Origin of the sequence: Salipiger marinus (assembly GCF_900100085.1) — a bacterium.
Taxonomy (GTDB): Bacteria; Pseudomonadota; Alphaproteobacteria; order Rhodobacterales; family Rhodobacteraceae; genus Salipiger; species Salipiger marinus.
In genome coordinates, this window is the sequence record NZ_FNEJ01000029.1 from 1 (window position 1) to 55757 (window position 55757).

Below are 55757 nucleotides of genomic sequence, written 5' to 3' on the forward strand. Positions count from 1 at the left end.
GGTGGCGTCCCAGTCGCGTTCGGCCATGGACACCAGCATGGCCTCGATGAGCGCGAAAGCCGGTATATAGCTGTCCCAGACCGTGCCGGAATGGATCGGAACCGAGATCAGTTCGGTCGCACCTTTGGCGGCTGGGCTGATCCACTTGTCGGTGATCACGATGGTCTGGGCCTTGCGCTCCCGAGCCTGTGCCGAGAGCCTCGCGAGGTTGGCCTGGTAGCGGCGGAAGTCGATGATCAGTAGGACGTCGCGTGACCGCATCCGGAGCAGGTATTCGGGCCAGAGTTCGGGGTCCGACGGCACGTGCGACACGTCCGCCCGGATCTGGCGCAGGTGCCGCACGAAGAATTCAGCGATCGTGTCGCTCATCCTGCCGCCGATCATGAAGATGCGCCGCTTGGAGTCCGTCATCAGGTCGCACAGCCGATTGAACTGGCTGGTGGTCACCTGCTCGATCATTTCCTTGTTCAGCGCCTCGATGCTTCGCAGATAGGAGGCGAGCGGCGCGCTGTCGTCGATCTGAAGGTCCTTACGCAGGTGGATTGGGGATTGCTGCCCCTCCTTCAGTTCCTGCACCAGCCGTTGCTGGAACTCTTGGAAACCGGCACATCCCAGCTTGGACACGAACCGCGAGATCGACGGAGCCGAGATGTGCGCCCGCTTCGACAGCTCTTGGATCGGCTCCAGCCCCGCAAAGGGATAGTCGGCGAGCAGCACGGACTTAAGCTGGCGTTCGGCCGGCGTGAACTGGTCCGACATGTCTTCCAGCTTCTGGCGGATCTGCATCAGGTTCCCTCGGCGCCTACGACATCATGCAAGACTAGAGGTAGTGAAAACGCGGTGTCAAACGCAAAAAATCGCGCTTGGGTGATGAAATGCTTTCGCCTCGGACATGCAGCACTTCAGCCGCTACTCGGGTGCCGACTCGGCGCGCAACTGCGTGAGGAAATGCAGATGGAGCTCACGCGAACCCGAGCTGACTTCGCTCTTTGTGCCCCCTGCCAGCACGAGGATGTCCCTCTCGGACAGGATCTGCGGCTGAGTGAAGGCGATATCCACAGCTCGGCGCCCCGAAGAGGTCCGTTTCCACGCCGCCAACGCCTTCGTCGCCGGGTTCATAGGCAGCTTGAACAACGTGGGCCGAACGGTGCGCGCCGGGGACAGAAATCGTCTTGGGCCCTAAATCCCGGTGAAACCATCCGACTTTAGAAAGCCCCGCGTTCATTCACGGAGACTTTCTTCTCGGCTCGCTCATCGATCTCGATCTATTCGCCCAACTCGGAGACGCTTTCACTTCTCAAGCGCATCACGAAAGCCGATGGCATGGCAGTCGGGTCTCGTGACAAAGGGCGCGATGAGGCCGTCAATGATGCCGCCGAGTGGGTAATCCCGCTCGGTATCCTGGTACCTGTCATTTCTCGCCCCTCGCTGCCATGTGCGATCCTGGGGCTTACGAATGGCAGGTGGTCGAGCGAGTCCATGGCGATGACACAGCGACTTACCTCGTCGGATCCTGTGATTACGCGCTGGCCGAGATCGGCGCTGCGTCCACTTTGAACGGTAACCCGTCCCACGTCTCGACGGAGATCCTGATTTCCTACAAGCCGACAACAGCAGAAGGGGGAAGACCTCGGCCGGCGTACGGTACCGGGACATGATGTATGCCGATACCGCGGCCGACATCGAGACACGGCGCAAGGCATTTCTACGGAAATGGCGCCTCAAGTGCCGTGCTGTCGCAGACAGCCTGAAGGAAGCGGGAGACCGGCTCTTCACCTTCACCCGCCTTGACCCGTCGCAATGGAAATCCGCCCGGACCACGAATGCCATCGAGCGGCTGAACGAGGAATTCCGACGCCGCATCAGGACCCAGACCGTGCTGCCATGCGCCGAGACCGTGCCGATGCTCCTCTGGGCGCTGTTGGCCTCCGGACAGATCCAGATGCGGAAGGTTGACGGATGGGAAACCCTGTCCCAGGCCCTCGAGCCGATGCCTCTTGACCTCGCCGCCGGAGTAACCGAACGTTCACATGCCCGGAGTACGCCGCAAGGGAATTTCCACAGCATTCGCGACACGACTGCCGGGTCATCGACACCGTCCTGGTCGATCAGGAGGCAGTATATGCGCCGCGGCGAGGCAACGACTGTCTGCACTGCGGCCTGGCTATTGTCGGCGCTGTAGCTCCAGAACCCGTCGGTGCCGAGCGTAAAGCTGTGATAGCTGCCGGCAGTGCCGCTCTGTGCGACAAATTCCGCCTCGCCGCTGTCCACATCGCTGACCGTCAGCGTGCCACTGACCGTGAGCGCCCCATCCCCGACTGCCTGCGCGAAGGTCTGCGATGATGCCATGCGCAGTGCGACTGACCAACTCGGCTCGCCAGGGAGCTCGAGGCACATAGGGAGTTACACCACTTCCCGGGACATCACCTGTCCTTCCTGTGAGGCGGGCGTGGTTGCTAACCTTGAGCGGCGATCCAGTCGTGATCGGGATGGTTCCGGAACCGCCACTTCCGATGAGGCCCAGCCATGACATTGAGGTAATAAAGCTCGTAGCCATGCGGTGCGCCACAGGGATGGTGCCCCCGGGGCACAAGCACCACGTCGTGATCCGAAAAACTCATCGTCTCGTCGAGACTGCCATCCTCGGTAAAGACTCGCTGGTGCCCGTATCCCTGAGCAGGATTGAGGCGGTGATAGTAGCTTTCCTCGAGCAGCGTCATGCGCGGAAAGTCATCCTCGTCGTGGCGGTGCGGCGGATAGGACGACCAGTTTCCGGCAGGGGTGAAGACCTCGGTGACCAGCAGGCTGTCTGCCACATCGTTGTCTTCCATCGCGATGTTGTGGACATGGCGCAGATTCGATCCGCTGCCCCGGCTGACCCGGTCCGGCACGTCCAGCAGGCGGGGCCCATGCCCGCCATGGCCCGGCGCGGTGCAGACCGCAAGCGTGCAGTCGGTGGTCGCGGTCGCCTCCCAGCCACTGCCGCCGGGCACATAGACGGCGGCGGGCGGCGTTTTTTCAAAGACCGACAGCCGCTCGCCCAACTCTCCAAAGTCCGTGCCGCCGCCGCTGATCCGCGCCCGGCCTTCGACAAGCACCAGAATGGCCTCGCGGTCGTCGGTGGCTTCCGCCGCCGTCTGCCCCGCCGCAAGCCGGTAAAGCCCGAAGCCCACATAGGTCCAGCCCGCACTGGCCGGGGTGATGTCATGCACCTTGCCCGACGGTCCCGTCGGTTTCCGAAGCAGCAGGCTCATCCGGTCATCTCCATCTGGTGTGCCGTCCGGGCCCTGTCCCAGACCCCGCACAGGGTTGCATACCGCTCGGCCATCCTTTCGATGGCCTCCGCGTCTCCGATGCTGCCGTCAAACCAGTCCCGCGCCGCCTCGCCGAAGATGCTGCGCCCCACGGCAAAGCCCTTGACCAGCGGATGCCGCGCCGCATCGCGGAAGGACCGGTCCAGCCGGTCAAGCGGCGCGTCCAGCCCCAGCACCACGATGCCGCGCACATGCGGATCGTGGCGAGTGATCTCGGCGCAGACCTCCGTCCAGCCCGCCTCCCCCAGAGAGGGTTCCAGCTTCCACCAGTCGGGATAGATGCCGATCTCGTAGAAGCGGCGGATCAGCCGTGCCGTGCTGTCGGCATCGACCGGCCCCACCTTGGAGGGAATGATCTCCAGCAGCGTCTCCAGACGGTTTCGCCGGGCGGCAGAAAAAAGCCGCTGGATGGCCTGTTCCTGTGCCAGCCGCATGTCCTCAGGGTCATCCGGATGGCAGAAACACAGCAGCTTCACCACCTGCGGCTGCGGCCATTCTGCCAGCCCACCCCCGGCTTCGCCCACCTCATCCTCGAAGGTCAGCGGGCGGGATCCGGGAAATTCCACTGGCCGTCCGATCCAGAGCCCGCGATCGGCTGCGGCATGCAGCGCCCCCGCTCCCAGCCTGCCGTCGCACAGGATGCCATAGCCCGGCTGTCCGGCGGCGACCCGTTCCGCCGCCGCAAGGCACAGCAGCTTGAAGGCGGCAATCCGGTCCGGGGTGGCGCCGGGCATCTCCTCCATCTGCTTGCGGTGATCGAAGGCAAAGACCCGCAGGCTGTCATGTTGGCGGTGACGGGTGGTTGACCAGTGCAGCTGCTCCAGCGCGGCATCCTTCCGCAGCGCGGGGCTGCGGATACCCTCTGTCAGAAAGGTCTGAAGTTCGGTCCAGCTGGGATAGGCGGGGGCGCAGCCATGACGGCTGACCGCGAAGGCGCCGCAGGCATTGGCATAGCTCAGCGAGCGCGGCCATGGCTCGCCATCAAGCCAGCCCTTCAGCAGGCCCGCCATGAACCCGTCTCCGGCCCCCAATACGTTGAACACCTCGACCGCGAAGCCCGGCCCGCTTTCGCCGTCGTCAAGGCTTTCGGGGATTGCCGCCGTAAAGGCGGCAGCCCCCATGGGCCCGCGTTTGCACACCAGCACCGCCCCGGTCAGTTCCCGGACCGCGCGCAGCGCCGCGATGGTGTCGGTGCTGCCCCCCGCGATGTGAAACTCTTCCTCCGTCCCGACGATCAGGTCGAAAAGCGGCAGCGTGGCCTGCAGTTGCGCTGTCACGCCGGCGGATTCGATATAGCGGGAGTCCCCGGCGCCATGTCCCGCCAGCCCCCACAGATTGGGACGGTAATCGATGTCGAGCGCGGTCCTCGCGCCGCTGGCGCGCGCCAGATGCAGCGCCTTGAGCACCGCAGCCTCGGTAAGGGGATGGCTCAGATGCGTGCCGGTCGCGGTCACGCAGCGGGCACGCGCGATGAAGGCGGGGGCGATATCCGCTTCGCACAGCGCCATATCCGCGCAGTTTTCGCGGTAAAAGATCAGGGGAAACCTGTCCCGGTCGCGGATGCCAAGCAGTACCAGCGCCGTCAGCCGCTCCGGATCGGTGACGATCCCGGAAACATCGACGCCTTGGGCAGACAACTCCTCGCGGATGAACCGGCCCATATGCTCGTCCCCGACCCGCGTGATCAGAGCCGACCTTAGCCCAAGCCGCGCGGCCCCCGCCGCGATATTGGTCGGAGAGCCCCCGATGTATTTTTCGAAGCTCCGCATGTCTTCAAGCCGTCCCCCGATCTGGGCGCCATATAGGTCCACCGAAGCCCGCCCGATGGTGATCACGTCCAGTTCCTGCGCCATGCCGTCCTTTTCCCTCCCCTGCCGGAGCGTCGCACGGAAATCCGCAGCCCCCAGCTTCGTCAGGCCAAAATGGAACATAAATTCCACCGCCTTGCAATACAGTATTTTTGTTCCAGATAGCGGCATGTTTCGTTTATGCTCGGGATGAATTATTCATTCTACCCTGATGGTTCCTGCCAACTGCCGAGGAGCGGCCCCCCGTGACCGACATGACCCCCCCTGCTTCCGTAGAGGAACTGGATCTTCGCATCGCCGAACGGCAGAAAGACCTACCCAAACGGCTGCAGGACTGCGCCTCCTTCACGCTGCGTCGTGGCGAGGATATCGCCTTTCTCACCGTCGCACAGGCGGCGGAGGAGGCGCGCGTGCCCGCCTCCGCCTTCATCCGCTTCTGCAAGGCGCTGGGATTTTCCGGCTATAGCGACCTGCAGAAGCTGTTCCGGGTGCAGGCCACCGGCCGACGCCCCACCTATCGCCACCGGGTGGATCATCTGCGGCGCTCCGGAACCGGCACCCCGCACGCGCTGCTGCAAGATTTTGCCGCCGCCGCAGGCGCCTCGGTCGACCGGCTGGCCGAACGGCTGGACCCGCAGCGGCTGGATGCCGCCGTGGCGCTTCTTGCGGATGCGGACTGCGTGCATGTGGTGGGGTTCCGCCGCGCCTTTTCCGTGGCCAGCTACATCGCCTATGTGCTGGGCCAGTTCGAGATGCGCGTGGTCCTGCATGACCGCGTCGGCGCCATCGAGACCATGCGGCGTTTCCGGCCGGGCGACGTGGTTTTGGTGATCTCTTATGAACCTTACAGCACCGAAGCGGTCGCCCTTGCCCGGGCAGCGGCAGAGCAGCGCGTACCCGTCGTGGCGCTGACCGACACCGCGCTCAGCCCGCTGGTAGGACAGGCCGATGTCTCGCTCGAGGTCGTCGAGGAAGAGGTTGGCGCCTTCCGGTCGATCTCTGCCACCTTCTGTCTTGCCTCCGTCCTGTGCGTCGCCATTGGCGCCCGGCACGAGCGGTCAATTCTAGTGAAATGAAAAAACCAGATTGACCATTAATGGAACATCTGATCCATTCCCATCCGAGGAAGGCGCCACCACGACTCGGCGCGACAGGGCCAGGAGGGCCCTCACATCAGGGAGGATGGACGATGTTGAAACCCGCAATGATTGCCGCCATGGCCATGGTTGCCACGCCCGCGCTGGCGCAGGACCACGTCATGCGTATTGCAAGCGGCACCCCTGCCGATCCGATGGCGCTGCCCGCCTCGGCCTCGCTCGCGATCTTCGAGCAGAAGGTCGAGCTTTATACGGATGGCAAGGTCGACGTGCAGATCTTCCCCGACGGCCAGCTTGGCGACCAACTGTCCGGCCTGCAGCAGGTCAAGTCCGGCGAAGTGCAGGGCAGCGAACTGGCCATGGGGGTGATGGGCAACCTTTACCCCAAGATCACCTTCACCGATCTGCCCTATATTATGCCCGACATGGCGGTGGCCCAGAAGCTTTACACCCGTTCCAATCCGCTGATGAAGGAAATCCTGACCGAACTCGAAGACACGACCGGGGTCGGCATCCTGTTCTTCACGCCGCAGGCCTACCGGCAGATCTCCACCTCTGAAAAGCAGATCAAGACCGCCGCCGATCTGCCGGGGGTGAAGATGCGCACCATGCAGGTCCGCCCGCATATCGAGATGTTCAATGCCGCAGGCGCGCAGGCAACGCCGGTGCCATGGCTTGAGGTCTACACCTCGCTGCAGACCGGCGTGGTTGACGGGCAGGAAAATCCGCTGGCCACCATCCGGTCGTCGAACTTCCACGAGGTCCAGAAATACATCACCCTCAGCCAGCATGTGCATCTGGTCGGTGCCGTCACCTACAATGTCGAATGGTTCGAAGGCCTTCCCGAAGACATCCAGACCGCCATCATGAAGGCGGGCGAGGAGGCTTCGGTTGGTGCCATGGCCCTTGCCCCGCTCAAGGACATCATCGATGCGCAGTGGCTCACCGAGCAGGGCGTCGAAATCTACACTCCGACGGCGGAAGAAATCGTAGGCTTCAAGACGGCGCTGCAGCCAGCGGCCTTTGCATGGTTTGAAGAGAACGTCGATGGTGGCGCCGAGGTTCTGGAAAAGGTTCAGGCGGAAATCGACCGCATCCAGAGTGACTTCAACGGTCTCGTCTACTGACGGGACCCAGCGCGGGCCACAGGCCCGCGCGACATCCCCCCTCCGTCCCGACCGACCCGGAAGACACCCCCATGCCCCCAAGTCCCCTGCCGCGATCCCCGGTCGAGCACGTGCTCGACCTGCTTGACCGCCTTGCACGCGGCGTGCTTTCCCTGATGATCCTTGGCATCTTCGGCATTCTGCTTGCGCAGGTGCTGATGCGCTACGTCTTTTCCGCCCCGCTCTACTGGGCGGAGGAACTGGCGAAATATCTGATGGTCTATGTCACCAGCATCGGGGCGGCGGTGGCCTACCGCCATTACGGGCATCCCCGGCTGATGATCGTGCTGGGGCAGCTCGGGCCACGAGCGGCGCTCTGGTATGATCTTGTCCTGCGGATCCCCGTCGCGGTGTTCTTCGTCTATTTCGCCCATACCGGCTGGACCTATGCCTGGGCCAATGAATGGATGACCACCCCGGGCCTGAACGTCTCGTTCTTCTGGCCATTCCTCGCGATCCCGGTCGGGGCGGGGCTGGTGCTGGCCTATCTCGCGTTTGATACGCTCAATATCCTGATCTACCGGCGCAGTTGGCTGATGGAACCGGAACCGGGCGATCCGGCCGAGACGGTGGAGATGCTGACATGACCCCTGCCTTCTCGTTCATGCTGGCCGCCTTCGGTCTGCTGGCCATTCTCGGCGTGCCGCTGTCCTTCACCACCGGCATCGCGGCGCTGCTCTATTTCCTGATCTCGGACCAGTCGCTGCGCACCATCGCGCACCAGTTCTTCACCTCGATCGACAGTTTCGTGCTGCTCGCCGTGCCGCTTTTCGTCATGGCGGGTCATGTGATGGCCGAATGCCGCATCACCGACAACATCGTGAACCTCGCCAACCTGCTTGTGGGCCGGATGCGCGGCGGGCTGGCGCAGGTGAACGTGGTGGCCTCCATGATGTTCGGCGGCTGCTCGGGCTCGGCGCTGGCCGATGTCGCGGGACTGGGATCCGTGCTGATCCCCGCCATGAAAAAGAACGGCTACTCCGAAAGCTTCTCTGCCGCGGTCACGGTGGCCTCATCGGTGCAGGGGCCGATCCTGCCGCCCTCCATCCCCATGGTGATCTTCGCCTCGGTGGCGCAGGTGTCCACCGGGGCGCTGCTGGTAGGCGGTGCCGTGCCCGGCATCCTGCTTGGCCTCGCCCAGATGTTTGTGGTCTGGATCATCGCCCGCAAACGCGGCTACCGCTCTTCTGCCGGGCGCTATGCCACGCGCGAAATTGTGGCAATTTGCCGCTCTGCCATCCCGGCCCTGCTCATGCCAGTCATCCTGATGGGCGGCATACTCAGCGGGATCTTCACTCCGACCGAAGCCGCCTCCGTCGCAGTGGGCTATGCGCTGCTTTTGGGCTTTCTGCTCTATCGGAACCTGTCCCTGTCTGCGCTTGTGAGGATTGGCGCACGTGTCGCCCGGGACAGCGCCGCAATCTTCTTCCTCATCGGGACAGCCGGTATTTTCGGCTGGATCCTTGCCGTCGCCCAGCTTCCACAGGAAGCAGCGGAATGGATCCGCGGCGCTTCGGTGGACCCGCTGATGATCCTGCTGCTGATTAACGTGCTTCTTCTGGTCTGGGGCATGTTCATGGATGCAGCCCCCGCGCTGCTCATCCTAGGTCCGGTGCTGACCCCCATCGCCACCGCGGCAGGTGTCGATCCCGTTCATTTCGGGGTGATCATGGTCTTCAATCTGATGATCGGGCTGATGACGCCCCCCTATGGGTTGTGCCTGTTCGCCTCGACCGCGATCACCTCCAAGGAAACCGGTATCGGCGCCATCTCGCGCGAGGTGCTGCCCTTTCTTGCCATCAGCATCGCGGTGCTGATGCTTATCACCCTTGTGCCTGAACTGGTGCTTTTCCTTCCGCGGATGGCCGGGCTCATCTAGCGCCCCGCGCGGCCTGTCCCCTGCGGCACACCTCCCCACATGGAGACCTGTCATGACCATTTCCCAAGCGCGGCCTACCCCCTCAGAGCCCACCCTGCACCACATGGCCCATGCCCTGCGCTTCCTCACCGTGGATGCCGTGGAAGTGGCGCAGTCCGGCCATCCCGGGATGCCCATGGGCATGGCCGACGTGGCCACCGTCCTGTTCGATCGGGTGATGAAATATGATGCCGGTCATCCGGAATGGCCCGACCGTGACCGGTTCGTGCTGTCCGTCGGCCATGGCTCAATGCTGCTCTACGGCCTGCTCTGGCTTACCGGCACGCCGGATCTGTCGCTGCAGGACTTGAAGGATTTCCGAAAGCTTGGCGCCAAGACCGCAGGCCATCCCGAAGCGGAAATGCTGCGCGGCGTCGAGGCGACCACCGGTCCGCTGGGTCAGGGGATCGCCAATGCCGTCGGCATGGCGCTGGCCGAGCGGATGCTGAACGCGCAGTTCGGCGACGATCTGGTCGATCATCATACTTTTGTCATGGCGGGCGATGGCTGCCTGATGGAAGGCATCAGTCAGGAAGCGGTTACGCTCGCCGCGCATCTGGGCCTTGGCAAGCTTGTCCTGCTCTTTGACGACAACGCAGTGACCATCGACGGCACCACGCAGCATGCAACTTCGGAAGACCAGCCGCGCAGGTTCGAGGCGGCAGGCTGGCATGTGCAGTCAGTGGACGGGCACGACATGGACGCCATCGAGGCCGCGCTGCTGGCGGCCAAAGCCGATGACCGGCCCTCCATGATCGCCTGCCGCACGGTGATCGGCCGGGGCTCGGCCGCAAAACAGGGCAAGCCCGCTGCACATTTCGGTGCGATCGGTGCCGAGGACCGCAAGGCGATGCAGACCATGCTCGACTGGCCCTATGGCGCCTTCGAAATACCCGGCTCGGTGCTGGACGCATGGCGCGCCGCCGGGGCACGCGGCGCGGACGCCCGCCGCGACTGGGAGGCCAGACTAGCCTCTGCCCCCGGCCGGCAGGGGTTCGAGCGCCAGATCTCCGGCACCGCGCCCGCCGAGGCTGCGGCGATCCTTGCGGATCTGCGCGCCGCGGCGGTCGGCACGGATCCCGTCGCTACCCGCATGTCGACCTCGCGCGTGCTCAACGCGCTGTTCGGGGTCATGCCGGAACTGGTCGGAGGATCGGCAGATCTGGCCGGATCGACCCAGACATGGCCTGAACAGGCCACCCCCCTGACCAAGGGCGACTGGAGCGGACGCTACATTCCCTTCGGCGTGCGCGAACATGGCATGGCGGCGGTCATGAACGGCATCGCGCTGCACGGGGGGTTCATTCCCTATGGCGGAACCTTCCTCTGTTTCGTCGATTACGCCCGCCCTGCGGTGCGGCTTGCCGCTATGATGCAGCAGCGTGCCATCTTCGTGATGACCCATGACTGCATCACCGTGGGCGAGGACGGCCCGACCCATCAGCCGGTCGAACATCTGGCTGGGCTGCGCGCCACGCCAAACCTCAATGTCTTCCGGCCCGGGGACATGGTCGAGGCGCTGGAATGCTGGGAACTGGCCCTTGCCAGCGCCCATGCCCCAAGCGTGATGTGCCTGTCGCGCAACCCTCTGCCGGTGCTGCGCACCGACGCAGGGGAAAACCGCGCGGCCCGGGGCGGCTATGTGCTAGCCGAAGCGTCAGGACCGCGCCGCGCGACCCTGCTGGCCACCGGATCTGAACTGCATCTGGCGGCAGAAGCGCGCGCCCTGCTCGAAGCGCAGGGCGTACCGACCGCCGTGGTCTCCATGCCGTGCTGGCGCCTGTTCGATCAACAGGACGGCGACTGGAAAGATCAGGTGCTGGGTCCGCGCGAGGCCGTGCATCTTGCGGTGGAGGCGCTGTCGCCTCTGGGCTGGGAGCGCTATGTCGGGCGCGATGGCCTTATCCTTGGCATCGACAGCTTCGGCGCCTCGGGCCCCGCCGCCGATGTCACTCGGCATTTCGGCATGACAGCGGAGCGGATCGCGGAAATGGTGATGGCCGAACTCGCCCGCTGCTGAACCGGTCTCATGCTCTGATTGCTGGTGGGGCTCGCAACCTCAAAGGTGCGGCGCTGCATGACAGGGCCGCCTGGGGGAGGGCGACCGCCGCATCAGGGCATTGGATCCGGCTCTGGCGGCATAGACCTCTGTGTGTTGGCTCGGCCGCCGAAAGGCGGCGCTGGTCCTGCCCTGCCTCAAGACGGCTATGACAAGCGCAGTTCCTATAGTTCAAGCGACAACGGGAGCGTCGCCGGCCGTGGGTTTGGAGGCCACCCGAGAAGAGTGTTCGACAGCGGCTCCACCCTTCTCCACTGCCAATTGTCTCGCCCGGCTCGAAGGCAAGGGCAAGAGGTCTGGATCGGTCTACGGCTATGCTGAGCTCGTGGCCGACCCGTAGATCGTCAATAATGGCATCTTCCTCGAATAAGATCTCCCGACGGAGGGCTGCGCCCAGGACAGCCGCCCGACATCAAAGCAGGTCACCTTTGCCGAGCACCTCGCCCGCATCAAAAGCCGCGCCGTTCCGGATGAAGGTCTCGTTGGTGTCGTGGTTGTGCATCATCGGGCCGCAGCCCGGTTTTGCATGGCAGTACCCAAGGATGAAACCTTCGGAAATCTTGATCGCCGCATTCTTGGCGGCGTTGTCGTCCACAGGGACACCCTGCGCAGCAAAGGCGCGCGGCGGTGGTAAGCGCTTCCGGCTACACAGCCTAAAGCAACTTGTAGTTCTTGACCGTCTTTTGCGCGACGAGGTCGGCGACCGCGCGATCGAAGGCCTTGAAATGCACAGTCTCGACGTGCTGCCCGAAGGCGGCTTCGTCCGTGTAGAGTTCGTAGAGGAACACGCGGTTGCCGTCTTCCGACAGGCAGATGTCGAACCTATGGCATCCGGGTTCATCCGCCAGAGAAAGGCGGGCGTTTTCCAGCATGAGAGGCAGAAAGGCCTCCATCTGGCCGGCATGGGGCTCGAAGATCACGGTGACGACATACATGGGCGTTCCTTTCAGACGGCGTCGAAAAACGGGGATGGCCCCGTCGTAGGGCGGCGATCCCCGGACCGAAGCCCGGGATATGCCTTTGATAAACTGCCAGTCGGGGCCCAAGAAAACCTGCGCATCCGATGATGCTGGCCGCAACCCGCCATGGCCACGCCATCCGCCCCTTGAGGAATGGGGCCAGGTCATCCGCTCCGGCCTCGCGCTCCACAGGCAGCCCCTCTCAAACAGGAGGCCCGACGGGATCGCCTGCGCCGGTTAAATTCTCCGGGAAAAGGCTGGTCTCGGGGGCCATGGCTCAGCGCAGAAGGTCCAGCAGTTCCTTGGTGACCGCGACCGTGCCCATGTCGCCGCCGAACTCCATCGGGCGCAGGCGGTTCGCCTCAAAGCCATCCTGAACCGCGGCCTCGACCCGCTCTGCCGCCGCTGCCCAGCGGTCGTCGCCGGTGCGTTCCGCGAGATAGTCGAGCATCAGCGCCCCCGAGAGCACAGCCGCCAGCGGGTTTGCCTTGTCCTGCCCCATGATGTCGGGCGCAGAGCCATGGGCGGGCTGGAACAGGCCGACCTGATCGCCGATCTCGGCGCAGGCCGCCATGCCCATCCCGCCGACAAGACCGCCGCCAAGGTCCGACAGAATGTCCCCGAACATGTTCTCCATCACCATGACGTCGAATTCCCACGGCTTGCGGATCAGGTCCAACGCCTGCGCGTCGACGTAGTTGTGCGTGGCCTCGACACCCGGATAGTCCGGCGAAACCTCGTCGAAGATCTTGCGGAAAAAGGCCATGGAATTGAAGACGTTGGCCTTGTCGACACAGGTGAGCTTGCCGGGGCGGCCACGGGCCTTGCGCTTCTCGGCGAGGCGGAAGCCGAAGTGGAACAGCTTTTCGGTCGTCGACCGGGTGATGCGCAATGTGTCACGGACCTCGTCATCGTTGGCAATGTTCGGACGCCCGTGCGTGGCGGCGGAGAAGAACAGGCCCTCGGTCGACTCGCGAAGGATTACCATGTCGATCCCGGCGGCGCGCGGGTCGGCCAGCCGCTGCGGCGCGTTGGGATAGGCCTTCACCGGGCGCACACCGGCGTAAAGCCCATACCGGTCGCGCAGGCGCAGGTGCGGGGCAATCTCGGTACCGTCCTCGTGGCGCACCGAAGGCAGCCCGATGGCACCAAGGAAGATCGCGTCGAACTCGCCGGCGCGGGCTTCTCCGCCGGGCTCAATGTCGCGCCCGGTTTCCTTGAAGTACCCCGCGCCCGCGTTGATCTCCTTGTAGGTCAGGGCGGGCAGCCCCGACTTGGCCACCGCGGCATCGACGATCGCAACCGCCGCGTTTGCAACGTCCACACCGATCCCGTCGCCCCGGATAAGGGCGATGCTCAGCTTCTCTGACATGATAGTTCCTTCCGGCCTAAAGCTGGCCCAGCTTGTATTTTTCAAGGATGGCCAGCAGTTCTTCGGCGGACCTTGTGCGGTGCTGCTTGAACAGGCGCCGCACGGAGTCGCCGTCGCCTGCCCGCAGGTAATTCAGGATTTCGCGGTGCTCCTGAGTGGAGCGGTGGGGCGGGCCGCGCATCCGCATCGTCACGACCCGCGCCCGATGGGCCTGATCGTAAAGAGCGCGGACGAAGTCCTTCAGGCGCCGGTTCCCCTGCAAATCGAGCAGGATCTGGTGAAAGCGGTCGTCGGCCTCGGCCCAGGTGTCGAGGTCCTCGCTTTCCAGCGCGGCTTCCATATCGGCGGTGGCCTGCTCCAGCGGCGCAAGCTCCTGATCGCTGGGCCGGGTTTCCGCGTAGCGGGCGGCGGCATCGGGCTCCAGCGAGGTCAGGATCTGGTAGATCTCGCGCATATCCTCGGCGCGGATCGGCAGGACCCGCACGCCCCGGCGCGGGATCAGTTCGACCAGTCCTTCGGCCTCGAGCCGGATCAGGGCCTCGCGCACCGGAGTCCGGCTCATACCGAGCCGCAGCGCGATTTCAGGCTCTGGCGCCTGAAAGCCGGGCGGCATCCGGTTGGTCCGGATCTCCCCCTTCAGGCGCTCGTAAGCGGCCTCGACACGGGTTGATTTGGCAGCCTCTGCCATGCGGTGTGGTCCCTCTCGTTTCGGCAACATTCGCACCTCACGCGGGCGTCGTCAAATAAATTAATGCATACATTGACGAATGCGGTATAAAATGCCTAGGGTCGGGACGTGTTGAGGAGACGGCACAGAAATTACCCGCCAGCGGGTGAGAGGAGGAAAAGATGAAACGGATGATCCTGACGGCGACGGCCCTGTCGCTAGCTGCCGCGGCGGCCAATGCGGAAACGGTTCTTAAAATCCAGTCGTCGGCGCAAAGTGGCGCCTATGAATACAGCTACCTTGAGGACGAATGGGGCAAACGCCTTGCGGCCATGACGGGCGGCGAAGTGACCGTTGAGTTCTTCCCGATCAACGCTATCGTCGACCGCAACGAGACCCCCGAGGCGGTCATGGCCGGCGTGCTCAGCGGCGACCTGAATTCCGTGGCGTATTTCACCGGTCGCAACCCGGCCTTCGCGATCATGGGCGACCTCATCGCCGGCTACGATTCGCCCGAGCAGGTGCAGACCTTCTGCCGCCACGGCGGTGGTCGCGACGCGCTTCAGGAGCTTTGGGAATCGGTCCTGCCGGGCGCCATGCACGTTGTCGGCTGCGGTGCCGTGTCCAAGGAGGCGCTGGTGTCCAAGGTGGAAATCCGGGGCGTCGACGACCTTCAGGGCGTGAAGATCCGCTCCCCCTCCGGCCTTGCCGCGACAGTGTTCCAGAAGGCGGGCGCCGCGCCGGTCTCGATGTCGATCAGCGATGTCTTCACCTCGCTGGAAAAGGGCGTGATCGACGCCGCCGATGCCTCTGCGTACATCAACAACTCGACCAGCGGTTTCCATCAGGTGGCGACCTACCCGCTGTATCCTGGCATCCACTCTATGGCGATGCGCCAGTTCGTCATCAATCAGGGCGTCTGGGACGGGCTGACCGAAGATCAGCAGCTGGCCGTCGAGACGTGGTTCTACGCCGCCTACGACGACCTGCGCCGCCAGCTCGACCTGAAGGACAAGCAGCAGGTTCAGGAAGACCGGGCCTCCGGCGAGGTCACCGTGGTCGACTGGAGCCAGGAAGAGCGTGACAAGTTCCGCGTGCTCGCCGCCGAGGCCTGGGAAGAGACCGCGGAGAAATCGCCCGAAGCGCGCAAGGCTCTCGATGCGCACTACGCCTTCATGAAGCAGATCGGACTGTTGCAATAAGGCGCGGATCGGGAGGGGGGCCGCCACAGCGCTGCCCCCTCTCGTCCCAAGGGAGGGGCAGATGCAGGCATATGTTGAAATCATGGGGAAGATCTCTGTCTTCCTCGGCAAGGTCTGCGGGGTGTTCTACCTCGCGGCCATCGGGCTGTCGCTGTACGAGGTGGGCATGCGCTATCTGCTTGGCGCGCCGACCTCGTGGACGTCAGAGACCATCATGGTGCTGGTGGCGACCGCATGGATGCTTTGCGTCGGCGCCGTCACCCAGCAGCGCCGCCACATCACCGTCACCACCATGGAGATTCTGGTGGGCGAGGCCCTCTGGAACCGCATGAAGAAGGTGGCGATCGTGCTGTCGATGATCGGCGTGGCCGGGCTTCTCTTCATGATCTGGGGGCCGATGGTGAAGGTGCTCAAGGCGCCTCAGACCACGGGCAGTGCCTTCGATCCCTATGCGCCCACCTATGTGAAGACGATGCTCGTCGGCTCGGTCGCGCTCTACTTTCTTCAACTGCTCGCGAACCTGATGACGCCAGCGGCTAAACGGCCGGCCCCGTCTGGCATGGGAGTCGAATGATGGGCATTGAACTGATCACGCTCTGCATCGTCTCGGCGCTCTTCAGCCTGATGGCGATCGGCGTGCCGCTGGGCGCCTCGACGCTGCTGATTTCCGTGGCCACGGCCTACATTGCCTTCGGTTCGAACGGCTTCATCCTCGTCACCTCCGCCGTGACAAAGGTGATGGACAAGCAGACCCTCGTGGCGGTGCCGTTCTTCGTGTTCATGGCCAACATCATGGAACGATCAGGAGTGGCGAAAGAGCTGTTCAACTCGATGGCCATTCTGGGCGGGCGGATGCGCGGCGGCGTGGCGGTGCAAACCTGTCTCGTGGCCGTGGTGCTGGCCGCCATGTCCGGCATCGTCGGCGGCGAGATCGTGCTTCTGGGCCTCATTGCCCTGCCGCAGATGTTCCGGCTGGGCTACGACCGCAAGCTGTCGATCGGTGTGCTCTGCGCGTCGGGCTCGCTGGCCACGCTCATCCCGCCCAGCGTGGTGCTGATCGTCTACGGCGCCGAAGCGGGCGTGTCCGTGCGTGACCTGTTTACCGCCGGCGTCGGGCCCGGCATCCTGCTGGCCTCGCTTTATATCGCGTACGTGCTGTTCCGCGTGAAGATGAACCCCGCGGTCGGCCCGGCCTATGACGCACCCGAGGCCCAACTGCCCTTCCTCGATCGGATTTCCTACCTGAAGGGCTTGGTCCTGCCCTTCCTGCTGATTTTCGGCGTACTCGGGTCCATCTACGGCGGCATCGCCACCGTCACCGAATCCGCCGCCATCGGCGCGGTCGGCTCGCTCATCGTGGCGGCAGCCCGGCGCGAACTCACCACGAAGGGCGTGCGCGAGGCGCTCTGGGCCACCACGCTCACCACCGGCTCGATCCTTTGGCTGATCATCGGCGCCGTCAGTCTCGTGGGGATCTACAACCTGCTGGGCGGCACCCGCTTTCTCAGCGGCATTCTCACCGGGCTCGACATGGCCCCGATCATGGTCATCATCGTGATGATGCTGATCATCTTCTTCCTCGGGACTTTCCTCGAGTGGATCGCCATCGTCTTCATCACCGTGCCGGTCTTTGCGCCCGTGGTGGTGCAGCTTGGGTATGACCCGGTCTGGTTCGGCATCCTCTTTGCCATGAACATCCAGATCTACATGCTCTCGCCCCCCTTCGGACCGGCCTGTTTCTACCTCAAGAGCGTGGCCCCCAAGGACGTGACGCTGCAGGAGATCTTCCTCGCCGTGCTGCCTTTCATCGGGCTTCAGATCGTCGGCCTGGCCCTTGTCATGGCCTTCCCGCAGATCGCACTCTGGCTGCCGGGACGCTAGAAAGGACACCATCATGGACACGAATGACGAAGAGCACGAGGTTTACGAGTTCGGCTGGTGGCCCGAGATCGTGGGGGCGGTTGCCGTGATCGTTCTGATCTGGGCGCTGATCACTTTCGCACGCGGCGCGATCTAGGTATCCCTTCGGCGGCAGCCGTCTGGCCGAGACTGAGGCATCAATCGTAGATCATGCCCGAGGGTCAGGATTTATAACCAGTAGATGCCGAGGGCGGCGACGGCGAACCAGTCACAAGAAGGCCGTCGTCGCCCTGGTGCGCGAACTCGCAGTGATGATGCACGGGATCTGGGTTAACGGTAGCGTCTTCAAGGAGTCGGAGGCACAGCGGAAAAGACAGCGACAGCGTCGTCAGCGCATTGATCGCCCGGGTGCAGCACTTGCCTCGGGGGGTGATGGCGTCGCTGACCTGGGACCGGGGAACCGAGCTCGCCTATCATCGCAAGTTCACCGTCGCCACGGATGTCAGCGTCTACTTCTGTGATCCGAAAGTCCTTGGCAGCGCGGTAGCAACGAAAACACCAACGGTCTGCTGCGCCAGTACTTCCCGAATGGCACGGACTTATCTGTCTACACTCAACATGACCTTGATCAGGCCGCCCTCCGCCTCAACACAAGGCCGCGGAAAACGCTTAGTTTCCAGACGCCGGCTGATACCTTCCAACGAGCTGTTGCGCTGACCGGTTGAACCCACCGCCGCTTTCTTCAGGATGTCACGCTCCGGGCGAAGACGTGCGACCTCTTTCTTCAGTGCTGCAATCTCGGCCAGGTCGGCTCGCATCTGCCCGTTCCCGGGAAAGGCTGCGGTTGGCGCCGCCGTTAACTCCCGCATCCAGCGCCGCAGCACGCTCTCCGCCAGATCAAGATCACGCGCGGCCTGAGCCACCGCTACGCCCCGGTCCGTCACCAGCCTTACGGCCTCGACATTAAACTCACGGCTGAACTTCCGTCTCGTCATATCCACTCTCCAGTTCCTTGGTCACGATCTTATCTTCGTGTCCACGAAACCGGCAGCAGGCCAGGCTTTAAATTGCATGGCAGAGAGGTGGTCCTCCGAACCAAGACGTCGATGCCGTCAGCCGCCTCTTTCCAGCCGATCCCCCTGGAGCACTAGGCTCGAAGGAAATCGGCTGTCATTATTTGTTTTCGCGTCTCGGATACCTCTCGGCTGCCATAAAGTGGGCTTGCGTACGCAGTCTCCGGGACTGGCTCGGAGAACACATTGATAAGCCCATAACAGACTACGATGTACGCCCGCGTGTCTAGCTCAAGGTGGGCTTCGATCGAGTGGTCGACGTGAAGACCGTATGCACCTCATGCCGAAGGAAACTCTCGACTGATTTGACGGAGGTCTCGGACTACGTCTCGAAATTCGACAAGCCGCGAAATGACGTGAACGATGTAGCTGCGGATTAGTATGCCACCTCATCAAAAGCATCTTGAATCATGCCGTAAGGAATGCCCCAGACTTTATAGTCGTTACTTTCTGCAGAATTTTGTGCAGAAATCACTGCCTTCTCGAAGTCTTCCATATCCATGCCAGGTACGTATAAGGATTTCAATTCCTCGATTGTCCAGAGATCCTCGCAGTCGACAATTGTAACGCTAGGGTCTTGCCAAGCATCGCTATCGATGAAATTTTCGAATTCCGCCTCGAGTTCATCGGCAGCTTCTTCAGCCTCATCGTTCATTACACGTACATATTCTCCTTTGCTCTCGTCGTAGAAAAACAAACTATTACAGTTAATTTTCTTACAAAGCGGCAGAACGTGTTTTGCGAATGCTTCCACGCACGGCACATCCACGACAAACGCCACTCCAGGCGCAGACGCCGTGATCGTGTTCTGGAACTGAAGGATTGGGGAGGCCTGATATGCCTCAAATGCATCTGGAGACGCAAAGAATTCGATGCGAGGCAGGCTTTTTTTCTCATCGACGTTAAGAGTCACCAACGCCTCGAATTCGCTCGATTCAATGAGCTTCTTCGCAGGTACGTTGACTACAGGAGAGTAATGGACCATCTGTTTTCCTTTCTTGGCCGTTGAATTCCGAAGTGACCAAGCAAGCGAAAAGGATGTGACGAGAGTGACAGCACCCACGCAACAGCTTTCAAGCTTTTTCAGCCATATCGGTCGCTGCTGAGCACAGCGAAAATCAAACAGCCGCAGAAAACAAGACGCGGCAAACAGATATGCTTGCATATCGTCAAACAATATATCAGCAACATCTCTTAGTTCCAAGAGTTTTTTCTACGTCACATCGAAAAAACTTAGTCTCCAGGCTCATTGATCGTCAAAGCCAAAAGATGACAGTCGCGGCGAGAGCGATGGCGGAGAGGAAGGTTTGTGCGACCTGTCGTAGCGGGTTGCGACGCGGCGCCAGCCCTTCAATCTGCCGAACATGATCTCGATCCGGTTGCGGCGGCGATAGCGGCGCCTGTCGTAGAGGACGGTCTCGGCGCGCGACTTCCGGCTCGGGATGCAGGGGCGTATCCCTTTGTCCTTCAACCTGTCTAACCGCATGGGTCCACGATGTGAATCCTCGACACTCAGTGTTATGCAGCAACGCCGCATCGGGGACTCACAAACTTACCAACGCTCAGGGGAACGTTGCATTCGGTACGAAACGGGTTACACTCTCAACTAAATTGTTTTCTATCTAGGAGCAACTGGTGACCGCCAGCAGCGACATCGACGGCATCGGCAGCCACGACGACGACATCCGATACCTTTTTTCCTATAATTTGCAGCGTCTTGCGGGGCTCTCGTCACGCATTGCCCTGCTCGGCCTGAAGCCGGATTTCGACCTAAATACCCATGATTGGCGCGCCATGGCGGTGCTGGATTTCTTGGGCGTGGCGCCGCTGCATACATTGGCGAAGCGGGCCGGCGTGCAAAAAAGCCAGATGAGCCGCACCGTCTCGGCGCTGGAAGAGCGCGGCTTCATCGGGCGCGAGACGAACCCCGAGGACAAGCGCAGCGTGAACCTGCGGCTGACCCACGCCGGGCAGAAGCTTGTCCGCGACGTGCTGGCCGCCTCGCGCGAGCGCAACCGCCACATGCTGGCGGAGTTGACGCAGGAGGAACGCTGCGAGCTGATGCGCCTGATGGAAAAGGTGTCCCGCGGCTCGCTCGCCTACCTGCGCGCGCTGAAAGGCGAGACCGCGCCGCCGCGCCGTCCTCCGCCCCCCGCCACAATCTTCGAGACCGAGATTCTCTGATCCCTGTCCTTGGGGACCGATTTTTTACCGGTCAGCCCCCAACTCAGGCTCTCAGCGATGTCCCGTCCGGGACGACGATTGCCCTGTCCAGCCAGGGCGCCTGCCACGGCACGCGCCGGATCTGGCCCAGCCCGGGGCTCCCGCCCAGCGTCAGACAACCCTGTACGATTTCGGGCCACAGGTGGTCCTCGTCATCGAAATGGGTGAACTCGGCGCATTCGGCAGGCCCCGCGCAGGGATGCAGACCGGCCAGCTGCGCCGTTGCCAGTGTCACGAGCGGCCCGCCGAAGGCCGTACCGATCCGCGCATGGACGCCCGCCGCAGCCGCACTGCGGGCCATGGCAAGCGAGGGCAGCAGCCCGCCGGACCGCGCCAGCTTTAGGCTGATCCCGTCGGCCGCCTGCGCGTCCAGAAGGCGCGCCAGATCGGCCGCGCTGAACAGGCCCTCGTCGGCCTCGATCCGCGCTACGGCCGTCCGGCGCAGCGCCGCCAGCGCTGCCCGCTCGCCCGCCGGAACCGGCTGTTCCAGCGACCACAGGTCAAGCGGGCGCAGCGCCGCCTCCAGCGCGATGGCGCCCAGTCCGCCATAGGCCTGGTTCGCATCCACCGTCAGCACCACCTGCGGCCCGACGGTCGCTCGGACGGCGGCAATCCGCGCCAGGTCTGCTTCGGGCTGGCCGGTGGCTTTCAACTTCAGCGCGCCATAGCCCTCTGCCACCAGTTCGGCCGCGATCTCGGCCATGCGTTCGGGCGTCTTGACGGGAATGATGCGCAGGACCGGCAGGCTGCAAGGCGTCCCGCCCAGCATCTGCAACACGCTGATGCCGCGTGCCCGCGCCACCAGATCCAGCACCGCCATCTCCACCGCCGAACGCGCCGCGTTCCGGCTCCGCGTGCAGGGGCCCAACCGAACCAGCGCCGCGTCCGGCTCGTCCAGCCGCGCCCCCAGCAGGGCGGCAGCGATGGCCTGGCTCGTGGCCTCCAGCGTCGCGGGACTGGCGTCGAGGTGCGGCAGGAAGGGGGCATAGCCCTCGCCCATCAGGTCCCCGGCCCGCAGGGCGACGCGCAGCCCCGGCAGATGGGGCACGTCGCGCCCCGCATAATGCCATTCGGGGTCGAGGTTGCGATGACTGGTGGCCTCGACAGACCAAGCCTCAATCTGCTGCGGGCCACTCATGCCAGGCCCGCGTGGCGGCTTTTCTGCCACAGGGCCACCACCATCACCGCCGCTGCCAGCGCCAGGCCGACGAGGTCGCTGTGCCCCTCGGGGATCAGCAGCGCAAGGCCCGCAATCATTGCCGGCACCCGCAGCGCCATGGACAGCCGTCCGGCAAAGTGCAGCCAGCCCTCGAAGGCGGCCGAGATGTACCAGATCGCCAACCCCGCCGTACAGACCGCCTGGATCACATGCGGCAGGTCACCGCGCAGGATCAGCGCGGGATTAAGCACGAAGGCAAAGGGCAGGATGAACAGCACCGACCCCAGGCGCATCGCCCGGATCCCGGTACTGAGCCCGCCGCTGCCCGCGATCCCCGCCGCCACCACCGCAGCCAGCGCGACCGGCGGAGTGATGTAGGACAGCATGCCCCAGTAGAGGATGAACAGGTGGCTCGCCACCACGTCCAACCCCTGCGAGGTCAGCGCCGGGCCCAGAATGATCGCCAGGAAGATGTAGCAGGCACTGGCCGTCATCCCCATGCCCAAGACAAAGGAGGTCAGTGCCCCGAAGATCAGCAGCAGGTAGAGATTGTCGCCTGCCGCATGCACCAGTTCGCGCGAGACGGAGCTGCCGACACCGGTGATCGAGAGCGACCCGACAATCAGCCCGATGCCCGCCAGGATACCGTAAAGATAGGCACCGCTGCGCCCCGTCTCCACCAGGGTCTCGCGCAGCATGGTCCAGCTGTCGCGGGGGCTGCGCAGGATGGCGATCACCAGCATGAAGCCGGCCGAGAAGAAGGGCGCAGAACGCTCCATGTGGAAGAACAGGATCAGCGCCACCAGTGACAGCACGCCCACCATGTGCGGCCAGCCCTCGCGCAGCGTCGGGCCCAGGCGGGGCAGCTCTGCCTCGTCCATGCCCGTCAGGCCATTGCGGGCGGCATAGGCGTCGACCTGCATCAGTAACGCTGCGTAGAACAGCACCGCCGGCAGGATCGCCGCCGAGACGACGGTGGCATAGGGCACGTTCAGGAAGGACGCCATGATGAAACCCGCCGCCCCCATCACCGGGGGCATGATCGAGCCTCCGGTCGAAGCACAGGCCTCGACTGCCGCAGCATAGGTTGGCGGATAGCCGCAGCGTTTCATGGTCGGGATGGTGAAGGCGCCGGTCGAGATCACGTTGGACACCACTGAACCCGACAGCGAGCCGAAGAGGCCCGACGAGATGATCGACACCTTGGCCGGCCCGCCCCGCGCGCGTCCCATCAGGGCGCTGGCGAAGTCCATGAAAAAACGCCCGCCGCCCGTCACGGTCAGCGCCGCGCCGAACAGCAGATAGCCAATGACCAGTTCGCTGACCACCTGCACGGGCACGCCGACGATGGCCCCCGAGCCCATGACATGAGCCGACAGGGTTTCCCGTGCAGTGTACTGGCTGCCCCACAGCAGGCCCGGCATGTAGTCCGCGAAGGTCGGAAAAACCGCGAAGACCAGGCAGATGGTGAACAGCACCATGCCCCCCGTCCGGCGCAACCCCTCAAGCACCAGCAGGAACAGCGCCAGTGCCAGCAGGGTAGGCATCAGCGGGGCCGAATAGTCCCAGCCCCGGTTGATGATGTCACCCGAGATCGAGGCGAAGTAGACCCCCGCCCCCAGGGATATCGCCGCAAAGGCCCAGTCGTAGAGTGGCACGCGGCGCTCGTCAGCCTTGCGCAGCGGGAAGGTCAGGAAGAGGATCGCGAAGAAGAAGCCGATCAGCGCGTAGTAGAGGCCCGTGCTGGGCAGCTGGAAGTCCCCGATCCGCAGCAGGAATACCTGGTTCGCGACCAGCAGCAGCGCTAGGGCCGTCAGCGGAAAGACGACAAATCGGGTTTGATGCAGACGCGAGGTTTCGGGGCGCAGATCCTCGCCCGGGACATCGGGATCGGTCAGTGCGGGGTCGGACATGGCTCACCTGTCGGCAGGGGGTGTCGGGCACGGCCGCGCCAGCGGCCGACCGTGCCCGTAAGAGAACCCGTGTCGGGCTCAGAGATGGTCGGCGCGGAACTGGTCCCAATAGGCGGGCCAGTCCTTGTCGGCGACGCCCTGGCCGTCGGCGGCCTCGGTCGCGGCGGCCCATGCCTCCTGCACCTTGGCTAGGCGAGCCAGACGGTTGGTGTTCCAGGCCTCGTCCGCCTCGGTCCAGACGCCGATCTCTTCGAAATATTTCTTGGCACCGTCGTGGCAGGGCGTGTCATAGGGCGGGTGCCCGGCCTTGTTCACGTCGTATTCCGACATCACCGGTGCGGCCCCCTTGTAGAGGTCATAACCCTCCACGATGGCCTTGGTCATATCGTAGACATCCTCCATCGTGGCCTCGGCATAGACCGACAGGATCGGATAGCGGTAGCCCACCAGCGGTACAGGTGCCTCGGCCGAGGCGCCCGGCCCGCTGGTCATCATGGCCGGAGCAAAGAGCGGTGCGCTGGCGTTGATCCGGTCCCATCCCTCCTTGTCATCAGCCGGCACGGGCAACCAGCCGATGCCGTTGGGGCTGGCTTCGATCTCTCGCAGGACCGAGGCGCCGACCACGGCGCCCGCCGCATCCACCGCACCGTCCAGCACCGCCTGAAGGCCGGCGGAATAGCCCGGCACCTCGACCGTTTCCACATCATCCCAGCCCAGACCCGCGAAGGCCAGCACGCCCTCCACCTTGAAGTTGGTCGAAGGATGCGCCTGGATCAGCGCCATCCGGCGGCCCTTGAGGTCTGCGATTGTCTTGATCCCGGAATTCGCCGTGGTCACGATGCCGAACAGCGCCTCGCGGCCCATAAGCGCACGCAGGTCCTGCGGGCCCCATTCCCGGGTCGAGAAATCATAGAGCGCCTCGGAGGCGAAATAGGCTTCGTTCGCCAGGAAACCCAGCGAGACGCGCCCCTGCTTCAGCTGCATCATCCGCCCGATCGACGTGCCCGAGGGCACGACACGAATACGCGAGCTGTGCTGCTCGATCAGGGCGTTGGCGACCGCCGTCGCCTCGATATAGCCGGACGAGCCGACGTCGGCGGCCGTCCACTGCAGTTTCGACGGAATGGCCGCATGCAGGGTGCCGGGCAGCACCAAGCTGGCCCCCGCCGCCATGACGCTGCGTTGCATGAAGGCGCGTCTTGTTAGGTCGCTGATCATTGGTGGTCTCCTCCTCTGTATCGGGTGGCCGCAGCTGTATCGCGCGGCCCCCCTTGATGGTCCGCCGGGCTGTGCCGGCGGTCTCCCGTCCTGCCCCGATCTCCGGGCGGGGCCCGCGTCTCATGGCTCCGCAGGCAGCGGGTCCTGCGTGGCCTATTCGGCGGCCACGGAGACCCTCTGCGCCTCGGGCAGCGCCTGCCTGCAGGCGGCATAGCCGCGCGCGATCTCGGCCACGACCTCGGCCGCCGGCAGGATCGCACGCACCAGCCCGGCGCATTGCCCAGCCTCGACCTTGCCACGCGCCATGTCGCCATCGAATGCCGCCATCTTCAGCGTGGAGGCGCCGAACGCCGCGCGGCGGGCGTCCTCGTCCGCGCCGCTGCGCTCCAGCGCCTCCATCTCGTCCGTGAAGGGGTTGGCGATAGCGCGGATCATGCCCAAGCCCCGCCCGACGGTGCGCGTATCCGCGACTCCCGCGCCGATCACAGCCTGCTTGTAGGCTTCGCTCACCCCCGCCTCGGGCGTGGCGATGAAACGGGTGCCGAAGTTCGCCGCTCCTGCCCCCAGTGCCAGCGCGGCGGCCAGCCCCTGCCCGTCGGCAAAACCGCCCGAAGCGATGAGCGGCACACGGCCTCCCGTCGCCAGCGCCACGGCCCGGATCAGCACCAGCGTGCTGACCAGCTCGGCCGGGGGATGCCCGCCCGCCTCGCCGCCCACGACGACCAGCGCATCGACACCCTTTTCCGCGGCCTTAAGCGCATGGGTTTCCGAGGCCACGACATGGATGCAGACCGTGCCGACGGCCTTGAACCGGTCGAGGTATTTCTGCGGCCCGCCCTGCGAGGCGATAATCACCGGCACACGCTTGGCTTCGAGCAGGTCCAGCACCTCCTCCGCACCTTTGCGGTAGAGCGGCATGTTCACCCCGAACGGCCTGTCAGTGCCGGCGCGGACGGTGTCGATCGCCTCTTCCAGCGCATCAAGATACATCGGTCCGGCGGCGATCACCCCCAGCCCCCCGGCGCGCGACACGGCCAGCGGCAGCGCGGCGTTGGACGAGGCCCATGACATCCCCGCCTGCAGGATCGGCAGGTCGATCCCCAAAAGGCGCGTCACATCGGTTTCGATCCGCATCATGCCACATCCTCCTGCGCCAGCAGCGAGCGGGCGTGATCCGCCAGCTTAGTCTTCTGGATTTTCGAAGACGCGGTCATGCCGATCTCCTCGAACCCCTCCACGATCCAGACGTGGCGCGGCACCTTGAAGCCCGCCATGACACCCTTGGACCAGTCGATCAGGGCGGCAGGGTCCAACGCCGCGCCCTCATTCAGGATGACGAAGGCGGCGCAGACCTCGACCAGGCGGTCGTCGGGCACGCCAACGACCTGCGCCTGCTTGATGGCGGGGTGGCGGTGCAGGCGGTCCTCGACCTCCTCGGGCGAGACATTTTCGCCCCCCACCCGCACGATGTTCTTGAGCCGTCCGACGAATTCCAGACGCCCGTCCGCGCCGCGCCGCCCAAGGTCGCCGGTGGCGAGCCAGCCGTCGCTCGAAAGCGTCTCGGCGGTCTTATCGGGCATGTCGTAATAGCCCTTCATCACCGACCAGCCACGCACCTGAATCTCGCCCGCCTGACCGGCCGCGCTTTCAGAACCGCTCACCGGGTCAATCACCCGCAGTTCCAGCCCCGGTTGCGGGCGCATCCGCCCGCCGGTGCGAATGTCCTCATGCTCCCACCAGCAGGATTGCGCGATGTTGGGCGATGCCTCGGACAGGCCATAGCCCGACACGATCTCGCGCGCGCCCATCTCGTCCGCCACGCGGCGCAGGACGGATTGCGATCCCGCGACCCAGCCGCCGCGCAGGTGCAGCTGGCGCCTTGCCCGGTCGGGGTGGTTCAACAGCATCAGCGCCATGGTGTCGTTGCCCGAGACATGGGTGCAGCGCTCGGCCTCCAGCATCGCCAGCGCCTCGCCGGGTTCGAACCGGGTCATGGTGACGAGGGTCGCAAGATTCTGAAGGCAGGCCAGAATGGACAGCGTCGTGCCCGCGACGTGGAAAAAGGGCCGCGAGGAATGGAAGCGGTCACCGGTGCGCAGCCCGATCCGCTGGCCCGAGACGAAGCCGTTGCCCAGCATCGAGCGGTGCGACAGCATCACACCCTTGGGATAGGCGGTGGTGCCCGAGGTATACTGGATCAGCAGCGTTGCGTCGGCCCGCGCCTTTGGGCCCGGATCGGCGGGCGCGGCGGCCAGCATGGCATCCCAGCCACGCGCAGCAGCAGGGCAATTGTCCCCCAGCACCACGATCTGTTGCAGGTAGGGCAGCGTGGCATCGGGCAGCGCGTCGGCGCTGTCGATTGTGGGTAGAATCTCCCGCAGGGTCGCGATGAAATCGACGTTCAGCAGCCGGTCGGCGGTGATCAGGACGCGCACGCGGGACTGGCGCAGGGCATAAGCGATCTCATCCGCCTTGAGCCGCGTGTTCACGGGGACGGCGACCGCCCCCAGCGTGCCAAGCGCCAGAAACAGCGTTTCGAACGCCACGCCGTTGCCAAGGCAGATGCCGACGTGATCGCCCTGTGTCACCCCCAGCCCGTGCAGCGCGGCGCGCAGTTGCGCCACCTGATCGGCCAGCTCGGCGAATGTCACGCGCCCGTCGGGCGCCACTAGCGCTTCGACGTCCGGCGCAAGCGCCACGGCGCGGGCCAGCGCGTCCTGCACGGTCACGGGGCACAGGCTGTCGATGGAGAAACTCATGCCTTCTGCTCTTTCGCAGCCGATCCGATCTGGGCGCCAAAGCGTTCCACGCCCCCGCGCCAGTCACTTTCCGACAGCAGCCGGTCGATGGCCGCCAGTTCGATCCGGATGCCCGAGTTCAGGTCCGTCCGCGCGCCTTGGTCGATGCAATGCTTGGTCAGCCGCAGCGCCAGCGTCGGCGCACGGAGAATGCGCTCGGCTATCTCGTCGACCGTCGCGCTCAGCGTCTCGGCGCCGGTCAGTGCGGTCACCAGACCGATGCGCAGTGCCTCTTCCGCGCCCATGACGCGGCCAGTGTAGAGCAACTCTTTCGCGCGCGGCACGCCGATCACTCGTTGCAGCCGTTGGGTCGCTCCCACGGTGCCCCATTGCGGTTCTGGAAAGCGGAAGGTGGCGGCCTCCGACGCGACGATGAAATCGCAGCTCATCGCGATCTCACCGCCCGATCCGACCAGCGCGCCCTGCACCTGCGCGATGACCGGCAGCGCACAGTTCCCAATGGTTTCATAGGCCTGGAAAGCAAGGCGACGGCGCCCCTTTACCCATGCCTCGTCCCGGCCCTTGCGCTCCTTCAGGTCGGCACCGGCGCAGAAGGCGGGCCCTTCGGCACGCAGCACCACCAGCCCAGCATCGGGCATGGCAGCGATCTGGGTAAAGGCCTCGATCAAGTCCTCGCACATCGCCAAGTTCAGCGCGTTGCGCGCATCGGGGCGGTTCAGCACAACGTCGATGCGGGCGCCGTGATCCTCCAGTCGGACCAGTCCGTTCATGGTCATTGCACGATCCCCCTTTCGTAAAGTGCGGCGATGGTCGCTTCGTCCAGGGCCAACTCCTCGGCCAGGATCCGGCGGGTGTCGGCGCCGAGTTTCGGCGGCGCCTCAAAACGGTGATCGTCATAGCCCGAGTAGCGCAGCGGCGTGCGCAGCCCCGGCGTGGCGCCGCGGTCCGGGTCCTCGTAGGTGGCGACCATGCCGCGCGCCTGCGTATGCGGATCGTTCAGGATCTCGGGCACGGTGTTCACCTCACCCGCCGGCACGCCGACCTTGCGCAGCGCGGGCGCCAATTCGGCGCGGTCCCGCATCGCGATGGCATCGGCCAGCACCTGCGTCACCTCGGCCCGCCGGTCCACGCGGTCGATGTTGCGCGCAAGGCTAGGGTCGTCGGCCATGCCATCCAGCCCCAGCGCGCCGCACAAGAGTGGCCAATGCTGGTCCGAGGCCGAAATGAACAGCCACTCGCCACCCTTGCAGGCAAAGGCCGAGGACGGCACACGGCCCAGGTGTTCCGTGCCCGTCCGTGTGGGCGTTTCGCCAAGCGCAAAGTAGCGCGCTGCCGGCAGGCTCAGCAGACTGACCTGCGCGTCCATCATCGCCATGTCCACATGACACCCTTGCCCGGAGCGTACCCGGCCCAGCAGACCCGTCAGCGCCCCGATCAGGATCCACAGACCCGAGGTCAGGTCGGCAAACGGCAGCCCCACCTTGGCCGGCGGCCCGTCCGGGTGGCCCGTCAGGTCGATGACGCCCGACAACGCCTGAAATATCGTGTCGTAGCCCTTGCGTTTGGCATAGGGCCCGGTCTGCCCGAAGCCGGTGTTCGAGACGTAGACGAGGCCGGGATTGGCCTCCCTCAACACCTCGTATCCTAGGCCCATGCTGGCCATGCCGCCGGGCAAGAAATTTTCCACCAGCACATCCGCGGAGGCCGCAAGATCGAACGCCAGCTGGCGCCCCTCCTCGGACTTCAGATCCACCGCGATCGAACGTTTCGAACGGTTGAAGGCCGCGTAGTAAGCGCTGTGCCCGCCGTCGAAAACCGGCTCGAACACGCGGCTCTCGTCCCCGTCGCCGGGGCGCTCAATCTTGGTGACCTCGGCGCCGTATTCGGCCATGACCTGCGTGGCCATGGGGCCAGCCAGCACGCGGCTGAAGTCGACAACCTTTATGCCATCGAGTGGCCTCATGCCTCCCTCTCCCGGAACGAGCGCATCAGTGCGTTCACGTCCCGGCCCGCCAGCATCGCGGCGTCCAGCGGCAGATCCTCGACCCGGTACATCAGGCTTTTCGCGGCCCGCATGGCGCGCGGTTCGGCCTTGGCCCAGGCTTCGGCGATCTCCAGGGCGGCGGGTAGCGGATCGCCAGTGACCACGCGGTTCACCAGCCCCAGCGCCAGCGCCTCCTCTGCGCCGATCAGCTGACCCAGCGAGATCATCTCGAACGCCTGCTTGCGTCCGAGCGCGCGGACAAGGCCGGTCATCACCAGCGCAGGCACGATGGAATGTTTCACCTCGGGGTAGCCGAATTTCAGGCTGTCCGAGACAACGACCATGTCGCAACCGATCGCAAGCCCCGCGCCGCCGCCGATGGCGGCGCCATGCACGGCGGCAACCACCGGCTTGGCCATCTTCTGCATGGCCACCTGCAAGCGGCAGGTTAAATCGGCGCGCGCCTCAACCGCGCCGGCCTGGGCGGGGGTCAGGTGCTTGAATTCCTGCAGGTCGGCCCCAGCGCAGAACCCGCGCCCTGCACCGGTCATCACGACCGCGCGCACACCCTCTGCTGCATCGGCGGCCAGCAGCGCATCCAGCAGCTGCTGGGTCAGTGCGGTGTTCAGCGCGTTCAGCTTGTCTGGCCGGTTCATCGTTACGATGCGGATCGCATCGCGATCCTCGATCAGCACCAGTTTCTCGTCGGACACATCAAACATCCTCCTTCTCCCTCGTCTCGGCGGCGTCGCGCCACAATCCCGTCCGCGCCACGCGCGACATCAGCCGCCGCCCCAGCGCCTCCTCGCAGGCCTGCGAGGCGCGCATCAGCGCCAGCATGTCGATGCCGTGGTCCAGACCCTCGGCCTCGAACAGCGCAATCAGATCCTCGGTCGCGACGTTGCCTGTGTCACCGGCACCGTAGCTGATTTTCGTCGGATGCCCGCCGACCCCCCCCATCGCGCTGTCGAAATGGGTTGCCCCGGCCTCGAGCGCGGCGATGCAATTAGCGATCGCACTGCCCCGCGTGTCGTGGAAATGCGCCACCGGCACGATCTGCGGCACCTCGTCCAGCAGGCGCCGAAAAAGCCTGCGGACCTGCTGCGGCGTGCCCGCGCCGATGGTATCGCCCACCGTCAGCAGACTGCAGCCCAGATCAGCAAAGCGCGCGGCATCGGCCACCACTCGACCCGGATCGACCGCCCCCTCGAACGGGCACCCCAGCGCCATGGAGATGACGCCGACCACGCGGAATCGGCCCTGCGCCATCTGTGCCATCTGGGCAACCCGCGCCCATTGCGCATCACGGTTGGCGCGCAGGTTGCGCTGGGTATGCGCCTCCGTCGCTGAAACGAGGAGCGAGATCTCCTCGGCCCCGTGGCCGGCGGCCAGATCCTCCAGCGCGCGGGTCACGGCGCGGGGGTTTGGGCAGGTCGCCTTGTAGGCTACGCCCGGACGGCGCGGCAGCCGCGCCAGCAGATCCGAGGCATCGGCAAAACCCGGCACCCGCCCGGGATGGGAATAGCTGGTCGCCTCGATCCGGTGGAAGCCCGCAGCGGCGAAATCCGCCAGCAGCGACAACTTGACCGCAGTGGCGGGCGGGGCGGGCTCATGCTGCAGCCCGTCGCGGGCGAAGCATTCGCAGATCACGATATTCGGCATAGCTCCCCTCCAATATCGTTGTTGTTATCATCGATATTGAACTAAAAATCAACCAAATTTTTCAGACACGAAGTCAAGGATATAATTGTTATATATCAGTTATTTAACGATGATATTCGCTGACAGTCAGACCTCTTCCCTCGATGCGGCTTCGATGATTTTGTTGATTGTAGCAACAATATTTGTGCTTACGTAAACCACAGAGCGATCACGAATGGGAGGAGGGTCGATGATCCCTCGCCGTAGCCTTCTGCTGAGGTCGTGTCGCGAATTCTGTGGAAATTTCCTTCCGGCGAGGACAAGAGGCATCGGCTTGAGGGCCTGGGACAGGGTCTCCCATCCATCAAGCTTCCGCATCTGGCTCTGCCCGGAGCCAACAGTGCTCAGGGGAGCATTGGCACGGTCTCGGCGCATGGCAGCACGGTCTGGATCTTGATGCGGCGTCGGAATTCCTCGTTCAGCCGCTAGATGGCATTCATAGTCCGGGAGGATTTCCATTGCGACGGGTCATGTGCCGATAGCGCCACGAGCTCCCGTCAAGTCCAGCTGTAACAAGCAGTCCCCGTCTTGCGGTGTTTATAGAATGGTCGAAGTCGGAGAAATCGTGACGCTCGTGCGCGACTGCGACTGGGAGACCGCATGCGCGTTGCGGCTCATGGAGGCGGGCGCGTTACCCCCGGAGTGGCCTGAGAACTATTCGCCAAGCGAACGCAGGCTGGCCGCTGCAGGCCGGTAGGGTCGAAGTCTCTGCTGCCCAACGAAGATCCGACCTTGCCGGGCAAACCCGTCACCGATCAGCAATTGGCAGCCTACATGACCGACCGCCTTCAATACAGCCAGCGTATCACGGCCGCCCGCGCCGGGTTCGGCGTCTGGCCGAGCGAGATCCCGTCGATCCGCAGGAGGACGTATCCTTCACCGCTCTCGGGGGCATCGTGCAGGCGGACCTGAAATCCGAAATCAGGGGCTATGAGCGTCGCTTCGTTGAGTCGCACCACGATGACCTCGGGCAGCATGGCGAGGTTTGCGACTGGGCGACGAGGCCATCGGATTCTGGAAAACGCTCGAAAAGGTTTTGCCTGGCACACGCCACCAGAGGTGCTGGTTCCACAAGACGGCCAACATGCTGAACAAGTTCCCGAAATCCATGCCGCCGGCGATGAAGGCCGACCTGCGTGAGATCTGGCAGGCCGAAACCCGCGCCGCTGCGGAACCAGCCATGAGGACCTTCGCCGAGAAATACGGGGGCAAGTTCGAAAAGGCAGTGGCCTGCCTGACGAAGGATCGCGAGGCCCTGCTTGCGTTCTACGACTTCCTGGCCGAGCATTGGGGTGGGCACCCCGAACGAGAGCGTGTTCGCCACCGTCCGGCACCGGACCGTCCAGACCAAGGCCGCGCTTTCCCAAAGTACGGCGAACCTTGGTTGGGGATGCGCAGGTTTCACTGCAGACCACGCTCGCAAGAACACGCTAGCCGCAGCTTATACGATATATAATCTAAATTTATGGAAATAATCACGAGTATTATTCACATAATGTGTACAAAAGTCCTGCGGGTACGTGCAGGGGCTGCCCGAAGCGAAGACGAGTTGCTCTTTTTTCATGCATTACTCGCTGCCGTCCGCTGGGCCGCCCGCCGTTGTGCGGGGGCTTTTTTCTTGCAAGGAGAAGATGTTGATTACCTGAGCCGGAGTTCACTCCATGCGTCACGGCACTCGGCGACGTTCAGAGCCTTCCGAAAGAAGCTGCAGGACACAGGAAAACCGGTGAAGGTCGCCTTGACGGCGACGGCCAAGAAGCTGCTCAGCGTGCTCAACAGCATGGTCGCGGACGGAACCTGCTTTCGGGAAGTTCAGCCAAGCTGAATACAGTTGCCGGCAAACCCGGAGCGGTTCAAGGGCCGAATACATGACCCCCCCCAACCTGTCGACATCAAGACAAGAAAACCCTTGCAAACGGCGAGCGTCCATACATGCAACTGGTCAAGCCACGTGGCCTGAGCGGACGCTTACACTTGCATCAGGTGGTGACGTGAAAAACTGCGACTGCCGCCAAATAGATCAAATAGGTTTCCATCGGCATCATCGCGTTCCTTCATTTTATGCTATGATTCATAGTCTTCTCGCCAATTTAGTGAATCTCTCATTGCTGTTATGCGCCTCTGGACGAGCTGCGCTGGGGAATGGGTGATGGCGTTTGATAGGGCGGCGTATCTCGGCGGCGTCCACGCAGGCCAGCGTGTAGCGTTCAGCTGGTCAGGGCGGTTCCCTCGCTAAGTGCCTCGGGTGTCACCACGGTAACGTTGTTCTCCTTGCAAAGCCGTAAGATGCTGGCTGGCGGTATCACGTCGCAGACGAGCGTATCAACATCGCCAATCCAACCGGATTTGATCGTGCCCACATCGCTGAATTTGCTTCCGTCAATTGCAAGGATCACTTTACGCGATGTCGCGGACATCTCGGTGATCGGGGCGACCACCTCCTGGTCACGCTCCAAGATTGTTCCGTCCACCGTGATTCCAGAGGCACTGATGATCGCAAAGTCCAGCATGAAACGGCGAATGACCTTGAGAGTATCCTCACCGGTCAGGGAGCCGCTTTCGCTGCGGATCATGCCACCCGCGACCATCACGCGCAGCGTGTCGTTCTCGTAAAGCGCGAGGCCAGCTTGAAGGTTGTTGGTCACGATGAACAGGCGGTTGCGCGCAGCCAGTTCCTTGGCCACCAGTGCAAGGGTCGAACCGCCGGCGAGATAGAGCGACGCGTCATCGTTCACGAGACGGGCGACCAGCCGGGCCACGATCTGCTTTTCTTCTACGTGGGTAGCAGACCGCAGCGCATAGCTGGGCTTGGGTGCCTGTCCGGCCCAGGAGGCGCCGCCATGGTATTTCTGGATGAGGCCCTGCGCCTCGAGCTCGGATAGATCCCGCCGGACGGTCTGCCCCGAGATGTCGCAGGCCCGCGCCAGCTCGTCGATGGCGGCGAAGCCGTTCGCACGCACCAACTCGAGGATGATCTCATGTCTTTCCGCGCGGCGCTTCATGTCGAGTTTGGAACCTTTTCTGGGAATTTTGTCCTAATATACTCATTCACTTCCGCCTGAATGTCAAAAAATTGTAGAAGATTGCACACAAATGTTGACATGATTACAAAAAATGCCAAAAAACAACACGGCAGCGGAGCTGGGCGATCGACGGTTCCGTCCTGCTGCCGAAGCCATCTAGGGAGGACACCATGAAATACGTTCACGCCGGCCTTTTCGCGGTCACCACCACGCTCGTTCAGGTTGCGTCGCCCGCCGCCGCAGCCGATCTGACCTTGCGCCTCGGGCATCACGTGCCCGCCGAGCACAGCACCAATCGGGAATTCGCGCAGGTCTTTGTCGACCTCGTCTCAGAGAAGTCGGACGGCGCCATCAAGGTTCAGAATTACCCTGCTGGCCAGCTGGGCGGACAGCGCGAGCTGCTCGAAGGGCTCGAGCTGGGCACCATCGACATGAGCTATGCCGATATCGGGGTCGTCGCCAATTATGACTTGGCGCTTGGCACGCTAGATCTGCCGTATGTTTTCGATAATATGGATCACGCGTACCGCGCGATGGAGGACGGGTTGCTCGACGCCGTGCAGGCGCGTGTCGCGGACGCCGGAAGTTTCCAGGTGCTCGGCATGATCCCGGTGGCCTTCCGCGACACGCTGCTCGCGGAAAAGGATGTCAAAACGCTCGGCGATCTCAAGGGGATCAAGGTGCGTACCCCGGAAGCGCCGGTTCTGATCGATACCTTCCGGGCCCTCGGTGCAAACCCGACGCCGATCCCTTCGGGCGAAGCCTACACCGCCATCCAAACCCATGTGGTCGACGGAATGGAGGGCCATAAGGAGTTCATTTACACGATCCGAGTTCCCGAGGTCGCGAAGCACTGGATCGAAACCAAGCACAACCTGACGTTCAACGTGCTCAACATCAGCGACATCACCTGGAACCGCCTGAGTGAAGAGCAGCAGGCTACGATCACCGAGGCTGCCGCTGAGGCCGCGGCCCACTTCCGCACCGCAAATGCCGAAATCGACAACCAGTTCCGCGAGAAGTTAAAAGCCGAGGGTGTTACCTTCTCGTCGCCCGATCTCGCGCCGTTCCGCGAGGCGGTCTCTCCAATGATCGAGGCCTTCGTCGCCGATAACGGCGCGGACGAACTCTGGAGCATCATCGAAGAGACGCGCTGATCTCGGCTGTCGCCAGGCTGCGTCCGGGCGACGAGCGCCCGGACTGCACAGCTTTCGCCCGGTGAACGCCGGGCCCACGCGGCAGTCGCCGCACCATGCTGGAGGGTTGAGGCATGCATGGGCTCTTCCGTGCTTTCGAATATTTCATCGCGCTGCTGTTCGTCGCGCTGGTCACGATGATCCTCGCGCAGATCGTCTTTCGCTACTTCGTGGGCATGTCGATCGCCTGGGCGGAGGAGGGCGCGCGTTATCTGTTCGTCTGGCTGGTCTATCTCTCCGGCATCCTCGCGGTGCGTCAGGGGCTTAACATCACATTCGAGCTGTTCCTCGAGACCCTGCCGCGCCTGGCCTGGTCCGTAGTCTTCGTGGCGACGAACGTGATCGTCTGCCTGTTTCTGGGGCTTGCAGTTTGGCTGGGCGTCGAGGCGACCGCCGACATGAAACAGGTGTCGTCCATGCTGCGCATCCCGATGCGCTTCGTCTATCTCGCCATCCCGATCGGATGTTTCGGGATGCTGATCGCACAGGTGGCCTACTGCATCGCCCGCCTGCGTAACCCCGACCACCTTCGCCCCGAGGCGCACTGACATGGCCCTGATCACCTTCATTGCATTTCTCGTCTTCCTGTTCGCGGGTGTTCCGATCGCCTTCGCAATGGGCAGTGCGGCCGTGCTCGGCATCTATTTCGGTTCCGAGATCCCGCTGGCTATCGTGCTGCAGCGCCTCTTTGTTAGCGTCGATAGCTTCAGCCTCATGGCGATTCCGCTGTTCATGCTTGCGGGCGAACTGATGACCGCGGGCGGGATCTCGGTCAGGCTGGTCCGTTTCGCTCAGGCTGCTGTCGGCCACCTGCGGGGTGGGCTGGGGCAGGTCTCGATCCTGACCAGCGTGATCTTCGCGGGGGTTTCGGGTTCGGCAGCTGCAGACACTGCCGCGGTGGGCTCGATCACCCTTCCTGCGATGGCGCGCGAGAATTACCCCCGCGGGCTTGCCGCGACATTGCAGGCGATGGCCGGCTCGCTGGGGCCGATCATTCCGCCCAGCCTGACGATGATCATCTTCGCCTCGCTGACGGGTGTCTCCGTCTCCAAGCTTTTCATCGCGGGCATCGTTCCGGGGCTCCTGATCGCGCTCGGCCTCATGGCACTGACCTGGCATTATGGCCGCGTGCATAACCTCCGGGTCGAACGCCGTGCCACCCGGGCCGAGTTCTTCGCCGCCGGCAAGGATGCTGTCTGGGCGCTCATTATGCCCTTCTTCATTGTCGGGGGCATCATCGGCGGCATCGTTACCGCGACAGAAGCCGGCGCGATCGCCGTGGCCTACGCGGTCTTCATTGGTGGGGTGATCTATCGCGAGCTCAAGTTCGACCAGCTCGTCGAGGTGCTGGTCCGGGCCGCAGCGCTAACCGCGATGGCGATGCTGGTGATCGCAGGTGCCTCGGTCCTGAGCTGGATCGTCGCCTACGAACAGATCCCCGGGCTGGTCGTGGATTTCCTGACGGGTATTACTGACAACCGCTACCTGCTGCTGTGCCTGCTGGTGGTATTCCTAATGCTGCTCGGCATGTTCGTCGAGACGATCTCGGCCACGATCCTGGTGGCTCCAATCCTCATGCCAGTGGCCGCGCAGTACGGCATTGACCCGATCCACTTTTCGCTCGTGATGGTGATGACGCTTGTCTACGCCGGTGTGACGCCGCCGGTGGGCGGGATCTTGTTCATCACCATGGCGATTGCGCGCACATCGCTGTCATCGCTGTTCCGCTATCTGCCGTCCTACCTGGGTGTGATGATGGCGGTGCTGCTGCTGGTGATCTTCGTGCCCGACGTCGGCCTCTTCCTCACAACCTTCTTCTAATTTCGAGGCGTGCCATGACCAGACTGATGAATGCCGCCGTCTTCGACGGAACCGAAACCCTCGACTTGCGCCAGATCCCGGTGCAGGAGCCGGGCCCCGACGAGGTGCTGCTGCGCATCGACACAGCAACCATTTGCGGCACCGACCTTCACATCCTTGAGAAGAAATTCGAGGCAAAACCGCCGGTCGTGCTCGGCCACGAGTTCTCGGGCCATGTCGAAGCGGTGGGAGACCGCGTGACCACCTGCCGCCCGGGAGATGCCGTCTCGGTCGAGCCGCATATCTACTGCGGCTGCTGCAAGCCCTGCCGCATCGGCAAGCCGCACCTGTGCATCGACCGGCTCGCCTGGGGCATCAACCTAAACGGCGGCTTCGCGCAATATGCGACAGTGCGCCACGATGTGGTCTACCAGCTTCCCGAGGGGCTGCCTCTCGAGCAGGCGGCACTGGCCGAGCTTCTGGGCTGCGTGATGAATGGCATCGAGCGGCTGAACGTCGGCATCGGCGATACAGTGGTGATCCTCGGTGGCGGTGCCGCCGGGATCCTGCTGGCCAAGCTGGCCGAGAAGTGCGGCGCGGCGCAGATTATCTTTTCGGAACCCAACGCTGCCCGCCGTGAGGCGATCCAGGGCTTCGGCTACGAGCTGGCCTTTGATCCGGCTACGACCGATCTTCTGGACGAGGTGCATTCGCGGACCGGCGGTCTCGGCGCCGATGTGGTGATCGACGCGGCGGGCGTTCCCGCCACCGCGGCGCAGGCGCCCCTGCTCGCCTGCTACGCCGGGCGGGTGCTCTTCTTCGGCGTGATGGCGCCGGGCCGCATGATCGAGATCGAGCCTAACCTCGTCTTTGCTCGCGAGCTGGCAATCCTTGGGTCGATCCGCAATCCCTTCACCCACCACCGCATCCTGCAGCTGATGCCGAAGCTCGGGCTTGAGGGGATCATCACCCATCATTTCGGCGTCGAGAACACTCAGGAGGCTTTCGATGCCGCTCGCCGCGGCGTCGGCCTCAAGGTCGCGATCCGGCCAAACGGACCCGCCGATGCGACCGCTTGACTGCCTGAGTTTCGGCAGCGCCGGTTTTGATCTGCTGGTCGAGGTCGCAGGCTTGCCCGCAAGCGACACGCGCATCCCTGCCTCGGGCTATGCGGCGGGCGGTGGCGGTCCGGCGGCAACTGCTTCGACCGCGCTGGCCCGTCTCGGCGCCCGGGCAGGCCTTGTCACGGCGGTGGGCGACGATCGGATCGGTGATCTGATCCTGGCCGAGCTTGCCGACGACGGCATCGATCTGTCCGGCGCGCAGCGGTTGCCGGGCGTCCCCTCAACTGTCGCGTCGGTCATGATCGAGCCGTCGGGTGCGCGGGCGATGGCGGTCTACGGCGGGTGCATCAACGCCATCCGCCTGCATGAAATCGAGCTCGACCGGATCGACTCCGCTCGCGCGGTACTGACCGACGGAAACAACCCGGCGCTGGTGCGCCATGTCGCCCCGGCGGCTCGGGCCCGCGGGGTGCCGGTGCTATTGGACGGCGGAAATATCGACGGCAGGGTGCTGCCCGAGCTTCTGCGGGACGTCGACATCTACATTCCTGATATCGCCTCGGCGCGACGCCAGCTTCCGGGGGTAACGGACCCACTCGAACTCGCACAAGCCTTCGCCGCAATGGGGCCCGAAACGGTCTGCATCACGCTGGGTGAGGCTGGCAGCCTCGCGCTGCGCGGAGACGAGATTGTCTCGGTCGGCCCCCTGCGGGACATCGCCGTTCGCGACACTACCGGCGCCGGCGACAACTTTCACGGCGCCTTCCAGTTCGGCCTGCTCGAGAGCTGGCCACTGCACCGCATCCTCGCATTTTCGAACGCTTTCGCTGCGTTGACCACCCGTTCCGTCGGGGGACGCAGCGCCATTCCAACGCGGGACGAGGCCGAGCGCCACGCCCGCAGCCTGAGCGCAACAGAAAGGACCACCTGACACATGCCCCTGGTTCCCATGAATGAACTTCTCGCGGACGCTGTGGCGCGGGACTACACGGTCGTGCAGTTCAACACCGACTGTATTGAGATCACCCAGTCCTTCCTGCGCACTGCCGAAGAATATGCCGCGCCGATCATCGTGGGCGTCGGGCAGGGCGCCGTGAAGGATGGCAAAATCGCCCCCATCGCGGCGATGCTGCGGGATTACTGCGCGCGTTCCAAGCTGCCGGTGTGCCTGCATCTTGACCACTCGGAGGACCCTGATCAAATCATGCAGGCGCTGCGCGCGGGCTTTACCTCGATCATGATTGACGGCTCGGCTCGGCCGCTCGCCGAGAACATTGAGGTCACGAACCACGTGCTAGGCCTCTGCCGTCCTCTGGGTGTGTCGGTTGAAGCCGAGCTCGGCCGCATCCCCGGGGTCGAGGACGATATGGTCGTGACCGAGGAGCAGGCCAACAAGGTCGATCTTGCGGTGGTCGAGGAATTCGTCTCCAATGTCTCGGTCGATGCACTTGCAGTGGCAGTGGGCAGCGCGCACGGCATCTACAAAGCCGAACCGAAGCTGGATTTCGAGCTGCTCGCGCAGCTTGTCGGCGTCACAGACACGCCGCTGGTGTTGCACGGTGGCTCGGGCATCCCAGACACCGCTCTGCGAAAAGCCTTCGGCATGGGCATGAAGAAACTCAACGTGGGCACCGAACTGCGGCTCGGCTTCCTGCGTGGCGTGCATGCCGGGGTCGAGGCCGGAGACTCGATCTATGCCTGCTTCGAGCGCGGCCGTAAGATCGTCGACGGTCTTGTGCTGAGCAAGCTCGAGGTCAGCGGTTCGGCGGGCAAGGCGTGAGACGTGAGATGGAGAAGCCGAGCACCAGCGCGCGGGGCTGGAGAGACTTTCTGCGCGACCGCCTCTACATCGGCGGCACATGGGTTCCGGCGGAGGGCGGCGCGGTCATCGAGGTGACTGACCCGGCCACCGGCGGCTCAGTCGGCCAAGTTCCCGACGCCGGCGCAGTCGAGACCGAACTCGCGGTTGCCGCCGCCCGCGCCGCCTTTCCGGCCTTTGCGGCTCTGACTGCTGCCGAGCGTGCAGGGATGCTGCACCGGCTCGCAGACCTTATCGACGCGCACGGCCCCGCGCTGGCCGAGCTTCTGACCCGCGAGCAGGGCAAGCCGCTTGCCGAGGCGCGCGGCGAGGTGGGCATGTCGGCTGCTTACATCCGCTGGTTCGCTGAAGAGGCGCGGCGTGTCTACGGCGACACCATCCCCTCGCCCTGGCAGGGTCGACGTCTCATGGTGACGCCGGAGCCCGTAGGGGTGGTGGGAGCGATCACGCCGTGGAACTTTCCCTCTTCCATGCTCGCGCGCAAGATCGGGCCGGCACTGGCGGCAGGCTGCACCATCGTGGCCAAGCCCGCCAGCCAGGCACCGCTTTCCGCGCTGGCCTGGGGCGTGCTGTGCGAGGAGGCGGGAATTCCATCCGGCGTCGTGAACATCGTGACGGGCGATGCCCGCGCCATCGGCGGCGTGCTGACATCGCATCCGGACGTGGCCAAGATCACGTTCACCGGTTCGACCGAGGTGGGCAAGACCCTGCTGCGGCAGGCGGCGGACAGCGTCAAACGCTGCTCGATGGAACTGGGAGGCAACGCGCCTTTCATCGTGTTCGACGACGCGGACCTTGACCAAGCCGTTGCAGGAGCAGTGGCGTCCAAGTTTCGCAACGCCGGCCAGACCTGCGTCTGTTCCAACCGCATCTACGTGCAATCTGGGATTCATGACCGCTTCGTCGAAGCCTTTTCCCGTGCTGTCGAGGCGCTTCGCGCGGGGTCCGGCCTCGAAGAGGGCGTGACCCTCGGGCCGCTTATCGACGAAAAGGCGGTGGTCGGGGCAGAGGCCTTTGTGGCCGATGCGCGGGCCAAGGGGGGCCGTGTTGTCACCGGTGGGGCGCGGAGCAAGGGGCTCTTCTTCCAGCCGACCGTCATCGCCGACGCCTCCGCCGCGATGGATTTCGCGCACGAGGAGATCTTCGGCCCGGTTGCACCGGTGTTCCGCTTCGAGACCGAGGAGGAGGCCCTACGCGTCGCCAATGACACCCGCTATGGGTTGGCCTGCTATTTTTACACCACGGATCTTGGGCGCGCGTTTCGGGTGTCCAGCGCACTGAGATACGGACTTGTGGGTGTGAACGAAGGGGTCATCACAACCGAGGTCGCCCCTTTCGGCGGAATGAAGCAGAGTGGCCTCGGCAGGGAAGGTTCGAAATACGGGATCGAGGATTACCTGGATCAGAAATACGTCTGCTTCGGCGGACTGGAGGAGAGAAAGGCCGCAGATGCGATCATATGATATCGCATTGATCCCTGGAGACGGGATCGGAAAAGAGGTCGTCGAAGCGGCGATGCCGGTGCTCCGCAAGGCAGCTGGGCAGAACGGGTTCACGCTCAAAGAAACGGTCTATCCTTGGTCCTGCAACGGCTACCTGGAGACCGGACGTATGATGCCCGAGGACGGGGTGGAGCAATTGCGGAGGCACGACAGCATCCTGCTCGGGGCGGTGGGCTGGCCCGATAGGGTGCCCGACAGCGTCTCGCTGCACGGGTTGCTCCTCCCCATCCGCAAGGCTTTTGACCTCTACGTCAACATGCGACCGCACCGCCTGCTGCCAGGAGTTACCGGTCCGCTTCGGGCAACGGATTTCGACATCCTTTGCATCCGCGAGAATACCGAGGGCGAATATTCCGGCGCCGGTGGCCGAGTCCACGTCGGCACCCCCGCCGAGGTCGCAGTGGAAACCTCAATCTTCACCCGCCGCGGCGTCGAACGTGTTCTGCGCTACGGCTTTGAGCAGGCGCGTAGACGACGCGGCAAGCTGGCCTCGGTCACGAAGTCGAACGCGCAGAAGCATTCGATGGTGTTCTGGGACGAAGTCACCGAGGCGCTCTCGGCTGAATATCCTGACGTCGAGGTGACACGCTACCATGTCGACGCCATCGCTGCGCGGATGATCACCCATCCCGGGTCGCTCGATGTGGTCGTGGCCTCGAATTTGTTCGGCGACATCCTCACCGACATCGGTGCCGCCATCCAGGGCGGTCTGGGTTTTGCGGCCTCGGCGAACGTGAACCCGTCCGGGGGCGTGCCCTCGATGTTCGAACCCGTGCATGGATCCGCTCCAGACATAGCCGGGAGAGGCCTGTCGAACCCGATCGCGACCATCTGGTCTGGCGCGCTCATGTTCGAGCACCTGGGAGAGGCGGCTGCCGCGAAGGCGATCATGGCCGCCGTCGAGACTGTGGCCGGAGCACCGGAGCGCCTCACCCCAGACTGCGGCGGTTCCGCGAACACGCAAGAGGTTGCCGAGGCCATCGCTTCCGAGTTGCAGGGCTGTCAAGGTACTCGAGCAGGGCCGTCAGTTCACGCGTGACCAGGCGCCCGGGGATAGCGGTGGTGCTGTGCTTCCGGTCGGGCTACGCCCTTCCTTCACCACAGGACCACTACGACGTCTCACCCTGATTGTCGCGCGGCATGAATGGGGGTACCCATACATAAGCCGGGAATCTCAGCCAACCTAATCCACCTTTGACTGATGCAGTTTGATTGGGGAAAGCTGACGAGTGAGGAGGCGGAGGCGAGCGTCATCGCCGAATACGAATCCTGTCACTGCGTTGCTCGGAGATGGTTCGAGGTCACTTCCTGCGGGAGAAGAGGAAGGCCAGTCCGATTCCGAACAGCAGACCAAGCCCGACGCCTGTACCCACGGGCAGGCGCGCAACAAGCGCGCGGAGACGGGAGCCGGTCGTCACCGCACCTGCGGGCGACGGCGCAGGACCTTCAAGCCAAAGCGGCACAGCGCAGGCCTCTCGACCGTCTTCGGTCGGGATATGGCCCTGCTGGTCGGGCCGGCAATACTGGGCAATTGTCATGTCGAGATCACCGTTAAAGCTTTGCAGCTGAAGCCAGCGATGGCCATCCGGCGCGAGGGCGAGCTCGGCATAGTCCTGCCCCAGCCAGCTGGCTTCCTGCCGCCCCAGAGTATAGCCCCCCGCCAGCGACAGAAGTGCTAGCACCAGCATGATCGCTGCCAGTTTCTGTGCCATATGCGCGCGCAAGGAACGTGCGAGCTGCGGAAGATTAGTTTGCAGCGCACGGGCGACCTCGGCGGTGACAGCGGCCGCGACCACCTGCTGCCGGGCCTCGATGTCGCGCCGACCCTGGCTCTCCACCTGACGCAGCGCCCTGACCGTTGCCTGCTCGATCCGGTCGGGCAACGCCCCCGTCTTGTCCAGAAAAGCGTTCATTCGCGCCTCACTGAGGGTGTCATGTGCGATCTGGATGCTGACCGGATCGTCGAGCGACCAGCCCGCCCGATGCACCCGGTCCAGAATGCGCTCTTCCAGATCCTTGCCCAACGGCCCGTGTGCGATCATATAATGCCACAGGCGAGAAGCGTTCGGCGTGCGGTTCATGCGCTGAGTCCCAGCATGCCGCGCACGTCAGCCGTCAGCGCGTTTTCGAAATCCTCCATAAAGATTTGCACGCGCTGCTGATCAATGAAGGACAGGGCTGGATCGTATACCGCTTTTGCGAAGGGCCGCCGGAGTTCCTTGAGCATCGACATGGTACGGTCGTTGAGTGCGGGAAGAAACATCTCGGCGCCGCCGCAGGACATCAAACGAGCCCGTGTCTTGCCGCCGCGCACCACGCCGGCGGCATCGGTATAGCCGAACCAGTGCGGAAAGTCTCGATCCTGCCTGTCGCCGTGACGGTTCAGCACAGCAACATGCCGGGCATTTCCGGCCAGATCGCCCAGCTTCTCGGTCAGATCAAGATGCAGAGCCACGGATTCAATCGTGCTGACGTCTGGTGTCACAACATGGAAAAAGATCACGCAGGCATGGGCCGACCGCAGGGCGCGGAAAAAATTGCGCAGGCTGTTTTCGTCACCAAAAAGCCGCTGCATGTCTGCAAGCGCCCCTCCGGCCACATCATGCAGAATATGCCGGTGTCCTGCTGCCAGAGAATTGAAAAGCAGCGCGCGACTTTCGTCGCGGATGTTGTAGGCGACGACCCCCTCAAGCGGAGTCTGCGGATCATGGGGGCGTCCGTCCGCGTCACGCGCGGCATGCATGTCGCTGAGCGTGCCGATTGCGCCATCGGCGTCATACGCGGCCACTTCCACATCGTGACGACGCAGAAAATCGAGCAATGTGCAGGCCAAGGTGCTCTTGCCCCCGCCGCCTTTCATGCTGGATGTGAGGCACATATAATGGCTGAACTCGGTCATTTTCAGGAATCCTTTCAGAGATCGCGGTCCGGATTGCGGTTCAGAGCGCCTCGTGCATGAAGGAGCCCCAAGGGGATCGGAGCAGGAGGAGGCGAGAGGACGGATGGAGGGCAGGAAGGCGACCGTCGAGCTGCAGGAGCCGCCCGGACCAAGCGCAGCGCGGCATGAATCTCCGCATCTGAGGGGGCGATCTGCCCGAGCCCGTGCAGACGCGCTTCGGCAAGCCCGATCAGCCGCATGTAGTTTCGAAGGGTTCCGGGCGAGATGTGCAGTCCCTCCTCCGCCAGCAGCCTGGCAAGCATCCCCCAGCTAAATCCACTCAGCTTCAGCTGACTCAGTACCCGCCGCAGTTCGACAATCCGAAAAACCAGCGGGACAGGCCGGTCCGGAGAAAGGGCTTCGGCCTGGGCGATGAGCCGCTCGCTCAGCGGCGGCATCGGGGACTGGGAAGGGGGCTGGGACATCGTCGGCTCGCTCTTGTGTATGCTCAGAATGTATCTGTGCATGCAGGCGGAAAATTCAGCCCAAAAATCGAGATAAGCATCTGAATTTATTATGATTTCTTGTTTTCACGAGTCGGCCTTATGCTGGGCGCCAGTTTGGGGCGCAACACCAATGCAGGGAGACCGCCCGGCCCTGCACGGATCGTCGCCGACGCTGCACCCGTCCTGCAGGGTGCCTCCTCTGTTGTACCAGCCCTGATGCCTCCGTGATGCAGAACCGGTGCAACAGAAAGACGTGCAGGTGCAGGGGCGAAGCAACATCTACAGAGCAAGACACCTCGAACCGCCGGGGTAAAACCTTTTGATGGAGGCTTCATGGCCCGCCCCCGCAAATCCGCTGCCGACATGCGCCTCCGCTGGGATGCGCTTTACGTCACCGCCGCCGAGCGCGCCGCCATCGCCGGGGCGGCCAGAGCCGCGGGCCAGTCGGTCAGCCGTTACCTCATCGGCGCACATGCGGACATGCCAAGGCCGAGGGGGCAGGACAATCTGCAACGGACGCGGGCTCTCATCGCGGCCGAGCAGCAGCTGTCGGACCTGTCAGACCGCATCGCCGCAGCAGCCGCACCGCTTGATGCCGTGCTGCTGCAGGCAGAACTGCGCGCCATCGAGCGCGCTTTTAGGCAGGTGGCCTTGCCAGGGTCACCCGTGCTTGATGCGACGGAGGCACCTTTTTCATGCTGATCAGCTTCTCCAGACATGGCAGTGACCCGAAAGGTCCCGCGGCGCAGGATGCGGTGAGCTATATGAGCGCGCCGGAGATCCGCAAACCGGCAGCCACAGGGCCGCGCCTCTTCCGCCGCGACCCGCCTCCGGAGATCCTGCGCGGCGATCCCGCAATGGCGCGCGCCGCGATCCGGCTCGCGCCCGGCGCCCTGAAATACCGCTCAGCTGTGCTGTCCTTCGCGGCGGAGGACATCGACACCCTCCAATTCAATGCAGGTGACCCGGCTTTGCGTGGTGCCGTCAACCTCGCGCTGGCGCTCTGCCTGGAGATCGGCTTCGCCGGGGTTCCGGTCCGCTTCCGCCCACCGCCGTTCATCACGACGCACACACATCTGAAGCGACTTGAGCTGAACATGCTCCTGCCGCGCTGGGTGGCACGACCTGACGGCGCACTTCGCGCTTTCAACCCTGATCCCCCGGGCCCGGCAAGCCGGGCAGCTTGGGAGGCGGTCGAGGATCTTCTGACTCTGCGCTTCGGCTGGTCCGACCCCCGCGCCCCGGAGCGGCAGAGACTGCTGGGCGCGCCAAACTGGTGGCTGAAACAGCAACGGAGCGACATGTGCCAGCCCCGAAGCCCACGCCAGAAGCTGATTGACGGCCTGCTTGACGCACATGCCGCAGGCCAGCTGCGAAACCGCAGCGACAGCCTGCACTGGCTGGCCGATGCCTGTCGGCCTTTGGGTCTTGTTCTGCATGGGATTGGCAATGACCATGTCACGGTCGGTCCGCCCGGGGCCCCGCCACAGGCCCGCATGCGACTGCGGGGACTGCTGCTGTCGAACACATTCGCAGCGCCCGAGGCCCTTGCCCCAAACCCGGATGATCTACAGCGACGCCAGGCTGACCTTTCCACTTCCCCCTCGCGCCTTGATCAAGCTTGGCGGCAGCGGGCGCGATTCAATCAAGGCCGTTATGGACAAGATCGCTGGCGCGAGAGTGAGTTTTCCGCCGGAGACTGGCTGCACCGTCCCCTCCACTCGCTGCCGCTCCTGATCCCCGCACAACGCCTGACCCCCAGCCTCTTCGACACGGAGCTGCCAGATGCTGATTCCTTCCGCCGCACTGACCCCAATGGAGCGCGCCTTGCTGTTGCAGCTGCAGTCGCTCGAAACCCATCAGATCGCGAGGGCCGAACGACAGGACCGCAGAATCGACGCGCTGGAAGCCGAGATCCGTGCCCGCGACAGGGCCATCTCCGATTTGAGCAGAGCGCTCGCGCGCTTGCTGGGTCCGCTGGCCCCGGACGCATCCTCGCCGTCCTGACCGATCGGTTCCGGAGCCTGCTGCCCGATCTGTCCGCCCGGCTTGTCCTGACCCGGCTCGTCCGGGTTGGCCTATCGCCCCTCGCCGCCCGCCTTGACCTACTGTCCCATGACTTGGAGATCCTGAATGCCATCCTTGCCCGCCGAAACACCCCCCTGTCAGACCGACAAAGTCTCGGAGGCTCTGGAGACGCTGATCCAGCTGATCTTGCCACTGCATCAGCTGCTGGAGGCACAGGCCGCGCTCGAGGAAGGGGCGGCCCAGCAGCTGGCGGACATTGTCGACAGTCTCGTCAACCTCACCGCAAGCTTCGAGACAGTGCTCGCGGGGCTGAGCAGCCTCATGGCGTCAGAAACGCTGTCTCCCGCCCTGCAGGCCGCGCTGGACCGGATCGAAAGCCGCCAGACACGCCAGCAGCGCGCCTTGACCGAAATCTCGGGCCAGCTGCGGATGCTGACGGACTGGCTTGGCGCCCCGCCTGCGCCGAAAGCCGGGCCGGACTGATGGCCCGCCTGCGCCGGATCGGTGCTGCCGCCGCGCCGGGGGAACCTCTGGTGATCCGGGTGCTGCGTCCAGAGAACCTGGTCGTCCCCCCGCTCCCGACAGCCGAACTTTGCCAGGCCACAATCCGCGTTTCCTCTGGCGAGGTTTGGCTCCTGCAGGGCCCATCTCCCGCCATATCGGCCATGGTCGAAGCCTGCCACGCTGCAGCCTCAAACCAGATGCAGCCCCGGCCCACAGCCCAATCAGACCCCGCCTTGTGACGTGCCTGCCCCCACGCGAGACGCAGGGGGCATTCCGAACTACGGCCCAGAGCGTCCTGCAAGGGGCTCAGACGTTCTGGTTTCGCAGCCAGCCAGACCGCCCTCAGCGGTACCAGAAAATCTGGCACAGTGCTCGAAGGGAGAATGCCGGAGGAGAGGCTACCCGCTCTCGCCCAGCGATCCTGAGGGATGCACGGCCACTGGCATCCGTGCCCAGGTGCCACACGACGGTTTCTTCGGCCAGTTATCGAGGAGCTGAATGACGCCAGTATCAAGGCCGACCCTAAATATGGCGCGCACTACGACCACCTTTTCATCTTCGAGCGCGACACCGCACGGGCCGAGGCCATGGTCGCCGATTTCATCGAACGCGCGAAAATGCATGTGGCATGACGGCTCCGGAACGCCATGATGCTACCAGCACAACCGAGCCTGACTGCGTGATCCGCGCAGCAAACCTATCTGATCCCGACGCGCTTACGCGTAACGGACCTGTCTGACATATTGTTCTGGCGGCGTGGCGCGGCTTGCCAAGGCTGTGCCCGAAGATTGGGCAGTCAGTGCGGGCCCGGTCCGAAACTTGGGCAGAGCCTTTTGGCGCGGGCAGGGGGAGAAACCCCGCCTGCCCGTTTTCCGGGTGTCAGGCTTTCTTGGGGTCGAGCGGGCGCCCCGCCTGATCCACCCCCATGAAGGCCATGTCCTTGAAGCGATCGCCGATCCTTTCATGCACCCGCCCGCCGCTGGCGGCACCAAGGGCGACGACGATCTCGTCAGGGGCGGGCGCATCGGGGATGGTGAATTCCATGGTCAGGAAATGCGACCGCGCGCCTTTGGAGTCCTGCATCTTGTGCGTCATGGGAATGGTGATCGCGGTGCCCGCCCCGGCGCGCTTGTTGGTAAAGGGCAGGAAGCTGTCGGCCCCGGCCCCCGTGCGGTAAAGATTGCCGAAATGCAGCGTGTGGATCAGGCCTGCGGCATGTTCGATCTCTCCGCCGGTGCCCACGACGGCGGCCTTGCCAAAGGCTTCGATGCCCTCCGGACCGCCCATCAGCGCCACCAGCCGGGGCACCAGAAGTTCTCCCAGAATGGCGGCATGCGCATGAATCCCGGGCTGCAGATCCTCCACATAGGCGCTGCCCCACGGGCTGCGGATCACGGCGGCGCAGGCGGCCATACGCAGCGGTCTGGCAGCGGGCTTGCCCCCCTCGACCAGCGTGTCCTCGACAAAGTCGACGACCTTGCGGATCACGACGCCGGTCATGCCTGCAGTCCCTGTTCGGCCAGCACCCGGTTGGCGATGCGGTGGCATTCCACCCCCACCGGCACACCGCAATAGATGGTGATATGGGTGATCATCGCCTTCAGTTCCTCGATGCTGACGCCATTGGTCAGGGCGCCGCGGAAATGCAGCTCCCATTCATGCATCCGGTTCAGCGCCGCGATCATCACGATGTTCAGCATCGACCGGGTCTTGGGCGGCAGCGTGTCATCGCCCCAGCCCGCGCCCCAGCAGTATTCTGTGATGAAGCTCTGGAACTCCTTGGAGAAGTCAGGTGCGCTGGTCAGCGCGCGGTCCACATACTCCGCGCCCAGCGTGGCCTTCCGCCGGTCCAGTCCCTTGGCATAAAGCGCCTCATCCATTCTGCATCTCCTCTGCGGTCTCTGGTCTGGTGAAAAAGCTCAGCAGCCGGTCGGCAATCAGATCCGGCGCTTCGAGCAGGATCGAGTGTTTCAGCCCCGGCAGGATCTGCAGCTCGGACTCCGGGATCAGCCGGTGCATGGTTTCGGACATGCGCGGATTGGACCCCACATCGCATTCCCCGGTGAGGACCAGCGTGCGATGGCGGATGCGGTCCAGCGTCTGCACCAGCTCGGTCTGGCCAAAGACCCGATAGGCTTCGAGGTAGGAGGGCACATGCACCGCCTCCAGCTCCGCGATCCTCTGCCGGATCAGCGCTTCGTTTTCCTTGGCGAAAGCGGCGGTGAACCAGCGGTCGCGCGCGGCGCCGGTGATCGCTGTCATGCCGCCGTCGCGGATCATCTGCAGCCGGGCCACCACCTTGGCGCGCTCTTCTTCGGTGCGGCCCGCCACCGCCGACAGGATGGCGATCCGGTCGAACCGGTCGGGCCAGCCCACCGCCAGCCGCTGCGTGATCAGCCCGCCCAGCGAGAACCCCGCCAGATGGGCCTTTTCCACCCCGGCCTCATCCATGACCCGCAGCATATCTTCGGCGAAGGTGTCGATGGTGATCGGCGCGTCGATCCGGGCCGAGCCGCCATGGCCGCGCAGATCCGGGCGCAGGATGTCGAAACGTGGGCTGAGCCGCTCCGCCACCCGGCTCCAGCTTTCGGCGCTGGCGCCGACACCGTGGATCAGCACCAAGGGGGTGCCGCTGCCTTCGCGATAATAGGTGATCTGGTTGTCGCTGGTCTGCACCCGGCTCTCCTCTGTGTCGTGATGGGGCGCCCGGCCGTTTGGCCGGGGCAGGGGGGTCAGTGCGCCAGTGCGGCTTCCCTGACCGCGTCCTGCTTCTGGAAATGCGGCAGCACCTGATCGCAGAACAGCTCCAGCGAGCGGACGGCGTTGCGATGCGGCAGGAAGAACGAGCTGCCATAGATGAAATGGTCGATGCCGATGGCGCGGTAGCGCTCCAGCTTTTCGATGATCTGCTCGGGATGGCCGAACATCATGTTCTCCAGCAGCTGTTCGGGCTGGTATTCATTGCGGTTGGCGACCACGTCAAAATCGACCGGCTCGGGATAGCCGTTGCGCACCTCGCCCACGTTCTTGAAGAGGTTCTCGAACGACCGGCCGAAATCGATCATCGACCGCACCGCCTGATCGCTGCCCGCCTTGTCAGCAAAGACGCAGGAGGTCCGCAGAGTGGCATGTTTCAGCCCTTCGGCCCCCGGCACGCCCGCTGTGGCGGCAAGAAACTTGCGGTGCAGATCCTCCACTTCGGAAACCGGCTTGCGCAGCGCCGTGGACATGATGTTGCAGCCATTCTCGGCGGCGAAGCGGAAGGTGCTTTCGTCGCGCGCCGCGATCCAGAGCGGGACGTTCTTCTGCAGCGGCTGCGGCACGCTGGTGGTGGCAGGAAAGGAGAAATGTTTCCCCTCATGGGCAAATTCGCCTGCCCAGAGCCCCTTCACCACCGGCACAAGCTCGCGTAGGAAGGATCCGCCCTCCTGCTGGGGCACGCCCCCCGCCATGCGGTCGAATTCATACTGATAGGCGCCGCGACCCAGCCCCATTTCCAGCCTTCCGCCAGAATAGATGTCGCAAAGTGCTGCCTCTCCGGCCAGCCGGATCGGGTTCCAGTAGGGGGCAGAGACGATGGCCGTGCCCAGCCGGATGTTGCGGGTATGCCCGGCCCAATGGGTCAGCGTCTGGAACGGGTTCGGCGACACGGTCAGTTCGATCGTATGATGTTCGGCGGTCCATGCGACGTCAAAACCGCCCTGATCGGCGATCTTGACCAGATCCAGAGCCTCGGCCATGACCTGCCGCATGTCGGTGGAGGGGCTGGGGCGCCCCGGATTCACTGCGATGGAAAAGCGCATCTTTCTCTCCTGCTCCGGCTGTTAGCTCTGCACCCGCATCACGAAGGGATCGTGCGTCTTGCCCGAGTAATCGATGACGACGGTCTTGATGCGGGTGAATTCGTTGATCGCGGCAAAACCGTTATGCTTGCCGTAGCCGGAGTCCTTGTAGCCACCCGACGGCGCCATGACCGAGGGGCTGCGATAGGTGTTGATCCAGACCATCCCGGCATTGATCCGGCGCATGAAGCGCATCGCGCGCTCCATGTCATTGGTCCACAGGCCGGAGGCCAGCCCGTAGCGCGTGTCATTGGCCTTGGCGATCATGTCCTCGTCGTCGCTGTAGCGGATCAGGCCCAGCACCGGGCCGAAGATCTCGTTCCGCGCGATGTCCATCTCGTTGGTGACGTCGCCGAAGATCGTGGGCTGCACATACCAGCCTGCGCCCATCTGTTCGGCCCGCCCGCCCCCGGCCAGCAGCTTGGCCCCGGCAGTCTTCGCGCCCTCGACAAAGCGGCCCACCTTTTCGACCTGCGACCACAGCGCCAGCGGCCCAAGCTGGGTGTCGGCCTCGGTGGGGGCGCCGATCCGGATCTCGGCGGCGCGGGCAACCAGCCGTTCGGCCACCTCGTCATAGATGCTGTCATGGACCAGACAGCGCGATCCCGCGACGCAGGTCTGCCCGCCCGCCGCGAAGATGCCAGAGACGACACCGGTCACGGCGCGGTCCAGATCGGCATCGGCGCAGATGATGTTGGGGGATTTCCCGCCCAGTTCGAGGATCGCGGGCGTCAGGTTCTGCGCGGCGCTGGCGGCGATCACCCGCCCGGTTTCGGGCCCGCCGGTAAAGTCGATCTTGTCCACCTCGGGATGGCGCACCAGCGCGTCGCCCACGGTCTGACCGCCGCCCGTCACAACATTGAACACGCCCGGCGGAAAGCCCGCCTCCGCCACCAGTTCGGCAAAGGCGAGGATGGAGGCGGCGGAATGCTCCGACGGTTTCACCACCATGGCATTCCCGGCGGCGATGGCCGGGGAAAAGGCGCGGTTCAGCAGCAGCAGCGGCGAATTCCACGGCACGATGGCGGCGATGACCCCCACCGGTTCGCGCAGGGTGAAATTCAGCATGTCCGGCTTGTTGACCGGGATCGTCGTGCCCTCGATCTTGTCAGCCATGCCCGCGAAATAGCGCATGCTGGCGGCCACCGCATGGGTCAGCGCGGTCATCTCCTTCAGCAGCTTGCCATTGTCGCGCACTTCCAGCCGCGACAGCCGGTCGACATTCTGCGAGATGAGATCGGCCAGACGGTACATCAGGCTGCCGCGGTCGGTCTGGGACATGTCGCGCCATGCGGCACTGGTCATCGCACCCCGGGCTGCCCGCACGGCGCGGTCCACCTCGTCGGCGGTGGCATCGGGCATGGAGGACCATTCCGCCCCTGTCGCCGGATCATAGCTAGGAAAGCTCTGGCCCTGCGAGGGGACGAATTCGTTATTGATGAACAGCGGCAGGCAGCGGCCTTCCAGCGCGTCGGTGGTAAACAGGGTCATTGCACGATGTCCTCGGGTTGAAACGGAGCGGACCGCGGCACGGTCAGCGGCAGCACGGCCCCGTGGGGACCGGCGGTGTCGACATAAAGGCCGAAGCGGCGCGCCCCGATCTCTTCGGCGTAGCGGCGCAGCATCGCCCGCGCGCCGGGATCCGCCACGGCGAGCGTGGGCAGCGCCTCTGGCGCGACCATCACCGCGCCTTCGGGCAGGTCGGATCCCGCCGCCAGTTCGCCGTGAAAGAAGAAGTTGCGGGTCAGGCCATCGGCGCTGTCAAAAATCGCATAGGGGCTGTCCCATGCCACCCGCGCCGGGCCTGCCCCAGCCAGATCGGTCTCCAGCGCGGCGATGGCGGCACCGGTGCTGTCCTGCGGCGCGGAAAGCGGCAGGCGGTAGCCGCCGTCACGCCCCGCCAGCAGCAGCACCTTTCCGGCGCGGTGCAGTATGGCGCCTGCGCGCAGCGCGGGATCGGCGGCGGGCCGGGTGTAGCGGCCATCAGCGAAGATCAGGCCGGGGCGCGGGCTGCGCCGCAGCGCCGTGATGCGCCCGACGAGGATCAGGTGATCGCCCGCCGCCACCACCTCGTGCCGCGTGCAGTCGAATACGGCGGCGCAGCCTTCCAGTAGGGGCGACCCGGTGAGCCCGGCCTGCCACGGCACCTCGGCAAAGCGGTCGCGATCACCGCGGCTGGCAAACCGCCCCGCAAGGTCGGTCTGGTCGGCAGCAAGGATGTTGACGGCGAACCCCTCGCCATCCCGGAACAGCGCCAGATTGCGGGAGGTGGTGCCGATGCAGACCAGCAGCAGCGGCGGATCCAGCGAGACGGAGGTGAAGGAATTTGCGGTAAAGCCTGCCGGTGCGCCCGCCTTGGTGCAGGTGGTGACGACGGTCACGCCGGTGGCGAAGCGGCCAAAGGCTGCGCGCAGGTCGGCGCGGTCGAAGGGGGCGGCAGAGGGGGCGGGATCGGGCATGGTCGGGAAGCCTTCGGTCGTTCAGCGGGTGCTGAAGATGACTTTAGGCTGCAGGTTTCGGACCAGTCCTCCCGCGAAACTGGCGAGATTATTGGAAAAAATTCCTACTATCTGTAGGAAGTCCTGAACCGGTGAAGGCGCAGAGCCAGTTCCAGCTGGAAACATTCCTCCGGATCGTTCAGATCCACGCCCGCGCGTTCGGTAAGCCGCCCGATGCGGTAGCGCAGGGTCGAGACATGGATGCCCAGCAGATCCGCCGTCTCCTGCGGGCGGCGCCCGGTGGCCAGATAGGCCTCCAGCGTCTGCAGCATCGCCTCGCCCTTGTCGGTGCCGTCCTCGGTCAGCCAAGCGATGGTGTCGGTCAGGAACCGGTCGGCCACCCGGCTGCTGAGCCCGGCCATGAGCGAGGGGAGCGAGCCGACATTGCGCCGGTCCACCCAGCCGCGGGCGCCCATCTTTTCAGCGACCTGCAGGTTCCACGCGCAGGCCTCGCGCGCGGGGGCCACCTGATCCAGCTGGTCGATGCGGTCGGACAGCAGGGCTATGGCATCGGGCAGGATGGGCCGGATGCGCTGGATGAACAGCTCGCGCTGCTTGGCGCTGCGCATGTCCTCGCCATCGCGGATCAGCAGACAGATCTCGCCCTCGTCCCGGCAGGAAATGGCCTTGCCCAGCGTGCGCTGTGCGGTGCGCAGCACGAAGCTGTGCGCATCCTCGCCCGCCACCGCGCCGCCGGGGCTGCGCAGCCCGACAAGGAACATCGGCTGGTCGAGTTCGAATCCCAGCAGGCGCGCCTCGTCGCGCAGGCTGCCAAGATCGCGCAGGTCGCCCTGACAGAGCCGCAGGATCAGCCGCCGCGAGGCCTGTTCGCGGGTGCGGAACATCATGTAATTGCGCAGGATCAGCGTCGACAGCGCCAGCTGGCCCGCATCGGCGGCGATCTGTTCGTTGGGCGCCAGCTGTGCCGCGCCCAGCAGGAACAGCGCGCCGACCCGGCTGCCGTCGATGAAGAGCGGCCGCATCAGCGCGGCGTGGGTCTCGTCGCCCACCAGCAGGCGCACGTTCTGGTCGCCCAGATCGGTATCGGCCTTCATCGCGGTGCGCACCACCGATTCCGGCAGCCGGTGCGCCAGCGCCCGCAGCAGCGGCGCCGCGTCCGCCGGATCGCACAGCATCTGCCCGGTGGTCAGATCTATGGCGAACCAGCCGGTGGGAAACAGCCGCGACAGCGAGCCATAAAGATCCGTGGCGTGATCGGGATCAAGTGTGGTGGTCAGGGCCGAGGTCAGGTTGGTGGTGATGGCGCGCAGCCGCTCCGCCTCGGCCCGCTCCTCGCGCAGGGCCTGCATCCGGCGCACCGCCACATCTGCCAGATCCGCAAGGCATTGCAGGAAGCTGAGTTCGACCTCGTCAACCTCCACCACCTCGTTGGCCAGCACCGACAGTACGATGGCGCGGCCCTCCTCGTCGGGGAATTTCAGCGGCACCAGCACCACGGTATGATAGCCGCGCGCGCGGGCGTCATCGCGGAAAGCGGCATATTTGTCCTGCGACGCGGCATCCGAAATCACCAGAGGCCGCCCGCGCGAGACCACCTCGCGCACGGGGCTGCTGGACAGATCCCATTGCATGGTGGACCGCCGCCCGCTTGCGGTCAGGAACTGGTCGAAGCGCACGGTCGAGA

At 64.4% G+C, this 55757-nt stretch carries 51 protein-coding genes and 7 pseudogenes (1 of these 58 running past the window's edge); 25 read left to right on the plus strand and 33 right to left on the minus strand.

The window, feature by feature from the left end:
• A partial coding sequence (locus tag BLR51_RS23190; protein WP_110506220.1) for a MurR/RpiR family transcriptional regulator occupies window positions 1-786 on the minus strand: 786 nt, incomplete at its 3' end.
• A gap of 859 nt (window positions 787-1645) precedes the next feature.
• On the opposite strand from BLR51_RS23190, the pseudogene BLR51_RS23195 reads away from it, so the two are divergent.
• A pseudogene (locus BLR51_RS23195) lies at window positions 1646-2011 on the plus strand (transposase); the annotation flags it as partial.
• Between the two features lie 182 nt (window positions 2012-2193).
• Here BLR51_RS23195 and BLR51_RS28600 read toward each other — a convergent pair.
• The 3 genes and pseudogenes from BLR51_RS28600 to BLR51_RS23210 form a co-directional block, all read right to left on the minus strand.
• Window positions 2194-2397 (minus strand): annotated as a pseudogene (locus BLR51_RS28600) (VCBS domain-containing protein); the annotation flags it as partial.
• A 59-nt stretch (window positions 2398-2456) separates the two neighbouring features.
• Window positions 2457-3254 (minus strand): 5-deoxy-glucuronate isomerase, encoded by a 798-nt coding sequence (iolB, locus tag BLR51_RS23205; protein WP_089851469.1) that lies wholly within the window; start codon window positions 3252-3254, stop codon window positions 2457-2459.
• Complete coding sequence (locus BLR51_RS23210; protein ID WP_089851578.1) at window positions 3251-5167, minus strand: bifunctional 5-dehydro-2-deoxygluconokinase/5-dehydro-2-deoxyphosphogluconate aldolase; 1917 nt, start codon at window positions 5165-5167, stop codon at window positions 3251-3253. The genes iolB and BLR51_RS23210 overlap by 4 nt, the downstream gene beginning before the upstream one ends.
• Window positions 5168-5376: 209 nt before the next feature.
• On the opposite strand from BLR51_RS23210, the gene BLR51_RS23215 reads away from it, so the two are divergent.
• From BLR51_RS23215 to tkt, 5 genes are all read left to right on the plus strand, one after another.
• On the plus strand, window positions 5377-6198 hold the full coding sequence (locus BLR51_RS23215) for a MurR/RpiR family transcriptional regulator (protein WP_242656826.1): 822 nt from the start codon (window positions 5377-5379) through the stop codon (window positions 6196-6198).
• Window positions 6199-6311: 113 nt separating this feature from the next.
• The gene (locus BLR51_RS23220; protein ID WP_165616913.1) at window positions 6312-7346 is read left to right on the plus strand and encodes a TRAP transporter substrate-binding protein; all 1035 of its coding nucleotides are present in this window, start codon (window positions 6312-6314) and stop codon (window positions 7344-7346) included.
• Window positions 7347-7417: 71 nt separating this feature from the next.
• Window positions 7418-7972 (plus strand): TRAP transporter small permease, encoded by a 555-nt coding sequence (locus BLR51_RS23225; protein WP_089851475.1) that lies wholly within the window; start codon window positions 7418-7420, stop codon window positions 7970-7972.
• The gene (locus BLR51_RS23230; RefSeq protein WP_089851477.1) at window positions 7969-9264 is read left to right on the plus strand and encodes a TRAP transporter large permease; all 1296 of its coding nucleotides are present in this window, start codon (window positions 7969-7971) and stop codon (window positions 9262-9264) included. Before BLR51_RS23225 ends, BLR51_RS23230 begins: the two co-directional genes overlap by 4 nt.
• A 52-nt stretch (window positions 9265-9316) precedes the next feature.
• A complete protein-coding gene (gene tkt / locus BLR51_RS23235; protein ID WP_089851479.1) occupies window positions 9317-11323 on the plus strand; it encodes a transketolase in 2007 nt (668 codons plus the stop codon).
• 451 nt (window positions 11324-11774) lie between these two features.
• Here the strand turns inward: tkt and BLR51_RS27240 are convergent, their stop codons facing one another.
• The 4 genes from BLR51_RS27240 to BLR51_RS23255 form a co-directional block, all read right to left on the minus strand.
• Window positions 11775-11957, minus strand: a complete 183-nt coding sequence (locus BLR51_RS27240; protein ID WP_207543680.1) for a cupin domain-containing protein — start codon at window positions 11955-11957, stop codon at window positions 11775-11777.
• Between the two features lie 58 nt (window positions 11958-12015).
• Entirely contained in the window at window positions 12016-12297 is a 282-nt protein-coding gene (locus tag BLR51_RS23245) for a putative quinol monooxygenase (protein ID WP_089851483.1), read from the minus strand.
• A gap of 301 nt (window positions 12298-12598) precedes the next feature.
• Window positions 12599-13693 carry an isocitrate/isopropylmalate dehydrogenase family protein gene (locus tag BLR51_RS23250; protein WP_089851485.1) on the minus strand — a complete coding sequence of 365 codons (1095 nt, stop codon included), beginning with the start codon at window positions 13691-13693 and terminating at the stop codon, window positions 12599-12601.
• Window positions 13694-13709: 16 nt separating this feature from the next.
• Entirely contained in the window at window positions 13710-14381 is a 672-nt protein-coding gene (locus tag BLR51_RS23255; protein ID WP_089851487.1) for a GntR family transcriptional regulator, read from the minus strand.
• A 161-nt stretch (window positions 14382-14542) separates the two neighbouring features.
• On the opposite strand from BLR51_RS23255, the gene dctP reads away from it, so the two are divergent.
• The 5 genes and pseudogenes from dctP to BLR51_RS28305 form a co-directional block, all read left to right on the plus strand.
• The gene (gene dctP, locus BLR51_RS23260; protein WP_089851490.1) at window positions 14543-15562 is read left to right on the plus strand and encodes a TRAP transporter substrate-binding protein DctP; all 1020 of its coding nucleotides are present in this window, start codon (window positions 14543-14545) and stop codon (window positions 15560-15562) included.
• Window positions 15563-15623: 61 nt separating this feature from the next.
• Entirely contained in the window at window positions 15624-16136 is a 513-nt protein-coding gene (locus BLR51_RS23265) for a TRAP transporter small permease subunit (RefSeq protein WP_089851492.1), read from the plus strand.
• Entirely contained in the window at window positions 16136-17443 is a 1308-nt protein-coding gene (locus BLR51_RS23270; protein ID WP_089851580.1) for a TRAP transporter large permease, read from the plus strand. The genes BLR51_RS23265 and BLR51_RS23270 overlap by 1 nt, the downstream gene beginning before the upstream one ends.
• A 13-nt stretch (window positions 17444-17456) precedes the next feature.
• Complete coding sequence (locus tag BLR51_RS28515; RefSeq protein ID WP_269062029.1) at window positions 17457-17579, plus strand: hypothetical protein; 123 nt, start codon at window positions 17457-17459, stop codon at window positions 17577-17579.
• 212 nt (window positions 17580-17791) lie between these two features.
• Window positions 17792-18147: pseudogene (locus tag BLR51_RS28305) on the plus strand (IS30 family transposase); the annotation flags it as partial.
• 12 nt (window positions 18148-18159) lie between these two features.
• Here the strand turns inward: BLR51_RS28305 and BLR51_RS28050 are convergent.
• The 3 genes and pseudogenes from BLR51_RS28050 to BLR51_RS23290 form a co-directional block, all read right to left on the minus strand.
• Window positions 18160-18417 (minus strand): annotated as a pseudogene (locus BLR51_RS28050) (transposase); the annotation flags it as partial.
• Window positions 18418-18871: 454 nt separating this feature from the next.
• A complete protein-coding gene (locus BLR51_RS23285; protein ID WP_131821871.1) occupies window positions 18872-19699 on the minus strand; it encodes a hypothetical protein in 828 nt (275 codons plus the stop codon).
• Window positions 19700-19751: 52 nt separating this feature from the next.
• Window positions 19752-19972 (minus strand): annotated as a pseudogene (locus BLR51_RS23290) (transposase); the annotation flags it as partial.
• A gap of 158 nt (window positions 19973-20130) precedes the next feature.
• Between BLR51_RS23290 and BLR51_RS23295 the strand changes: the two are divergent.
• Window positions 20131-20679 (plus strand): MarR family winged helix-turn-helix transcriptional regulator, encoded by a 549-nt coding sequence (locus BLR51_RS23295; RefSeq protein WP_089851498.1) that lies wholly within the window; start codon window positions 20131-20133, stop codon window positions 20677-20679.
• A 43-nt stretch (window positions 20680-20722) separates the two neighbouring features.
• Here BLR51_RS23295 and BLR51_RS23300 read toward each other — a convergent pair whose 3' ends face one another.
• The 11 genes and pseudogenes from BLR51_RS23300 to BLR51_RS23350 form a co-directional block, all read right to left on the minus strand.
• Window positions 20723-21856 carry a mandelate racemase/muconate lactonizing enzyme family protein gene (locus BLR51_RS23300; RefSeq protein WP_089851500.1) on the minus strand — a complete coding sequence of 378 codons (1134 nt, stop codon included), beginning with the start codon at window positions 21854-21856 and terminating at the stop codon, window positions 20723-20725.
• Entirely contained in the window at window positions 21853-23790 is a 1938-nt protein-coding gene (locus BLR51_RS23305) for a TRAP transporter permease (protein WP_089851502.1), read from the minus strand. Before BLR51_RS23305 ends, BLR51_RS23300 begins: the two co-directional genes overlap by 4 nt.
• Window positions 23791-23868: 78 nt before the next feature.
• Window positions 23869-25008 (minus strand): TAXI family TRAP transporter solute-binding subunit, encoded by a 1140-nt coding sequence (locus BLR51_RS23310; protein ID WP_242656822.1) that lies wholly within the window; start codon window positions 25006-25008, stop codon window positions 23869-23871.
• A gap of 153 nt (window positions 25009-25161) precedes the next feature.
• Complete coding sequence (locus tag BLR51_RS23315; protein WP_089851506.1) at window positions 25162-26145, minus strand: NAD(P)H-dependent flavin oxidoreductase; 984 nt, start codon at window positions 26143-26145, stop codon at window positions 25162-25164.
• Complete coding sequence (locus BLR51_RS23320) at window positions 26142-27767, minus strand: AMP-binding protein (RefSeq protein ID WP_089851508.1); 1626 nt, start codon at window positions 27765-27767, stop codon at window positions 26142-26144. Before BLR51_RS23320 ends, BLR51_RS23315 begins: the two co-directional genes overlap by 4 nt.
• Window positions 27764-28543, minus strand: a complete 780-nt coding sequence (locus BLR51_RS23325; RefSeq protein WP_089851510.1) for an enoyl-CoA hydratase/isomerase family protein — start codon at window positions 28541-28543, stop codon at window positions 27764-27766. Before BLR51_RS23325 ends, BLR51_RS23320 begins: the two co-directional genes overlap by 4 nt.
• Window positions 28540-29730 (minus strand): CaiB/BaiF CoA transferase family protein, encoded by a 1191-nt coding sequence (locus tag BLR51_RS23330; protein ID WP_089851512.1) that lies wholly within the window; start codon window positions 29728-29730, stop codon window positions 28540-28542. Before BLR51_RS23330 ends, BLR51_RS23325 begins: the two co-directional genes overlap by 4 nt.
• Entirely contained in the window at window positions 29727-30473 is a 747-nt protein-coding gene (locus BLR51_RS23335; protein WP_089851514.1) for an enoyl-CoA hydratase/isomerase family protein, read from the minus strand. Before BLR51_RS23335 ends, BLR51_RS23330 begins: the two co-directional genes overlap by 4 nt.
• Window positions 30466-31413 carry a hydroxymethylglutaryl-CoA lyase gene (locus BLR51_RS23340; RefSeq protein ID WP_089851516.1) on the minus strand — a complete coding sequence of 316 codons (948 nt, stop codon included), beginning with the start codon at window positions 31411-31413 and terminating at the stop codon, window positions 30466-30468. Before BLR51_RS23340 ends, BLR51_RS23335 begins: the two co-directional genes overlap by 8 nt.
• A 288-nt stretch (window positions 31414-31701) precedes the next feature.
• A pseudogene (locus BLR51_RS23345) lies at window positions 31702-31922 on the minus strand (IS256 family transposase); the annotation flags it as partial.
• 318 nt (window positions 31923-32240) lie between these two features.
• The gene (locus tag BLR51_RS23350; RefSeq protein WP_089851518.1) at window positions 32241-32429 is read right to left on the minus strand and encodes a hypothetical protein; all 189 of its coding nucleotides are present in this window, start codon (window positions 32427-32429) and stop codon (window positions 32241-32243) included.
• Window positions 32430-32437: 8 nt separating this feature from the next.
• Here BLR51_RS23350 and BLR51_RS23355 point away from each other — a divergent pair.
• Window positions 32438-32834: pseudogene (locus BLR51_RS23355) on the plus strand (transposase); the annotation flags it as partial.
• An 83-nt stretch (window positions 32835-32917) separates the two neighbouring features.
• A complete protein-coding gene (locus tag BLR51_RS27850) occupies window positions 32918-33277 on the plus strand; it encodes a hypothetical protein (RefSeq protein ID WP_165616914.1) in 360 nt (119 codons plus the stop codon).
• Between the two features lie 382 nt (window positions 33278-33659).
• On the opposite strand, the gene BLR51_RS23360 is transcribed toward BLR51_RS27850, so the two are convergent.
• Window positions 33660-34454 (minus strand): DeoR/GlpR family DNA-binding transcription regulator, encoded by a 795-nt coding sequence (locus BLR51_RS23360; protein WP_089851520.1) that lies wholly within the window; start codon window positions 34452-34454, stop codon window positions 33660-33662.
• 191 nt (window positions 34455-34645) lie between these two features.
• Between BLR51_RS23360 and BLR51_RS23365 the strand changes: the two genes are divergently transcribed.
• The 8 genes from BLR51_RS23365 to BLR51_RS23400 all read left to right on the plus strand — a co-directional run bounded on the left by BLR51_RS23365 (window position 34646) and on the right by BLR51_RS23400 (window position 42895).
• Entirely contained in the window at window positions 34646-35632 is a 987-nt protein-coding gene (locus BLR51_RS23365) for a TRAP transporter substrate-binding protein (protein WP_089851522.1), read from the plus strand.
• A 113-nt stretch (window positions 35633-35745) separates the two neighbouring features.
• On the plus strand, window positions 35746-36219 hold the full coding sequence (locus BLR51_RS23370) for a TRAP transporter small permease (protein WP_089851524.1): 474 nt from the start codon (window positions 35746-35748) through the stop codon (window positions 36217-36219).
• A 1-nt stretch (window position 36220) separates the two neighbouring features.
• A complete protein-coding gene (locus BLR51_RS23375; protein ID WP_089851527.1) occupies window positions 36221-37492 on the plus strand; it encodes a TRAP transporter large permease in 1272 nt (423 codons plus the stop codon).
• 14 nt (window positions 37493-37506) lie between these two features.
• Window positions 37507-38550, plus strand: a complete 1044-nt coding sequence (locus tag BLR51_RS23380) for a zinc-dependent alcohol dehydrogenase family protein (RefSeq protein ID WP_242656823.1) — start codon at window positions 37507-37509, stop codon at window positions 38548-38550.
• Window positions 38537-39466, plus strand: a complete 930-nt coding sequence (locus BLR51_RS23385; protein ID WP_165616915.1) for a carbohydrate kinase family protein — start codon at window positions 38537-38539, stop codon at window positions 39464-39466. Before BLR51_RS23380 ends, BLR51_RS23385 begins: the two co-directional genes overlap by 14 nt.
• A gap of 3 nt (window positions 39467-39469) precedes the next feature.
• Window positions 39470-40315, plus strand: a complete 846-nt coding sequence (locus tag BLR51_RS23390; RefSeq protein WP_089851533.1) for a class II fructose-bisphosphate aldolase — start codon at window positions 39470-39472, stop codon at window positions 40313-40315.
• A gap of 8 nt (window positions 40316-40323) precedes the next feature.
• Window positions 40324-41817: an NAD-dependent succinate-semialdehyde dehydrogenase gene (locus tag BLR51_RS23395; RefSeq protein ID WP_089851535.1), complete on the plus strand. Its 1494-nt coding sequence runs from the start codon at window positions 40324-40326 to the stop codon at window positions 41815-41817.
• Window positions 41804-42895 carry a tartrate dehydrogenase gene (locus BLR51_RS23400; protein ID WP_089851536.1) on the plus strand — a complete coding sequence of 364 codons (1092 nt, stop codon included), beginning with the start codon at window positions 41804-41806 and terminating at the stop codon, window positions 42893-42895. The genes BLR51_RS23395 and BLR51_RS23400 overlap by 14 nt, the downstream gene beginning before the upstream one ends.
• A gap of 262 nt (window positions 42896-43157) precedes the next feature.
• On the opposite strand, the gene BLR51_RS23405 is transcribed toward BLR51_RS23400, so the two are convergent.
• Window positions 43158-43937 (minus strand): hypothetical protein, encoded by a 780-nt coding sequence (locus BLR51_RS23405; RefSeq protein WP_131821872.1) that lies wholly within the window; start codon window positions 43935-43937, stop codon window positions 43158-43160.
• Window positions 43934-44755: a nucleotide-binding protein gene (locus BLR51_RS23410; RefSeq protein WP_089851540.1), complete on the minus strand. Its 822-nt coding sequence runs from the start codon at window positions 44753-44755 to the stop codon at window positions 43934-43936. Before BLR51_RS23410 ends, BLR51_RS23405 begins: the two co-directional genes overlap by 4 nt.
• Window positions 44756-45573: 818 nt before the next feature.
• Between BLR51_RS23410 and BLR51_RS23415 the strand changes: the two genes are divergently transcribed.
• Window positions 45574-45942 carry a hypothetical protein gene (locus BLR51_RS23415; protein WP_089851543.1) on the plus strand — a complete coding sequence of 123 codons (369 nt, stop codon included), beginning with the start codon at window positions 45574-45576 and terminating at the stop codon, window positions 45940-45942.
• 203 nt (window positions 45943-46145) lie between these two features.
• On the opposite strand, the gene BLR51_RS23420 is transcribed toward BLR51_RS23415, so the two are convergent.
• Window positions 46146-46697, minus strand: coding sequence for a hypothetical protein (locus BLR51_RS23420; protein WP_089851544.1), 552 nt, complete (start codon window positions 46695-46697; stop codon window positions 46146-46148).
• 328 nt (window positions 46698-47025) lie between these two features.
• Here BLR51_RS23420 and BLR51_RS23425 point away from each other — a divergent pair, with 328 nt between their 5' ends.
• Entirely contained in the window at window positions 47026-47247 is a 222-nt protein-coding gene (locus BLR51_RS23425; RefSeq protein WP_089851547.1) for a hypothetical protein, read from the plus strand.
• 126 nt (window positions 47248-47373) lie between these two features.
• On the plus strand, window positions 47374-47751 hold the full coding sequence (locus BLR51_RS23430; RefSeq protein ID WP_131821873.1) for a hypothetical protein: 378 nt from the start codon (window positions 47374-47376) through the stop codon (window positions 47749-47751).
• 900 nt (window positions 47752-48651) lie between these two features.
• Here BLR51_RS23430 and BLR51_RS23440 read toward each other — a convergent pair.
• From BLR51_RS23440 to BLR51_RS23470, 7 genes are all read right to left on the minus strand, one after another.
• On the minus strand, window positions 48652-49272 hold the full coding sequence (locus BLR51_RS23440) for an amino acid synthesis family protein (RefSeq protein ID WP_089851552.1): 621 nt from the start codon (window positions 49270-49272) through the stop codon (window positions 48652-48654).
• A complete protein-coding gene (locus BLR51_RS23445) occupies window positions 49269-49652 on the minus strand; it encodes a carboxymuconolactone decarboxylase family protein (protein ID WP_089851554.1) in 384 nt (127 codons plus the stop codon). Before BLR51_RS23445 ends, BLR51_RS23440 begins: the two co-directional genes overlap by 4 nt.
• Complete coding sequence (locus BLR51_RS23450; RefSeq protein ID WP_089851556.1) at window positions 49645-50448, minus strand: alpha/beta fold hydrolase; 804 nt, start codon at window positions 50446-50448, stop codon at window positions 49645-49647. Before BLR51_RS23450 ends, BLR51_RS23445 begins: the two co-directional genes overlap by 8 nt.
• 56 nt (window positions 50449-50504) lie before the next feature.
• On the minus strand, window positions 50505-51575 hold the full coding sequence (locus tag BLR51_RS23455) for an LLM class flavin-dependent oxidoreductase (protein WP_089851558.1): 1071 nt from the start codon (window positions 51573-51575) through the stop codon (window positions 50505-50507).
• A 21-nt stretch (window positions 51576-51596) separates the two neighbouring features.
• Complete coding sequence (locus BLR51_RS23460) at window positions 51597-53105, minus strand: aldehyde dehydrogenase (RefSeq protein ID WP_089851560.1); 1509 nt, start codon at window positions 53103-53105, stop codon at window positions 51597-51599.
• On the minus strand, window positions 53102-54073 hold the full coding sequence (locus BLR51_RS23465; protein ID WP_089851562.1) for a flavin reductase family protein: 972 nt from the start codon (window positions 54071-54073) through the stop codon (window positions 53102-53104). Before BLR51_RS23465 ends, BLR51_RS23460 begins: the two co-directional genes overlap by 4 nt.
• 107 nt (window positions 54074-54180) lie before the next feature.
• On the minus strand, window positions 54181-55757 hold the 3' portion of the coding sequence (locus BLR51_RS23470; RefSeq protein ID WP_089851564.1) for a helix-turn-helix domain-containing protein. Its footprint extends 199 nt past the window's final position; 1577 of the gene's 1776 nt are visible here — the last part of the coding sequence; its start codon lies off the right edge, out of view — the gene reads right to left on this strand; its stop codon occupies window positions 54181-54183.

What these genes read in the sequence shown, in the direction of transcription:
- BLR51_RS23230 (WP_089851477.1), top strand. Translation starts at nt 7,969, where the DNA reads ATGACCCCTGCCTTCTCGTTCATGCTGGCCGCCTTCGGTCTGCTGGCC.
- BLR51_RS23315 (WP_089851506.1), bottom strand. Translation starts at nt 26,145, where the DNA reads ATGATGCGGATCGAAACCGATGTGACGCGCCTTTTGGGGATCGACCTG.
- BLR51_RS23390 (WP_089851533.1), top strand. Translation starts at nt 39,470, where the DNA reads ATGCCCCTGGTTCCCATGAATGAACTTCTCGCGGACGCTGTGGCGCGG.
- BLR51_RS23215 (WP_242656826.1), top strand. Translation starts at nt 5,377, where the DNA reads ATGACCCCCCCTGCTTCCGTAGAGGAACTGGATCTTCGCATCGCCGAA.
- BLR51_RS23265 (WP_089851492.1), top strand. Translation starts at nt 15,624, where the DNA reads ATGCAGGCATATGTTGAAATCATGGGGAAGATCTCTGTCTTCCTCGGC.
- BLR51_RS23385 (WP_165616915.1), top strand. Translation starts at nt 38,537, where the DNA reads ATGCGACCGCTTGACTGCCTGAGTTTCGGCAGCGCCGGTTTTGATCTG.
- BLR51_RS23420 (WP_089851544.1), bottom strand. Translation starts at nt 46,697, where the DNA reads ATGGTCATTGCCAATCCCATGCAGAACAAGACCCAAAGGCCGACAGGC.
- BLR51_RS27850 (WP_165616914.1), top strand. Translation starts at nt 32,918, where the DNA reads ATGGAAATAATCACGAGTATTATTCACATAATGTGTACAAAAGTCCTG.
- BLR51_RS23340 (WP_089851516.1), bottom strand. Translation starts at nt 31,413, where the DNA reads ATGCCGAATATCGTGATCTGCGAATGCTTCGCCCGCGACGGGCTGCAG.
- BLR51_RS23250 (WP_089851485.1), bottom strand. Translation starts at nt 13,693, where the DNA reads ATGTCAGAGAAGCTGAGCATCGCCCTTATCCGGGGCGACGGGATCGGT.
- BLR51_RS28515 (WP_269062029.1), top strand. Translation starts at nt 17,457, where the DNA reads ATGGACACGAATGACGAAGAGCACGAGGTTTACGAGTTCGGCTGGTGG.
- BLR51_RS23320 (WP_089851508.1), bottom strand. Translation starts at nt 27,767, where the DNA reads ATGAGTTTCTCCATCGACAGCCTGTGCCCCGTGACCGTGCAGGACGCG.
- BLR51_RS23455 (WP_089851558.1), bottom strand. Translation starts at nt 51,575, where the DNA reads ATGCGCTTTTCCATCGCAGTGAATCCGGGGCGCCCCAGCCCCTCCACC.
- BLR51_RS23380 (WP_242656823.1), top strand. Translation starts at nt 37,507, where the DNA reads ATGACCAGACTGATGAATGCCGCCGTCTTCGACGGAACCGAAACCCTC.
- BLR51_RS23375 (WP_089851527.1), top strand. Translation starts at nt 36,221, where the DNA reads ATGGCCCTGATCACCTTCATTGCATTTCTCGTCTTCCTGTTCGCGGGT.
- BLR51_RS23225 (WP_089851475.1), top strand. Translation starts at nt 7,418, where the DNA reads ATGCCCCCAAGTCCCCTGCCGCGATCCCCGGTCGAGCACGTGCTCGAC.
- BLR51_RS23405 (WP_131821872.1), bottom strand. Translation starts at nt 43,937, where the DNA reads ATGAACCGCACGCCGAACGCTTCTCGCCTGTGGCATTATATGATCGCA.
- iolB (WP_089851469.1), bottom strand. Translation starts at nt 3,254, where the DNA reads ATGAGCCTGCTGCTTCGGAAACCGACGGGACCGTCGGGCAAGGTGCAT.
- BLR51_RS23430 (WP_131821873.1), top strand. Translation starts at nt 47,374, where the DNA reads ATGCCATCCTTGCCCGCCGAAACACCCCCCTGTCAGACCGACAAAGTC.
- BLR51_RS23445 (WP_089851554.1), bottom strand. Translation starts at nt 49,652, where the DNA reads ATGGATGAGGCGCTTTATGCCAAGGGACTGGACCGGCGGAAGGCCACG.
- BLR51_RS23370 (WP_089851524.1), top strand. Translation starts at nt 35,746, where the DNA reads ATGCATGGGCTCTTCCGTGCTTTCGAATATTTCATCGCGCTGCTGTTC.
- BLR51_RS23410 (WP_089851540.1), bottom strand. Translation starts at nt 44,755, where the DNA reads ATGACCGAGTTCAGCCATTATATGTGCCTCACATCCAGCATGAAAGGC.
- BLR51_RS23305 (WP_089851502.1), bottom strand. Translation starts at nt 23,790, where the DNA reads ATGTCCGACCCCGCACTGACCGATCCCGATGTCCCGGGCGAGGATCTG.
- dctP (WP_089851490.1), top strand. Translation starts at nt 14,543, where the DNA reads ATGAAACGGATGATCCTGACGGCGACGGCCCTGTCGCTAGCTGCCGCG.
- BLR51_RS23395 (WP_089851535.1), top strand. Translation starts at nt 40,324, where the DNA reads ATGGAGAAGCCGAGCACCAGCGCGCGGGGCTGGAGAGACTTTCTGCGC.
- BLR51_RS23220 (WP_165616913.1), top strand. Translation starts at nt 6,312, where the DNA reads ATGTTGAAACCCGCAATGATTGCCGCCATGGCCATGGTTGCCACGCCC.
- BLR51_RS23325 (WP_089851510.1), bottom strand. Translation starts at nt 28,543, where the DNA reads ATGACCATGAACGGACTGGTCCGACTGGAGGATCACGGCGCCCGCATC.
- BLR51_RS23350 (WP_089851518.1), bottom strand. Translation starts at nt 32,429, where the DNA reads ATGCTGCCCGAGGTCATCGTGGTGCGACTCAACGAAGCGACGCTCATA.
- BLR51_RS23330 (WP_089851512.1), bottom strand. Translation starts at nt 29,730, where the DNA reads ATGAGGCCACTCGATGGCATAAAGGTTGTCGACTTCAGCCGCGTGCTG.
- BLR51_RS23400 (WP_089851536.1), top strand. Translation starts at nt 41,804, where the DNA reads ATGCGATCATATGATATCGCATTGATCCCTGGAGACGGGATCGGAAAA.
- BLR51_RS23360 (WP_089851520.1), bottom strand. Translation starts at nt 34,454, where the DNA reads ATGAAGCGCCGCGCGGAAAGACATGAGATCATCCTCGAGTTGGTGCGT.
- BLR51_RS23255 (WP_089851487.1), bottom strand. Translation starts at nt 14,381, where the DNA reads ATGGCAGAGGCTGCCAAATCAACCCGTGTCGAGGCCGCTTACGAGCGC.
- BLR51_RS23270 (WP_089851580.1), top strand. Translation starts at nt 16,136, where the DNA reads ATGGGCATTGAACTGATCACGCTCTGCATCGTCTCGGCGCTCTTCAGC.
- BLR51_RS23335 (WP_089851514.1), bottom strand. Translation starts at nt 30,473, where the DNA reads ATGTTTGATGTGTCCGACGAGAAACTGGTGCTGATCGAGGATCGCGAT.
- BLR51_RS23245 (WP_089851483.1), bottom strand. Translation starts at nt 12,297, where the DNA reads ATGTATGTCGTCACCGTGATCTTCGAGCCCCATGCCGGCCAGATGGAG.
- BLR51_RS23460 (WP_089851560.1), bottom strand. Translation starts at nt 53,105, where the DNA reads ATGACCCTGTTTACCACCGACGCGCTGGAAGGCCGCTGCCTGCCGCTG.
- BLR51_RS23440 (WP_089851552.1), bottom strand. Translation starts at nt 49,272, where the DNA reads ATGACCGGCGTCGTGATCCGCAAGGTCGTCGACTTTGTCGAGGACACG.
- BLR51_RS23310 (WP_242656822.1), bottom strand. Translation starts at nt 25,008, where the DNA reads ATGATCAGCGACCTAACAAGACGCGCCTTCATGCAACGCAGCGTCATG.
- BLR51_RS23300 (WP_089851500.1), bottom strand. Translation starts at nt 21,856, where the DNA reads ATGAGTGGCCCGCAGCAGATTGAGGCTTGGTCTGTCGAGGCCACCAGT.
- BLR51_RS23365 (WP_089851522.1), top strand. Translation starts at nt 34,646, where the DNA reads ATGAAATACGTTCACGCCGGCCTTTTCGCGGTCACCACCACGCTCGTT.
- BLR51_RS23210 (WP_089851578.1), bottom strand. Translation starts at nt 5,167, where the DNA reads ATGGCGCAGGAACTGGACGTGATCACCATCGGGCGGGCTTCGGTGGAC.
- BLR51_RS23415 (WP_089851543.1), top strand. Translation starts at nt 45,574, where the DNA reads ATGGCCCGCCCCCGCAAATCCGCTGCCGACATGCGCCTCCGCTGGGAT.
- tkt (WP_089851479.1), top strand. Translation starts at nt 9,317, where the DNA reads ATGACCATTTCCCAAGCGCGGCCTACCCCCTCAGAGCCCACCCTGCAC.
- BLR51_RS23465 (WP_089851562.1), bottom strand. Translation starts at nt 54,073, where the DNA reads ATGCCCGATCCCGCCCCCTCTGCCGCCCCCTTCGACCGCGCCGACCTG.
- BLR51_RS23425 (WP_089851547.1), top strand. Translation starts at nt 47,026, where the DNA reads ATGCTGATTCCTTCCGCCGCACTGACCCCAATGGAGCGCGCCTTGCTG.